Source organism: Streptomyces sp. NPDC033845, from assembly GCF_055576225.1.
The window spans coordinates 1-54,733 of record NZ_JBVIRI010000008.1; the positions used below are offsets into that span (position 1 = coordinate 1).

The 54,733-nt window shown below is 73.0% G+C and carries 60 protein-coding genes and 1 pseudogene (1 of these 61 cut by a window edge); 30 read left to right on the forward strand and 31 right to left on the reverse strand.

Annotation, left to right across the window (positions count from 1 at the left end; translation table 11 throughout):
• The first annotated feature begins 336 nt into the window (after positions 1-336).
• Positions 337-570: a hypothetical protein gene (locus tag ACZ50K_RS18520; RefSeq protein ID WP_468904024.1), complete on the forward strand. Its 234-nt coding sequence runs from the start codon at positions 337-339 to the stop codon at positions 568-570.
• A 166-nt stretch (positions 571-736) separates the two neighbouring features.
• Positions 737-1,198, forward strand: a complete 462-nt coding sequence (locus tag ACZ50K_RS18525; protein ID WP_468904027.1) for a hypothetical protein — start codon at positions 737-739, stop codon at positions 1,196-1,198.
• Between the two features lie 441 nt (positions 1,199-1,639).
• Here the strand turns inward: ACZ50K_RS18525 and ACZ50K_RS18530 are convergent, their stop codons facing one another.
• On the reverse strand, positions 1,640-2,692 hold the full coding sequence (locus ACZ50K_RS18530) for a magnesium and cobalt transport protein CorA (protein ID WP_468904028.1): 1,053 nt from the start codon (positions 2,690-2,692) through the stop codon (positions 1,640-1,642).
• A gap of 56 nt (positions 2,693-2,748) precedes the next feature.
• Positions 2,749-3,192: a hypothetical protein gene (locus ACZ50K_RS18535; RefSeq protein WP_468904030.1), complete on the reverse strand. Its 444-nt coding sequence runs from the start codon at positions 3,190-3,192 to the stop codon at positions 2,749-2,751.
• A 150-nt stretch (positions 3,193-3,342) separates the two neighbouring features.
• On the opposite strand from ACZ50K_RS18535, the gene ACZ50K_RS18540 reads away from it, so the two are divergent.
• On the forward strand, positions 3,343-3,504 hold the full coding sequence (locus ACZ50K_RS18540) for a hydrophobic protein (RefSeq protein ID WP_468904032.1): 162 nt from the start codon (positions 3,343-3,345) through the stop codon (positions 3,502-3,504).
• A gap of 103 nt (positions 3,505-3,607) precedes the next feature.
• Complete coding sequence (locus ACZ50K_RS18545) at positions 3,608-3,976, forward strand: PRC-barrel domain-containing protein (protein WP_468904034.1); 369 nt, start codon at positions 3,608-3,610, stop codon at positions 3,974-3,976.
• A gap of 162 nt (positions 3,977-4,138) precedes the next feature.
• On the opposite strand, the gene ACZ50K_RS18550 is transcribed toward ACZ50K_RS18545, so the two are convergent.
• Both ACZ50K_RS18550 and ACZ50K_RS18555 read right to left on the reverse strand, forming a co-directional pair.
• On the reverse strand, positions 4,139-4,483 hold the full coding sequence (locus ACZ50K_RS18550; RefSeq protein WP_468904036.1) for an STAS domain-containing protein: 345 nt from the start codon (positions 4,481-4,483) through the stop codon (positions 4,139-4,141).
• A 248-nt stretch (positions 4,484-4,731) separates the two neighbouring features.
• Complete coding sequence (locus tag ACZ50K_RS18555; RefSeq protein WP_468904038.1) at positions 4,732-5,742, reverse strand: helix-turn-helix transcriptional regulator; 1,011 nt, start codon at positions 5,740-5,742, stop codon at positions 4,732-4,734.
• A 444-nt stretch (positions 5,743-6,186) separates the two neighbouring features.
• Here ACZ50K_RS18555 and ACZ50K_RS18560 point away from each other — a divergent pair, with 444 nt between their 5' ends.
• On the forward strand, positions 6,187-6,714 hold the full coding sequence (locus tag ACZ50K_RS18560; protein ID WP_468904041.1) for a pyridoxamine 5'-phosphate oxidase family protein: 528 nt from the start codon (positions 6,187-6,189) through the stop codon (positions 6,712-6,714).
• A 135-nt stretch (positions 6,715-6,849) separates the two neighbouring features.
• On the opposite strand, the gene ACZ50K_RS18565 is transcribed toward ACZ50K_RS18560, so the two are convergent.
• Positions 6,850-7,179, reverse strand: coding sequence for a hypothetical protein (locus ACZ50K_RS18565; RefSeq protein WP_468904043.1), 330 nt, complete (start codon positions 7,177-7,179; stop codon positions 6,850-6,852).
• A gap of 164 nt (positions 7,180-7,343) precedes the next feature.
• The gene (locus tag ACZ50K_RS18570; protein ID WP_468904045.1) at positions 7,344-7,496 is read right to left on the reverse strand and encodes a DUF2716 domain-containing protein; all 153 of its coding nucleotides are present in this window, start codon (positions 7,494-7,496) and stop codon (positions 7,344-7,346) included.
• A gap of 263 nt (positions 7,497-7,759) precedes the next feature.
• Here ACZ50K_RS18570 and ACZ50K_RS18575 point away from each other — a divergent pair, with 263 nt between their 5' ends.
• From ACZ50K_RS18575 to ACZ50K_RS18585, 3 genes are all read left to right on the forward strand, one after another.
• The gene (locus tag ACZ50K_RS18575) at positions 7,760-8,176 is read left to right on the forward strand and encodes a hypothetical protein (protein WP_468904047.1); all 417 of its coding nucleotides are present in this window, start codon (positions 7,760-7,762) and stop codon (positions 8,174-8,176) included.
• A 5-nt stretch (positions 8,177-8,181) separates the two neighbouring features.
• The gene (locus ACZ50K_RS18580; RefSeq protein ID WP_468904049.1) at positions 8,182-8,430 is read left to right on the forward strand and encodes a hypothetical protein; all 249 of its coding nucleotides are present in this window, start codon (positions 8,182-8,184) and stop codon (positions 8,428-8,430) included.
• Between the two features lie 99 nt (positions 8,431-8,529).
• The gene (locus tag ACZ50K_RS18585) at positions 8,530-9,111 is read left to right on the forward strand and encodes a dihydrofolate reductase family protein (protein WP_468904052.1); all 582 of its coding nucleotides are present in this window, start codon (positions 8,530-8,532) and stop codon (positions 9,109-9,111) included.
• 46 nt (positions 9,112-9,157) lie between these two features.
• On the opposite strand, the gene ACZ50K_RS18590 is transcribed toward ACZ50K_RS18585, so the two are convergent.
• Entirely contained in the window at positions 9,158-9,700 is a 543-nt protein-coding gene (locus ACZ50K_RS18590) for a hypothetical protein (RefSeq protein ID WP_468904055.1), read from the reverse strand.
• Between the two features lie 938 nt (positions 9,701-10,638).
• Between ACZ50K_RS18590 and fxsT the strand changes: the two genes are divergently transcribed.
• Positions 10,639-13,482 carry an FxSxx-COOH system tetratricopeptide repeat protein gene (fxsT, locus tag ACZ50K_RS18595; protein ID WP_468904057.1) on the forward strand — a complete coding sequence of 948 codons (2,844 nt, stop codon included), beginning with the start codon at positions 10,639-10,641 and terminating at the stop codon, positions 13,480-13,482.
• 150 nt (positions 13,483-13,632) lie between these two features.
• Here the strand turns inward: fxsT and ACZ50K_RS18600 are convergent, their stop codons facing one another.
• A complete protein-coding gene (locus ACZ50K_RS18600; protein ID WP_468904059.1) occupies positions 13,633-14,574 on the reverse strand; it encodes an alpha/beta fold hydrolase in 942 nt (313 codons plus the stop codon).
• A gap of 131 nt (positions 14,575-14,705) precedes the next feature.
• Between ACZ50K_RS18600 and ACZ50K_RS18605 the strand changes: the two genes are divergently transcribed.
• Positions 14,706-15,368: a TetR/AcrR family transcriptional regulator gene (locus tag ACZ50K_RS18605; protein ID WP_468904062.1), complete on the forward strand. Its 663-nt coding sequence runs from the start codon at positions 14,706-14,708 to the stop codon at positions 15,366-15,368.
• Positions 15,369-15,383: 15 nt separating this feature from the next.
• On the opposite strand, the gene ACZ50K_RS18610 is transcribed toward ACZ50K_RS18605, so the two are convergent.
• Entirely contained in the window at positions 15,384-15,845 is a 462-nt protein-coding gene (locus ACZ50K_RS18610) for a VOC family protein (RefSeq protein WP_468904064.1), read from the reverse strand.
• Between the two features lie 209 nt (positions 15,846-16,054).
• Between ACZ50K_RS18610 and ACZ50K_RS18615 the strand changes: the two genes are divergently transcribed.
• Genes ACZ50K_RS18615 through ACZ50K_RS18625 form a run of 3 tightly spaced genes read left to right on the forward strand, consistent with a single transcriptional unit; the run spans position 16,055 to position 19,303 of the window.
• The gene (locus ACZ50K_RS18615) at positions 16,055-17,287 is read left to right on the forward strand and encodes a cupin domain-containing protein (RefSeq protein WP_468904066.1); all 1,233 of its coding nucleotides are present in this window, start codon (positions 16,055-16,057) and stop codon (positions 17,285-17,287) included.
• A 28-nt stretch (positions 17,288-17,315) separates the two neighbouring features.
• Entirely contained in the window at positions 17,316-18,425 is a 1,110-nt protein-coding gene (locus ACZ50K_RS18620) for a hypothetical protein (RefSeq protein ID WP_468904069.1), read from the forward strand.
• The gene (locus tag ACZ50K_RS18625) at positions 18,422-19,303 is read left to right on the forward strand and encodes an amidohydrolase family protein (RefSeq protein WP_468904071.1); all 882 of its coding nucleotides are present in this window, start codon (positions 18,422-18,424) and stop codon (positions 19,301-19,303) included. The genes ACZ50K_RS18620 and ACZ50K_RS18625 overlap by 4 nt, the downstream gene beginning before the upstream one ends.
• A gap of 28 nt (positions 19,304-19,331) precedes the next feature.
• On the opposite strand, the gene ACZ50K_RS18630 is transcribed toward ACZ50K_RS18625, so the two are convergent.
• Entirely contained in the window at positions 19,332-19,598 is a 267-nt protein-coding gene (locus tag ACZ50K_RS18630; protein WP_468904073.1) for a metal-sensitive transcriptional regulator, read from the reverse strand.
• 66 nt (positions 19,599-19,664) lie between these two features.
• Positions 19,665-20,243: a rhodanese-like domain-containing protein gene (locus tag ACZ50K_RS18635; protein ID WP_468904075.1), complete on the reverse strand. Its 579-nt coding sequence runs from the start codon at positions 20,241-20,243 to the stop codon at positions 19,665-19,667.
• A 172-nt stretch (positions 20,244-20,415) separates the two neighbouring features.
• Between ACZ50K_RS18635 and ACZ50K_RS18640 the strand changes: the two genes are divergently transcribed.
• From ACZ50K_RS18640 to ACZ50K_RS18655, 4 genes are all read left to right on the forward strand, one after another.
• Positions 20,416-22,044, forward strand: a complete 1,629-nt coding sequence (locus tag ACZ50K_RS18640) for an FAD-dependent oxidoreductase (RefSeq protein ID WP_468904077.1) — start codon at positions 20,416-20,418, stop codon at positions 22,042-22,044.
• Positions 22,045-22,106: 62 nt separating this feature from the next.
• Positions 22,107-22,484, forward strand: coding sequence for an ArsR/SmtB family transcription factor (locus ACZ50K_RS18645; RefSeq protein ID WP_468904079.1), 378 nt, complete (start codon positions 22,107-22,109; stop codon positions 22,482-22,484).
• Positions 22,481-22,990, forward strand: a complete 510-nt coding sequence (locus ACZ50K_RS18650; protein ID WP_468904081.1) for an SRPBCC family protein — start codon at positions 22,481-22,483, stop codon at positions 22,988-22,990. Before ACZ50K_RS18645 ends, ACZ50K_RS18650 begins: the two co-directional genes overlap by 4 nt.
• Positions 22,991-23,254: 264 nt before the next feature.
• Positions 23,255-25,189 (forward strand): LamG-like jellyroll fold domain-containing protein, encoded by a 1,935-nt coding sequence (locus ACZ50K_RS18655; protein ID WP_468904084.1) that lies wholly within the window; start codon positions 23,255-23,257, stop codon positions 25,187-25,189.
• A gap of 386 nt (positions 25,190-25,575) precedes the next feature.
• Here the strand turns inward: ACZ50K_RS18655 and ACZ50K_RS18660 are convergent, their stop codons facing one another.
• Positions 25,576-25,884, reverse strand: a complete 309-nt coding sequence (locus ACZ50K_RS18660; protein ID WP_468904086.1) for a hypothetical protein — start codon at positions 25,882-25,884, stop codon at positions 25,576-25,578.
• 32 nt (positions 25,885-25,916) lie between these two features.
• On the opposite strand from ACZ50K_RS18660, the gene ACZ50K_RS18665 reads away from it, so the two are divergent.
• Positions 25,917-27,425 carry a cryptochrome/photolyase family protein gene (locus ACZ50K_RS18665; RefSeq protein WP_468904089.1) on the forward strand — a complete coding sequence of 503 codons (1,509 nt, stop codon included), beginning with the start codon at positions 25,917-25,919 and terminating at the stop codon, positions 27,423-27,425.
• Between the two features lie 40 nt (positions 27,426-27,465).
• Here the strand turns inward: ACZ50K_RS18665 and ACZ50K_RS18670 are convergent, their stop codons facing one another.
• From ACZ50K_RS18670 to ACZ50K_RS18680, 3 genes are all read right to left on the reverse strand, one after another.
• A complete protein-coding gene (locus ACZ50K_RS18670; protein ID WP_468904091.1) occupies positions 27,466-27,924 on the reverse strand; it encodes a nuclear transport factor 2 family protein in 459 nt (152 codons plus the stop codon).
• Between the two features lie 138 nt (positions 27,925-28,062).
• Entirely contained in the window at positions 28,063-28,803 is a 741-nt protein-coding gene (locus tag ACZ50K_RS18675; RefSeq protein ID WP_468904093.1) for a dienelactone hydrolase family protein, read from the reverse strand.
• A 227-nt stretch (positions 28,804-29,030) separates the two neighbouring features.
• Complete coding sequence (locus ACZ50K_RS18680; protein ID WP_468904095.1) at positions 29,031-29,375, reverse strand: SCO0607 family lipoprotein; 345 nt, start codon at positions 29,373-29,375, stop codon at positions 29,031-29,033.
• Positions 29,376-29,633: 258 nt separating this feature from the next.
• On the opposite strand from ACZ50K_RS18680, the gene ACZ50K_RS18685 reads away from it, so the two are divergent.
• Positions 29,634-30,383, forward strand: a complete 750-nt coding sequence (locus ACZ50K_RS18685) for a phosphate/phosphite/phosphonate ABC transporter substrate-binding protein (protein WP_468904098.1) — start codon at positions 29,634-29,636, stop codon at positions 30,381-30,383.
• A gap of 122 nt (positions 30,384-30,505) precedes the next feature.
• Positions 30,506-31,135 (forward strand): type 1 glutamine amidotransferase family protein, encoded by a 630-nt coding sequence (locus ACZ50K_RS18690; protein ID WP_468904100.1) that lies wholly within the window; start codon positions 30,506-30,508, stop codon positions 31,133-31,135.
• Between the two features lie 37 nt (positions 31,136-31,172).
• On the opposite strand, the gene ACZ50K_RS18695 is transcribed toward ACZ50K_RS18690, so the two are convergent.
• Entirely contained in the window at positions 31,173-31,838 is a 666-nt protein-coding gene (locus ACZ50K_RS18695; RefSeq protein ID WP_468904102.1) for a sensor domain-containing protein, read from the reverse strand.
• 290 nt (positions 31,839-32,128) lie between these two features.
• Positions 32,129-33,121 (reverse strand): D-2-hydroxyacid dehydrogenase family protein, encoded by a 993-nt coding sequence (locus ACZ50K_RS18700; protein WP_468904105.1) that lies wholly within the window; start codon positions 33,119-33,121, stop codon positions 32,129-32,131.
• A 256-nt stretch (positions 33,122-33,377) separates the two neighbouring features.
• Between ACZ50K_RS18700 and ACZ50K_RS18705 the strand changes: the two genes are divergently transcribed.
• The 5 genes from ACZ50K_RS18705 (at position 33,378) to ACZ50K_RS18725 (ending at position 38,114) form a co-directional block, all read left to right on the forward strand.
• Entirely contained in the window at positions 33,378-34,058 is a 681-nt protein-coding gene (locus ACZ50K_RS18705; protein WP_468904107.1) for a hypothetical protein, read from the forward strand.
• 102 nt (positions 34,059-34,160) lie between these two features.
• The gene (locus ACZ50K_RS18710; RefSeq protein ID WP_468904109.1) at positions 34,161-34,829 is read left to right on the forward strand and encodes a DsbA family protein; all 669 of its coding nucleotides are present in this window, start codon (positions 34,161-34,163) and stop codon (positions 34,827-34,829) included.
• Positions 34,830-35,056: 227 nt separating this feature from the next.
• Complete coding sequence (locus ACZ50K_RS18715) at positions 35,057-35,491, forward strand: hypothetical protein (RefSeq protein WP_468904112.1); 435 nt, start codon at positions 35,057-35,059, stop codon at positions 35,489-35,491.
• 221 nt (positions 35,492-35,712) lie between these two features.
• Entirely contained in the window at positions 35,713-36,831 is a 1,119-nt protein-coding gene (locus ACZ50K_RS18720; RefSeq protein WP_468904114.1) for a PLP-dependent cysteine synthase family protein, read from the forward strand.
• Positions 36,828-38,114 (forward strand): MFS transporter, encoded by a 1,287-nt coding sequence (locus tag ACZ50K_RS18725; protein ID WP_468904117.1) that lies wholly within the window; start codon positions 36,828-36,830, stop codon positions 38,112-38,114. Before ACZ50K_RS18720 ends, ACZ50K_RS18725 begins: the two co-directional genes overlap by 4 nt.
• A gap of 26 nt (positions 38,115-38,140) precedes the next feature.
• Here the strand turns inward: ACZ50K_RS18725 and ACZ50K_RS18730 are convergent, their stop codons facing one another.
• On the reverse strand, positions 38,141-39,580 hold the full coding sequence (locus ACZ50K_RS18730) for a mycothione reductase (protein WP_468904118.1): 1,440 nt from the start codon (positions 39,578-39,580) through the stop codon (positions 38,141-38,143).
• A gap of 78 nt (positions 39,581-39,658) precedes the next feature.
• Here ACZ50K_RS18730 and ACZ50K_RS18735 point away from each other — a divergent pair.
• Positions 39,659-39,754: pseudogene (locus ACZ50K_RS18735) on the forward strand (SHOCT domain-containing protein); the annotation flags it as partial.
• 45 nt (positions 39,755-39,799) lie between these two features.
• Here ACZ50K_RS18735 and ACZ50K_RS18740 read toward each other — a convergent pair.
• Positions 39,800-42,157, reverse strand: coding sequence for a helix-turn-helix domain-containing protein (locus ACZ50K_RS18740; protein WP_468904120.1), 2,358 nt, complete (start codon positions 42,155-42,157; stop codon positions 39,800-39,802).
• A gap of 187 nt (positions 42,158-42,344) precedes the next feature.
• Here ACZ50K_RS18740 and ACZ50K_RS18745 point away from each other — a divergent pair, with 187 nt between their 5' ends.
• Positions 42,345-42,665 carry a hypothetical protein gene (locus ACZ50K_RS18745; protein ID WP_468904708.1) on the forward strand — a complete coding sequence of 107 codons (321 nt, stop codon included), beginning with the start codon at positions 42,345-42,347 and terminating at the stop codon, positions 42,663-42,665.
• A gap of 73 nt (positions 42,666-42,738) precedes the next feature.
• On the opposite strand, the gene ACZ50K_RS18750 is transcribed toward ACZ50K_RS18745, so the two are convergent.
• A complete protein-coding gene (locus ACZ50K_RS18750) occupies positions 42,739-43,359 on the reverse strand; it encodes a hypothetical protein (protein ID WP_468904123.1) in 621 nt (206 codons plus the stop codon).
• Positions 43,360-43,365: 6 nt separating this feature from the next.
• Between ACZ50K_RS18750 and ACZ50K_RS18755 the strand changes: the two genes are divergently transcribed.
• The gene (locus ACZ50K_RS18755) at positions 43,366-43,818 is read left to right on the forward strand and encodes a sensor histidine kinase (protein ID WP_468904125.1); all 453 of its coding nucleotides are present in this window, start codon (positions 43,366-43,368) and stop codon (positions 43,816-43,818) included.
• A gap of 89 nt (positions 43,819-43,907) precedes the next feature.
• Here ACZ50K_RS18755 and ACZ50K_RS18760 read toward each other — a convergent pair whose 3' ends face one another.
• Entirely contained in the window at positions 43,908-45,011 is a 1,104-nt protein-coding gene (locus tag ACZ50K_RS18760) for an AI-2E family transporter (RefSeq protein WP_468904127.1), read from the reverse strand.
• A 92-nt stretch (positions 45,012-45,103) separates the two neighbouring features.
• On the reverse strand, positions 45,104-45,307 hold the full coding sequence (locus tag ACZ50K_RS18765; RefSeq protein ID WP_468904130.1) for a hypothetical protein: 204 nt from the start codon (positions 45,305-45,307) through the stop codon (positions 45,104-45,106).
• A gap of 18 nt (positions 45,308-45,325) precedes the next feature.
• Here ACZ50K_RS18765 and ACZ50K_RS18770 point away from each other — a divergent pair, with 18 nt between their 5' ends.
• Positions 45,326-45,457, forward strand: a complete 132-nt coding sequence (locus ACZ50K_RS18770) for a hypothetical protein (protein WP_468904132.1) — start codon at positions 45,326-45,328, stop codon at positions 45,455-45,457.
• A 71-nt stretch (positions 45,458-45,528) separates the two neighbouring features.
• Here ACZ50K_RS18770 and ACZ50K_RS18775 read toward each other — a convergent pair whose 3' ends face one another.
• The 6 genes from ACZ50K_RS18775 to ACZ50K_RS18800 form a co-directional block, all read right to left on the reverse strand.
• On the reverse strand, positions 45,529-46,473 hold the full coding sequence (locus ACZ50K_RS18775; RefSeq protein ID WP_468904135.1) for an SDR family oxidoreductase: 945 nt from the start codon (positions 46,471-46,473) through the stop codon (positions 45,529-45,531).
• Entirely contained in the window at positions 46,470-46,730 is a 261-nt protein-coding gene (locus ACZ50K_RS18780) for a hypothetical protein (protein WP_468904138.1), read from the reverse strand. The genes ACZ50K_RS18775 and ACZ50K_RS18780 overlap by 4 nt, the downstream gene beginning before the upstream one ends.
• Before the next feature lie 156 nt (positions 46,731-46,886).
• Positions 46,887-48,269, reverse strand: coding sequence for an endonuclease domain-containing protein (locus ACZ50K_RS18785; RefSeq protein ID WP_468904140.1), 1,383 nt, complete (start codon positions 48,267-48,269; stop codon positions 46,887-46,889).
• Positions 48,270-48,410: 141 nt separating this feature from the next.
• A complete protein-coding gene (locus tag ACZ50K_RS18790) occupies positions 48,411-49,418 on the reverse strand; it encodes a 3-oxoacyl-ACP synthase III family protein (protein ID WP_468904142.1) in 1,008 nt (335 codons plus the stop codon).
• Positions 49,415-49,678, reverse strand: a complete 264-nt coding sequence (locus ACZ50K_RS18795) for an acyl carrier protein (protein WP_468904143.1) — start codon at positions 49,676-49,678, stop codon at positions 49,415-49,417. Before ACZ50K_RS18795 ends, ACZ50K_RS18790 begins: the two co-directional genes overlap by 4 nt.
• A 64-nt stretch (positions 49,679-49,742) precedes the next feature.
• Complete coding sequence (locus ACZ50K_RS18800; RefSeq protein ID WP_468904146.1) at positions 49,743-51,647, reverse strand: ThiF family adenylyltransferase; 1,905 nt, start codon at positions 51,645-51,647, stop codon at positions 49,743-49,745.
• A 325-nt stretch (positions 51,648-51,972) separates the two neighbouring features.
• Between ACZ50K_RS18800 and ACZ50K_RS18805 the strand changes: the two genes are divergently transcribed.
• Positions 51,973-52,539 carry a DUF6817 domain-containing protein gene (locus ACZ50K_RS18805; RefSeq protein ID WP_468904148.1) on the forward strand — a complete coding sequence of 189 codons (567 nt, stop codon included), beginning with the start codon at positions 51,973-51,975 and terminating at the stop codon, positions 52,537-52,539.
• A gap of 10 nt (positions 52,540-52,549) precedes the next feature.
• Here the strand turns inward: ACZ50K_RS18805 and ACZ50K_RS18810 are convergent, their stop codons facing one another.
• From ACZ50K_RS18810 to ACZ50K_RS18820, 3 genes are all read right to left on the reverse strand, one after another.
• A complete protein-coding gene (locus tag ACZ50K_RS18810; protein WP_468904151.1) occupies positions 52,550-53,224 on the reverse strand; it encodes a vitamin K epoxide reductase family protein in 675 nt (224 codons plus the stop codon).
• Positions 53,225-53,251: 27 nt separating this feature from the next.
• A complete protein-coding gene (locus ACZ50K_RS18815; RefSeq protein ID WP_468904154.1) occupies positions 53,252-53,737 on the reverse strand; it encodes an SsgA family sporulation/cell division regulator in 486 nt (161 codons plus the stop codon).
• 545 nt (positions 53,738-54,282) lie between these two features.
• Positions 54,283-54,733 carry the 3' portion of a DUF7873 family protein gene (locus tag ACZ50K_RS18820; RefSeq protein WP_468904155.1) on the reverse strand. It continues 281 nt past the right edge of the window, so only the last 451 of its 732 coding nucleotides appear in the window; its start codon lies off the right edge, out of view — the gene reads right to left on this strand; it ends in the stop codon at positions 54,283-54,285.

Below are 54,733 nucleotides of genomic sequence, written 5' to 3' on the forward strand. Positions count from 1 at the left end.
ACGACCTGTTCTCGGTGCTGATGGGCGAGGACGTCGAGGCCCGGCGCTCCTTCATCCAGCGCAACGCCAAGGACGTCCGCTTCCTCGACATCTGAAGGGCGGGGCAGCGGGGCAGGAGCTCGGCGGGCCGGCACTGGTCCTGGCGTGCGGGTGCGGGAGCATCGTCTGGCGCCCGGTGCCGGGCCGACCGGCCCGTCACCCGGTCGGCGCACACCGCGCCCTCCGGGGCGGCGGTCCCCTCTCCGGCGTGTCACGGTGGCAGGGCATCGCGCCCGCTCCATCGCGCGGCCACCCACCCCTCCCATCCGTACCGACCCCTGGGCTGGAGACACCCCTGTGTTCGAACACCGACGACACCCGACGCACCGCGGCAGCACCCGATTCCTCCTCCAGGACATGCCCGCCGGCCCGGCGGGAAGGGCGGGAAGGGCCGGTGTCGCCCGCCCGGTCGAGCCGGTCGGGGGCTCCGACCGCCCCTCCCGCCAACTCGCCGCCGGCGACTACTGGTTCGCGGACGACCGTGCCGACCACCGCCGCCACGAGGTCGCCGACACCCGTCGCCCCACCTGAAGCCCCGGGAGACACGGCGTCCCCGATCGCCGTACGGAGAGGACGAGGGCCGGTTGAACAGGCCCGGAGCGAGCATGAGCGCCTGAGGAGCCGCCATCGGCCCGGACCGTCCACGCGGCGGGAGCACGGGCCGGCGGCGGCAGCCGGAAGAAAGGAACGGAACGGCATGGCACAGGCTCATGACTTCTCCTCCCCCCTGGAGGACCCGTACGGATCAGCCCACGGCCCGGCCGGGGAGGGCGCGCGGTCGGGAGAACCCGCGGCGAGGACCCAGGGTGACGCCACCCTCTTCGCCTCCCCCGGCTTCCAGGGAAACGGCACGCCCATACCCCCCGACCGCAAGGCCTACGCCTTGGCCGTACTCGGACTCGACGGCATCGCCTCCGTCAGGCTCCCCCCGCCCGCCCCACCCCGGTCGGGAGGCCCCGCGTCGTCCTCCCTGCTCTTCGTCTACGCCCGGCACCCCCAGGAGGTGTCCGAGGACGGAAAGGGAACGGACTGGGACCTGTTCGAGGCCGATGTCGCCGACCTGGGCGAATGGGGGGACAGGATCACACATGTGCGCCTGGCCTGGCGCCACGACCTCGACCCGGCCCACGGGGCCCGTCCCGCAGCGGTGGTCGAGTAGCCGGACGCATCAGCGGGGCGGGCGGGGGTCACTCGGCGGACATGGAGCCGGTGATCAGCGCGGTCACGGCCGGGAGACCTCCCTCGGCGGCCCACCAGGATGCCGTTCAGTCCGTACCGGGCAGCGTGCCAGTCCGCGGCCTGGAGGACCTCCGGGGCGCTGGCGCCTGGAGGACCTCCGGGGCGCTGGCGGCGGCATACCGGCCTTCTCCTCCGTGAGCGCCGTGGCCACCAGCGCGCGGACGACTCCGGCGAGCAGGACGGCGTCCTCGGCACCCGGTTGGACATCGGGGCGTCTGACCTCGACGCAGATGGCCGCCGGCCTCGTCGAGTTTCCAGCAGACGGGGGTGACCGCCTCGATCTGGGACTGGAGCAGTTCGTTGTGCACCTCGCCCTGCTCGGCGGGGGTCCGGAGTCCTGCTTGCCGAGATCTGCCGGTGGCTACAGCCAGCGGTTGCGGCGGAACGCCCGGTAGAGGACACCGGACGCGAGTGCCATGAGGCCGACGGCGAGCGGGTATCCGTAGGTCCAGCCGAGTTCCGGCATATGGGCGAAGTTCATGCCGTACACCCCGGCGACCATCGTGGGGACCGCGAAGATGGCCGCCCAGGCGGAGATGCGCCGCATGTCGTCGTTCTGCCAGGTACCCACGCGGGCCTGCTGGGCGCCCAGCACGGAGTCCAGGAGTTCGTCCAGGGTCCGGACCTCCAGGTCGGTGCGGTGGAGGTGATCGGCGACGTCACGAACGTACGGGGAGATCGGGGAAGCCTTCGGCGGCTGGTCCTTCTCCGCCGCACCGCCCGGCAGCAGCCCCTGGACCACCGGCACGAGCGGCTGCACGGCGTCCCGGAACTCCCGCACTTCCCGTTTGAGGGAGTAGATGGCCTGGGTGTGGTCGACGCGGGAGGTGGAGAACACCTCGTCCTCAAGACGGTTGAGGGTGCCGCGCACCCGCCGGGCGGCGTCGTTGTACGCGTCGACGGCGACGTCCAGCACGGCGTGCAGCACCGCCCACGGCCCGTGCCGCAGCATGCCCGGATCCGCGCCCAGCCGTCGGGCGGCCTCGGCACAGGGGTCGATGGGCCCGTGGGTCACGGTGAGGACGCTGCGGGGGCCGACGAAGATGAGGATGTCACCGGTCTCCACCGCCGCCTCCTCCGCCACGTACCGGAGGGTCTTCAGCGCGATGGCGAGGACCTCGCCGAAGCGTTCGCGTTTCGGGCGCTGCCGACCGTGGAGGGCGTCCTCCACGGCCAGGGGGTGCAACCCCAGTTCCTCGGCCAGCCGGAGCAGCTCGCCTTCGGAAGGACTCGCGAGCCGGACCCAGGCGAACTCTCCTTCGCCCAGCCCGCGCAGTCGCTTGAGGACGGACCGGCCGGGGCGATCGGGGCGGTCAGGGCGATCGGGGAGCTCACACTCACCCTGCTCCAGGTGCTCGGCCCGGCCGGAGCCCCGTTCGTATATGACGCATTCCATCTTCCGCGCATGCTTCACCAGCGAGATTTCATGCACCGCGACACGGGACGGCCGCGGTTGCGGCCGGGGGTGCCTCAGCCGTCGCCGGGGGTCGGTGTGTGGTCCGGATGGCCGGGGGTCCGGCGTTCGGTCTTCAGCCGGGCCTCGTGGAGGTGGTCACGTCCGGCGGCCAGCTCGTCGAGGATCTCGCGTTCCATGGCCGCGAAGGGCCGGTAGTAGGTGGCGTTGTACTCCTCGATGAGCTGGAAGGTCCAGCGGCCCGGGATCACGTTGCGGCCCAGGATCTCGTGCTCCAGCCGGGCCGCCTGCTCCTCGTGCCCGGCCTCGCGCAGCAGTGCGACGGCATCGCCGAGCTCGAAGTCGGCGGTTCCGGTCAGCTGGTGGAAGCCGTAGAGGTGGCCCCGGGCCCGCTCGGTGGTCTCCAGGGCCTTCGACAGAGCGCCCAGTGCGCGCACCGTCCTCTCGTCCACGTCCTCGGGCACCCGGTGCTCCGGGTCCATCTCGCGATTGCCGTCCATGGCTACTTCTCTGCCCCCGGAGCGCCATCTCAACGTGGCTCTTCGGCCGGCCGGCGTAACGCGACACCCCCTTCCCGTCCCGGCGGCCGGTGCGAGCGGAGGTGTAGACGGGAAAACGCAGGGCATTGGCGTGTTCGGAGGTTGATAAGAATGGGTCCCCTGCTTCTGGTACTGCTCCTTGTCCTCATTCTCGCGGCTGCGGGATTCGTGGCGAAAATTCTGTGGTGGATCGCCATCGCGGTCCTGGTCGTCTGGTTGCTGGGATTCGTCGCACGTCCGAAGACCGGCAGCGGCCGCTGGTACCGGTGGTAGCGCCGGCATTTCCGGCAGTCGGCTAAGCCGGCATTTCAACAATGCGAACAACAGCTGGGTCGGAATGCAATTCCGGCTCGCACGACATGAGGAGTGTTTCATCGTGACGGAGAACATGTGGGCCTACCAGCCGTCCACCAACCGGCTGCCCGCCACTGACCTCACCGGGTTCAAGGTCGAGGCGACCGACGGCGGCATCGGCAAGGTCGACAAGCATTCCGACGAGGTCGACGACTGCTACATCGTGGTCGACACCGGGGTGTGGATCTTCGGCAAGGAGGTCCTCCTGCCCGCCAGCACCATCACCCGCATCGACGAGGACGACAAGAAGATCTACGTCGACCGAACCAAGGAGCAGATCAAGGACGCACCGGAGTTCCACCGCGACAAGCACCTCGGCGACTCCGGCTACCGCGACCAGCTCGGCACCTACTACGGCACCGGGGCCCCCTTCGGCGGCCCGCGCATCTGACCGCCCGCAGCGGTGATCACCGGCACGCGCCGGGCGGCCCCTGGTGCCACCACAGCTCGGTGGTGGCACCAGGGGCCGCTTCACGCGTGCGCGCACGCGTTCACGTACGCGGACACGAACGCGGACACGGAGGCGTACGACGGGGCCTGGGCCGGACGACGGTCAGCAGCCCTCGGGGCCCGGGGCCTCGGAGCGGTCGGGATCCGTCCCGAAGTCCCGGAACTCGAAGAGCTCCAGCGCTCCGGTCATCTCCAACAGCCTCTGCAGTTGCCTGGGCAGCGGGCCCTCCAGCACCAGCGGCCGGTCACGCCGCAGCCGCAGCAGGACCGTCAGGAAGGAGGAGTCCGCGAAGGCGACCTGGCGCACGTCCACGACCAGCGGGCCCTCGGGGGCGGCCGCCCTGCCCGCCGTCTCCAGCTGGCCCGAGGTGTCCACATCGAACTCCCCTGAACAGACCAGGGCCCACGCGCCGTCCGTCCCGGACCGCGCCCTCACCTGCGATGCCACCAAACCTCCCGCTTGAACCAGTGCACAGCTGCCGCCCGTACCCACCGGACGGCCTCATGCCACATAACACCCTGTCACGAGGGAAAGGCCTGTCGGAGCGAGGTGGTCTTCGTTTCGCGGCTCACTCCCGTCGGCGCGGTCGGAACGGTCGGCGCGGTCGGCACGGTGCACAGCCGGACGACCCGGGCCGACCCCCACTTCGGCCGTGCCCGTGGCGAGCCCTCAGCGCTGATCGCCGTCCGGGCCCGTCAGTCCCCGGCGGATACTGCGGGCGCGGCGGCTCTGGTGGCCGCCCTCGGTGTCGGGACGAGGACCTTCCCACCGAAGTCGGCCGGCCCGGCCGTACGGCTACTGCCCGGCTCGCCGGGACGGGTCGGCGCGTCGCCGGCGAGAGTGTGGTGGGGCGGGTGGCCGTAGGCGCGGGTGTAGGCGGCGGCGAAGCGGCCCCGGTGGGTGAAGCCCCAGGCGGCGGCGACCGTGGAGACGGTGGTGGTGCCGGGGGCGGCCCGCTTGAGGTCCTCGTGCGCGTGCGCCAGCCGCACCCGACGCAGATACGACAGGGGTGTGGTGCGGGCGTGTTGGGCGAAGGCGTACTGCACGGCCCGTGCGGTCACCGGCACCGCCGCCGCGATCTCCGCGAGGCCGATGTCACGGTGTGCGTTCTCCTCGATGAAGGCCATGGCCCGGCGCAGGGTGTCGCTCGTGGCGTCCCGGCTGTCCGCGGGGATCCGGGCGGTGTCCATACGGGTGTGGGGGAAGGCGTGGAGGACGGCGGTGGCCAGGAGCCGCCCGCCGGCGGCGTCCCACAGACGGTCCGCGGGCCCGTTCTCGCGGCCCGGGCCGGCGGCGGTGGCCGGGGCGGGCGGAACCCGGAGGAGGGTTTCGCGGAGGTGGGTGAGGGTCGCGGCCAGCATCCGGCCGGAGTCGGCGTCCACCGGTCTGCGGGCGGTGAACTCCAGGGGCCGCCCGTTTCCGTCTCCGTGCCCGGGCCCGTGTCCGTGCCCGTGTCCGAGTCCCGCCGCCACCGCTTCCAGGACGGGACGCCGTAGCACCGCGGCCATGTACTCGGCGTTCTCGACCCGGCCCGAGAACGGGCGCGTCCCGGCGGTGTGCAGGAAGACCTCGCCCGCGCCGAAGGACTGCCACGGCTGCCCGTCGTCTCCGGCCTCGATGGTGCCGGCCCGTACGGCGATCACGCACACCGCGTCCAGCGGCGCGGCATCGAAGGACAGGCCGAAGCCCACGCGCAGATCGTCCACGCTGAAACCCTCGGCGGCCCGCCGGACCACTTCCAGACGCCCGCCACGCGGCCCTGCCCCCGGGCCCGCATCACGGGGCCGGGCCGCGGGTCGGGCGTCCGTCTGCGCGACCCGCGCGTTTGCATACGCCGAGGACAGAAACGCCTCAGCCTCGCCGAGATCCCCACTCCTGAACCGGGCAGGATCCACCCGAGACACCTCAACCATCAAGCCCGACCAACACCAGCACCAGCACCAGCACCGTCTCCATCACCAGCAATTCCCGCACGCCCGACGCTACCTCCCCCACCGCCCCGGAAAGCAATCCACTCAGCGGGCGGGCAGCCTTCCTCGAACTCCCTCTCAGGCCCGGCCACAGGTCCTGCCGGGCGATGGAGTAGGCCGGACGCCTTGCTGTGAGCTGGTTTGGCGGGTCCCGGGCTCGGGGAGGCGGAGTCGGCTCGTATGATCCCGACCCTGCACATGCGGGTGGGTGACCAACTACTGCTCCACGGTTCCGCTTTCGGCCGGTTCATCACCGCGGCCGCGTCGGGGATCCCGCTGTGCGTCACGGCGACGCTGATCGACGGAGTGATCCTGGGACGGGCCTCCTCACACCACTCTGCGGCCTACCGCTCGGTGATGGTCTTCGGACGGGCCACCGCGATCGAGGACGCCCAGGAGCGCGCGGACGCGCTCGCGGAGGTCGTCGAGAGCGTCATCCCCGGGCGGCTGTCAGGACCGTACCCGGCCCGGCGGCCCAGCGTGGAGGAGGCCGAGTACACGGCCTGTCTGACCATGCCCATCGAGGAGTTCTCGATGAAGGTCCGCGCCGGATTCGCCCGGGACGAGCCCAAGGACGACCGAGTCGAAACCTGGGCCGGCTGGATCCCGCTGACCACCACCCCCGGGACCCCGGTCCCCGACGCCGTCACCGGCACCCGGTTCCCGGCCCCCGTGTACGACCCGGCCCTTCACCGCTTCCGGCAGTGAAGACAAGGGGAGCAGCGGCCCGTCGGCGGAGGAGGAGAGCGCCGGGCGCTGATCGGCCGGCTTGAGCCGGCCCGCGGGCGGCAAGCCGTCTGTTCCCGCACCGGCCGGGACGGCCGACCGGGCCGGTGCGGTGGGTCAGCAGTGGCTTCGCGCCTTCTTGACATGCGGTTCGGCCAGGCTCAGGTCAGAGCTGACGTTAAAGATCTGGCGGGCCTCGGCCAGTGCATCGGCCAGTGGTTGGTGGTCCTTGTCCTCCAGGGCTGCCACCCGGGCGAGTTCCGCTGCCTCGGCCAGCCGCTCGGCCTCCTTGACGTAGGAGTCGGACGACACGCCGACGGCCGTTGGCGCGGGCATCGGATCGGGCAGCTTTCGTACGAGCTCGCAGACCGGTTCGGCCTCGCCCGCCGAGCTGCAGGCGGCCAGGACCAGGATCGCCGCGGCCACTGGAACCCACCGTCGCATCACGCGCTGCACCTCTCCCCCGGCGACACGGACCCGACCACCTTAGGGACGCCCTCGACCGGCGACAAGAAGGCGGCGAGCTGAGGTCGCACTCGGCGTTCTGCTTGGCCCGGGTGGCGTTCTGGCCGTTTGCGCCGCGGAAGACCAGCCACTTGGGGGTGGCAGCGTCACGCGCGGCGTCGGATCGGTTCGCCGAGCAGCTCGGTCAGGTCTGCCTCGACCGCCGCGAGGAGCTGCGGACCCCACACGGTCAGGGTCTGTTCCCAGGGGTGGCCGAAGGTGCCCAGGCGCAGGTCCTCGGTGAGATGGACACCTTCCACTCCACCGGCTCGGCACGCTCCGCGAAGGCCCGCTGCTGGTTGCGTACCAAGGTGGCGGTGGGCGTGAGGGGAGCGTGCTCGACGGTGCCGTGCGTGCCGTAGTGCCGGCGTACGACCGGCCCGTCGACCTCGACGACCACCCCGACCGGATGCCACGCGGGGGCCTTCTCCCGCCGCCCCTCGCGGGCCGAGGCCGATGGCCGCTCGCGGGCAGGGACGGTACGGGCTTCGCAAAGTATTCGAACACGTGTTTCCATTGGGGGGTGAGAGCAACGTTCCGCTTCCCGGATGACCTCCTCGCCCTCGAACGGGCCTGGCTGTCCGCCTACGCCGACCTCGCGGCGGCCCCGCTCGGTGCCGGCACGACCGGGGCCCGGCGTCGGCTGATCGCCCTTTCGCTGCGGCTGCACAGCCACCCGTACTGGGTGCGCCCCGCCGGGGGCGGCGGCCCGGCGGACCTGCGCCGCGCCGCGCGTGAGGTGAGCGGTGGGTGCGGGGCCTCCGCCGACCCCGCCATAGACCCCGACCTCGACCCCGACCCCGACCTCGACTCCGACCTCGACCCCGACCCCGACCTCGACTCCGACCTCGACCTCGACTCCGACCTCGACCTCGACTCCGACCTCGACCTCGACTCCGACCTCATACGCCTGCGCTGCCGCGCGGCGTCGGGGAGCTGAGCGCCGTGGGGGTCGGAGTGAGCTCGGAGCGGCACGGGGGGCTGCGTGTGGTCGTGTACCGGCCCGACGGTCAGGGCAGGCGGCGGGTCGAAGCGAACGGAGTGGCCCTCGGGCGGGCCGCCGGGCTGTCCGACCTGCTGGAGTTCCTGCGCCGGATCGGCCTGGATCCCGACGAGGTCCGGCTGGACGACCCCGCACTGGTCGAATGGCGCGGCGGTGGGCCCGAGACCTGGGAGGACGAACCCGGGCCCTGAACGCCCGCCCAGCTGGGCGCTGTGGGGCGATGGGGTTCCTGCGGCAGCTGGGGCTCGCTAAGCGCTAATTTGGGCCAACCGAACGCAGAGGAGAAGCCTGTGGGCAAGGTGGTCATGTACGGCTCGGTGTCCGTGGACGGGTTCGTCGCGGACGAGAACGACCAGCCCGGACCGCTCTTCGACTGGTTGACCGGCGGTGACGTCCCGCTGGATGCCGGCGGCGTGCTGAAGGTGTCCCGGACCTCGTACGACTACACCCGGCCGTACTGGGACGGGATCGGTGTCACGATCGCCGGCCGCCGTGTCTTCGATCTGACGGACGGCTGGGGCGGGGAGCCGCCGAGCGGGATCGAGCATGTGGTCGTCGTGACGCACCGGCCGATGCCCGAGGGCTGGGATCCGAAGGCGCCGTTTCATTTCGTCGACGGTGTCGAGGCGGCCATGGCCAAGGCGCAGGAGCTCGCGGGTGACCGCGTCGTCGAGGTGGCCGCGGGCGATGTCGGCGGGCAGATGCTCGCGGCGGGGCTGGTCGACGAGGTGCGGATGGATGTCGCGCCCGTCGTGTTCGGGTCCGGTAGGCGGTTCTTCGGGTCGGTCGACGCGCAGCACCTGTTGGAGGACCCTGAGGTGGTACTCCAGGGGAATCGGGTGCTTCACCTGCGCTATTCGGTACGCCGCTGAGCCACCCGACCGGACCCGCGCCGCGCCGCCCCGCCCGGCAGCTGTCTCAGTCCTCGTCGTCCTGGAGGTGGCGGGCGAAGCGTTCGTGGGCCGACTGCCGGGTGCAGCCGAGGGAGGCGCCGATCGCTTCCCAGGTCACCAGACCGGCGCGGGCCGTACGGACGGTGTCGAGGGCGAGGGACGGCAGCTGGTCCTGGAGGAGCGCGACCGCGCGCAGGGCCGCGAGCGGCTGGGTGGGGGCGAGTTCGGCGATCCGCTCCTTGAGGACGTTCACCAGCCGGTCGATGTCCGCGGGGACGGCGCCCTCGGTGGTGGTGACGTGGTGTTCCCAGTCGGCGACCGGTCCGGTGCGCCGGCCGTGGCCTTCCGTCTCCTCGGGATCCGCGAACACGACGGGGTGGACTTCGGTGCCGCGCCATCCGCAGGTGCAGGCCGCCCGGACGCCGGCGGCGCGCTCGGACACCGTGCCGTCGCTGTCCCACCAGGCGGTGCTGCCGCCGAGGGCGGCGATCGGGGGTGCGTCGCAACCGGTGGCCAGGACGGCCACCGCGGAGCCTTCGTGTCGACCGGTCTCGTCAGCCCAGCCCATGCCGGTTTCTCCTTCGTTCGGGCGTCAGGCATCCCTGACTGACCTTCACGATGCCATGAAGTCCTGAGGGCCGGGAGGAGTTTGGGAGCATCCCTCGGCCGTGGACGGCATCCGTGCCGGGTGGCAGGCTCCGCGCTCCGGCTGCCCGAGTCGCGGATTCCCCCGTGTGGGAGGGCGGTTCGCACTACCGTCGGGTTGGCAGGAGAGCTGGTTTGCGGATACGGATGCGGATTCGGGTGCGGGTGCGGGTGCGGTGTCGCGATCTCGGGCTGGTGGTCGGCGAGCGTTCCTGACGGTGATGGGGTGGTGGGTGTGTCCCAGGGGTGGGCGTGGGCGGCCGCGACGGCGACGGGGGTCGTGGCGGCGGGTCTGATCACGGCACTGGTGGTGGCCGATCTCGACGCGGCCGGGCAGGTCGCGGGGATCGTCGGGGCCGTCCTGGCGGGTCTGGGGCTGGTCGTGTCCGTACGTTCGCTCTCCGGCGGGGGCGGCGGTGGGGGTCTACGGGTTCGGGCCGGGCGTGGCGGTGTTGCGGCGGGTGGCAGCATCATCGGCAGTGCGGTCGGTGACCGGTCCACGGTTTCCGGCACGCCCGGCGGGTCCGGTGCGGGCCCGAGTCCTACGGGGGCAGGGGCGGCGGGTTCTGCCCCTGCGGGCGACGTGCGGGCGGGGCGGGACGGCATCGCCGCAGGCGGGAACATCGAAGGCAGCGCGCTCGGCGACGACAGCGAGGCTCGGTGACCCCCTGGTGGCGCCGCAACCGCGCTCCGGAGCCCGAAGCCGCGACCGACCCGTCCACCGCCGACGGTGGCGTGGGCGGTGGCGGTCGCGGTGGCGGTGGCGCCAGTGATGGCGATGGCAGCGGCACGGACGGCGGCCGACCGGCCACGGCGCACGATACGGGTGCCGCTGCGACGGGGCGCGGGCCCGGTGGGCCGGTGTCGGTACGGGCCGGGGCCGGGACGGCGGCGGGCGGGGACATCAGCGGCAGTGCCATCGGGGCCGGGAGCACCGTCGACAACCGCCGGATCGACAACCGGCAGATCGACAACCGCCGAGTCGACAACCGGCGGATCGACGTCCACCTTCCCGCTCCGCGGGAGGTGGTCTCCTGGCCGGTGCGGATCGGGACGCCGCCGCGGCCCGCGTCCGCGTTCCAGCCCCGGCCAGCCCTGCGGGCGGCGATCGACGCCGCCCGTGCCGTCAGCGGGACCGCCGTCCTCACCGGCCGTACGGCGGCCGCCGCGCACGTGCTCTCCGGCGGCGGCGGGGTCGGCAAGACCCAGCTCGCCGCGGCCTACGCGCACGAGGCCGCCCTGCTGCCCACCGACCTCGTCCTGTGGGCACCCGCCGGCGACACCACCCAGGTCATCACCAGCTACGCCCGGGCCGCCGCGCGCGTACGCGCCGCCGGAGCCGACGGTACGGACCCCGAGCACGACGCCCGGGCGTTCCTGGAGTGGCTCGCGGGGACGGATCGCTCCTGGCTCGTCGTCCTGGACGACATCACCGAGCCCGCGGCGCTCGCCGACTGGTGGCCGCCGTCGCGTCCCGGGACCGGATGGACGCTGGCCACCACCCGCCGCAAGGATCCGGCCCTGACCGGGCAGGGCCGGTCCCGTATCGACGTCGACGCCTACACGGTCGAGGAGGCCCACGCCTTTCTCGCCGGCCGGCTCACCGCGGACGGTTACGGCCACCTGCTGGACGGCCAGGAAGGCGAACTCGCCGAAACCCTCGGACGGCTCCCGCTCGCCCTCGGGCACGCCGCCGCCTACCTCATCCACCAGCAGACCACCTGCACCCGGTACCTCCACCGGCTGCGAGACAGCCGTCACCGTCTCGACGAACTGCTGCCCGCCTGGGCCGATACCGAGGACTACGGACGCCAGATCGCCGCCGCCCTCCTGCTCTCCCTCGACGCCGCGGAAACCGCCGACCCGCACGGTCTGGTACGGCACGTCCTGCGCCTCGCCGCGCTCCTTGACCCCGCAGGCCAGCCCACCGGGCTGTGGGAGACGGCCGAAGTGCTCCAGTACCTCGTCGACGAGACCGGACGGGACGGAGTCGGCGGCACCGAGCGCGCCACGGCCGGCCGGGCCGGAGCCGAGCACGGCCGAACCGGACAGGTCGGCGCCGAGCAGGTCCGCGAAGCGCTCCTCCTGCTCCACCGCTACGCACTGATCACCTACGACAGCAGCACTCCGCACCGCGCCGTCCGCATCCACGCGCTCACCGCCCGCGCCGTCCAGGAAGCCACCCCCGCGCCGACCGCCGCACGTCTGGCCGACACCGCGGCCGCCGCCGTGTCGGCCCTCTGGCCCGAGCACAGCGTGGAACACCTCCAGCCGGACCTGGTGCCCGTACTCCGCAGCAACACCGAAACCCTCAACCGCAGCCCCGCACTCGGCCGGACCGCGGCACGGTACGACCTCGCGTTCCACTACGGCCGCAGCCTCCACAACAGCGGGCTCCACCACGGCGAAGCCACCCACTGGGAACAACTGGTCGAAGAGCTCCGCCATCCCACGAACCCCCGGCACGACGCCGAGATCTCCGCCGCCCGCGCCAACCTCGCCACCGCCTACAACGCCCTCGGACGCCACGAGGACGCCCGCCGGCTCGAAGAAGCCGTCCTCAGCGACCAGTTACGCGCCCACGGGCCCGACCACCGGAACACCCACAACGCCCGCGCCAACCTCGCCGCGACCTACAGCAACCTCGGACGGCACGAGGACGCCCGCCGGCTCGAAGAAGCCGTCCTCGCCGCCCGCATCCGGCTGCTCGGCGACGACCATCCCTCGACCCACGGCGCACGTGCCAACCTCGCGAGCACCTACAGCAGCCTGGGACGGAACCACGACGCCCTCGAACTCAAGGAACAGGTCCTCGCCGCCCGCATCCGGCTGCTCGGCCACGACCACCCCGACACGCATCTGGCACGCGCCAACCTCGCGGTCACCTACAGCGCCCTCGGACGGCACGGCGATGCGCTCGAACTCCACGAATCCGTCCTCGCCGCCCGACTCCGCACCTTCGGCGACGACCATCCCTCCACCCATTTCTCACGTGCCAACCTCGCGGTCACCTACAGCAACCTCGGACGGCATCACGACGCCCTCGAACTCCACGAATCCGTCCTCGCCGCCCGCATCCGGCTCCTCGGCGAAGACCACCCCGACACCCATCTGGCCCGCGCCAACCTCGCCTCCACCTACAGCGACCTCAGCCGCTACGAGGACGCGCGCCGACTCGAAGAGGCCGTCCTGGCGGACCGGTTGCGCACCTTCGGCGACGAGCACCCCGACACCCTCCTCGCCCGCGCCAACCTCGCCGTCACCTACAGCAACCTCGGACGGCACCACGACGCACTCGAACTCCACGAAGCCGCCCTCGCCGCCCGCATCCGGCTCCTCGGCGAGGACCACCCCGACACCCACCGCGTCCGCGCCAACCTCGCCTCCACCTACAGCGGGCTCGACCGCTACGAGGACGCACGCCGACTCGAAGAGACCGTGCTCGCCGCCCGCATCCGGCTGCTCGGCGAGGACCACCCCGACACCCACCGCGTCCGCGCCAACCTCGCCGTCACCTACGGCGACCTCGGGCGGTACGAGGACGCACGCCGACTGGAGGAGACCGTCCTCGCCGCCCGCGTCCGGCTCTTCGGCCCCGACCACCCCGACACCCGGCTCGTCCGCTCCAACCTCATCACCACCTACCGGAACCTGGGGCGGATCGAGGACGCGGCGCGGCTGACGGAGGACTCCGGGGGCAGCTAGGACCTGCCCGGCCGAGTCCCTCAGGACCTCGACGCGCCCATCCTCCGACGGGACGCTCGACGCCTGTCCGATGACGGTGGGCGGAACGAGCCCGTCGGGCGCGGCCACCTCCTCCACGATGCGCAGACCTGCCGCGGTGGGAGACTGGTGTCAGGCGGGCCCGTCTTCGGGGCGGGGGGTGTCGGTGGACTGCATGAACGACAGCATCCGGGCGTTGACCACCTCCGGGTGGTCGATCTGCGGGCCGTGCCCGGTCGCGGTGATGATCTCGGCGCGGGCCCCGGGGATCAGCCGGGGTATGCGTTCCAGCTGGCGCTTGGGGTGCACGAGCAGACTGTGCTTGCCCATGATCACGTAGAGCGGGGTCCGGATGGAGCGCAGGGCGTCCTCGGCGAGCGGGAGGGGTGCGGGGCGGCGGATCCGGTAGGCGCGGGCGCCGAGTTGGATCCACTTGCGCATCTCCGGGACGGCGATGACCGGCTGGTCCAGCCATGCGGCGAGCCGGGGGCGCAGCGGCTTGGGCGCGAAGGTGGCGAACAGGCTGATGAACACCCAGGCGAAGAAGCGCAGGCCGACCTTCTCCAGGCCGCCGGGGTCGAGGGCGGTGACCGAGACGAGTCGTTCGGGCCGGCGGTGGGCCTGGTTGAGGACGAGCCAGCCGCCGTACGAGGAGCCGACGAGGTGGACCTCGTCGAGGCCGAGGGCGTCGAGGGCCTCGTCCATCCACTGGGCGGCGCGTTCGGGCTGCCACATGGGTTCGCGGTGGACGCTGCGGTTGGCGTCGCCCGGGGTGTCGAGGGCGTAGACGGGCCGGTCGAGGCTGAGCCCGGGGGTGTTGGGGTACCACATGGCGGAGCTGTAGCCGGCGCCGTGGATCAGGACGATCGGGGTGCGGGAGGCCGCCGCGGGGTCGGTGGGGCCGTAGCGGTAGACGTGGGTGGTGCCGAAGCTCGTCTCGACGTCCGTTTCGGAGCGGGCGGGCGCGCCCATGGCGTGGACCACGTCCTCGGCGGCGAAGTAGCGGTCGCGGAGCGTGTCGTTGACATAGCGGCCGACGTCGCGGCGCGCACGGGTCGTGGTGGATACGGGCACGGGGCACCTCCGGGAAGATCCGTTCTTCGTGATACGACCGTACCATGTTGCTGGTACGGCGGTACCATGAACCGGTTCGGGGCACCCGGCTCCGGACGCGGACTCGACACCGGCCGGTGGAGGCACAGCACATGCCCAAGCGCGTGGACCACGAGGAACGGCGGAGCCAGATCGCCGACGCCCTCATCCGGGTCGCCGGACGCCGCGGACTGCACGCGGTCGGCATGCGCGAGGTCGCGGCCGAGGCCGGGGTGTCGCTGCGGCTGGTGCAGTACTACTTCGAGACGAAGGAGAAGCTGCTCTTCTACGGGCTGGCGCACCTCACCGACCGCTTCACCGCGAGGGTGACCGCCCGCCTGGCCGCCGCCGGCCCGGACCCGGGGCCGCGCGCCGCCGTGGAGGCGCTGCTGCTGGCCTCGCTGCCGACCGACGAGGAGAGCCGTACGTTCCACCTGCTGTACAGCTCGTACGCGATCCTGTCGGTGACCGACGAGGCGTTGGCCGCGCAGCCCTTCATCGACAACCCCGACGCCGCCGAGAACGCCCTGACCGGACTGCTGCACCAGGCCCAGGAGGACTCCCTGGCGGATCCGGCCGCCGACGCCCGGACCGAGGCGATCAGCCTGCTCGCCATGGCGGCCACCCTGGGCACCAGCATCCTCGTCGGCCAGCGGTCACCGGAGTCCGCCGTCGCGGTCCTGCGCCATCACCTCGACCGCATCTTCACCACCGGCCGCCGCGGGGTCGGGGACGGTTCGCAGCGGCAGCCGCGTCCCCAGCCGACGACGAGGTGAGCGGCGGCGTCCGGCCTAGCTTCGCGGGTCCGCACGGCGGAGTTCGGCCTCCAGGTCGAGCGGGCCGAACGGCTGGCGCCCCTCCACCCAGGTCTCGCGCGGGGTGAGCCACATGACTTCGAATTCCAGGCCGTCGGGGTCCTTGGCGTACAGGGATTTGGTGGCGCCGTGGTCGGTGCCTCCGAGATAGGCGGCCACCGCCGTCAGGCGTTCCCGTATGTCCACGAGTGTGGAGAGCGAATCGCACTGCCAGGCGGTGTGGTACATGCCCGGGGTCCCCGGTTTCGCCCCTCCCTCGGCCTTGGCGCGGAAAAGGCCGAGGTCGTGGTGATTGGGGCTGGTGGGAGAACGCAGAAAGGCCCTTTCGTCGCCGTGCCGCTCGATCACCGACAGGCCGAGTACGGAGCTGTAGAAATCGGCGGACCGATTGACATCACGTACCCAGAGGACCACGTGGTTGACTCGTTCGACGCTCATAGGCACCTCCGCGCCCCATAGCAGTCACGCTGGCTCGTCCTCGGTCGAATTCCTTCGCGTGCAGTGGTTTCTCATGCTAAGCACGCACGTTCGCGGCGGGTGGAGCGCGGTGCGGATGATTCGCTTTCGTCCTTTCCCGGCCCGATCGGACGACGCGGCGGGAATTCCGGGCGGTCAGGCTGGTGCGCATCGGCGACGGGAGGAATTCGATGCCGCACTACAGGAATGTGGGGAGCTATCCGCCGAAACGGCACATCTACTGGGCGGGGCCGGACGGGTCCCCGCTGGTGGAGGAATTGCTGGGCGACGACGGATTCGACGGTGAGTCCTCGCTGCTCTACCACCGGTACGATCCCGCGGGTGTCGAAGGGCGTGCCGTCTGGCAGCCCCCGTCCACGGAGTCCGATCCCTCCGGTCCGCACGCCGCCCTGCACTTCCCCCGCCGGCCGGCGCCCGCCCCCGGGACGGGTGCCGACGCGGTGCGGCATCGCATCATGCTGGTGGGCGGGGAGCGGCTACGGGTCTGGCGCGCCGTCGCCACCGACGCCTCGCCCCTCTACCGCAACGCGGGCGCCGACGAGTGCGCCTACGTGGAGGCGGGGCGGGCCCGGCTGCACACCTCGATGGGCGGTCTGGAGGTCGGGCCGGGAGACCTCGTGATCATCCCGGCCGGGGTGGTGCACGCGTGGCACCCGTCCACCGAACCACGGCCCGGGGCCGTCGCGCCTCCGGCCGATCCGGGGCGGCGGACTCCGCCGGCGGCGCACGATACGGGACCTCCGCTGCGGCTGACCGTGTTCGAGTCGGCGGGCCGGATCGGCCCTCCGGCCCGCTATCTGTCCCCGCACGGGCTGCTCCTGGAGGGGAGCCCCTACTGCGAACGCGACCTTCGGCACCCCGATCCGCCGCCCGCCGGCGAGGCGCACGGTGTGACCGTCCTGACCCGGCACGGCCGCCGCGGAACGGCGATCACCTACCGCCGTCACCCCTTCGACGTCGTCGGCTGGACCGGGACCCTGTACCCGTACGCGCTCAACATCGCGGACTTCGAGCCGGTGACCGCCCGGCTGCACGCGCCGCCGCCGGTCCACCAGGTCCTCGCCATGCCCGGCGCCGATCTGGTGTTCTTCACCCCGCGCCTGCTGGAGTACCACCCTCAGGCAGTCAAAGTGCCCTACCAGCACGTCAACCTCGGCGGCGACGAGCTCCTGCTCTTCGCGGACGGGGACTTCGGGTCCCGTGCGGAGAGCGGAGTGCGCCAGGGATCGGTGACCGTGTTCCCGCCGGGCATCCCGCACGGCCCGCCCCCCGGACTCGCCGAGACGACCCGGGCCCAGCGGGAGACCTCCGAGTGGACCCTGCTGCTCGACGGGCACGAACGCCTCGAACCCGGACGCGAGGCACTACCCCTGTTGGACCCGGACTATGCCCTGACGTGGTAGCCCCTGACGGAAGCACAGGACCGACGCCGTGACCACCGAACCGCTTCCCCTCCTCCCCATGCGCGACCTCCCCACCACGGGTGAGGAACTGCGATCCGCCGCGTCCGCGGTCGTCGACGCCCTGACAGCGGCACTCGGAGCCCCGCGCCCGACCTCGTCGGATACGCCGACCGCCGACGACCCCGTACGGCCCCGCCAGTTGCGACGACTGCGGCGGGTGCTGGCCCCGGACCACTACGAGCCGGCCGGTCCCCAGGAGGCGCCCTCCCTGGAGGACGCGTTCAGCGAACACGACGCCTTCTTCGGCGTGGCCAGGGCCCACGGCCCGGCCGACCTCTTCCTCCGGTCCCTGCTGGTCGCCGAGATCGACACCGCCCTCGACCTGGCGCGCACCCCCTCCTCCCTCGACCCGGCCGAACGCTCCGCGCTGGTGGGATCCGGCTCCGACCTGCTGTACCGGCAGAGTGCGCGTGCGCCTGCGCCGCTCGGAAGCGGAGAGCCGTCACGCCCCACACACCCCACACACCCCACACGCCTCGTACACCCCGTACGCCTCGTACGTCCGCCGGAGGACCGGACGGCGCGCCCGGCCGACGGGCGCACCGCGCAGTTGCGCTGGCAGTCCGGGCACCGCCTCTTCTTCGCGCACCTCCAGGCCATCACCGTCACCTCCGCCTGCGCCGTCCACGCCCGCACCGCCGCCGAACAGACCGCCCATCTCGAACAGACCGTGCTGTTCTGCACGAGTGCCGCGCTCGCCATGCGGCACGCCGCGGACTTCTCCCCCGAGCTCTACGCCCGTTCGATCCGTCCCACCATGACCCCGCCACGGGTGGGCGCGGGATTCAGCGGCCTGCAGACCCGTGACCACTTCCACCTGGTGCAGGCCCTCGACAGCCTCGGCACCCGGCTGCTGCCGGTGGTCGCCGGGGGCCCGGTCTACCGGGAGCTCGAAGAGGCACTGCGGCGGCTCTACGCGGCACATGTGCATGTGTGCCGGCGCTTCGGCGGGGACACGAACCCGAGCCTGCGGATGGAAGCGAGCAGGGAGGACAGCGGTACGACGGGCACGGAGCGGGCACGGCAGTACGCCGGGCTGCGCCTGCGCAAACTGGGCGGAAGGCGGTCGGCGGCATGACCGTCACGGACTGGCACGCCCATCTGTGGCCGCGCGCCTACGTCGGGTTCCTCGAAGCGCACGGCCAGGACTGTCGCCATCAGCGGGAGTTCGGGCCGGGTGACGACGGCGAGGCGATGCTGCGCAGGCGCCTCCGCCAGATGGACGACAGCGGCATCGACCGCCAAGTCCTCAATGCGGCGGCCCTGTTCCCGGGGCTGGGCCCGGCCGGGACGAACGCACGGGCGGCCCGGTTGGCCAACGAGGCCTTGGCGAAGGTCGTCCGTACGGCCCCCGGGCGCTTCGCCTTCCTGGGCGTTCTCCCCCTCCCCCAGGTGGCGGCGTCGCTGCGCGAGCTCGACCACCTCGTGAACCGGCTCGGCGCCTTGGGCGTCGTACTGCCCCCGGCCGTCGACGGCACCTCCACCCTGGGACCGCGCTACGACCCCTTGTACGCGGCACTGGACCGGGCCGGGGCCGCGGTCCTCTACCATCCGGCCGGTACCGGGTCCGGAACCGGTGTCGGACCCTCACTGTGCGAACCCGGCGCACTGGCCTGGTCCGTGGGGGCGCTGGCGGAACAGACCACCGTGGTGCTCGACTGGCTGGCCGCGGAGCTCTCGGAGCGGTTCCCGCGCATCCGGCCCATCGTCGGCAGGGCCGGCGGCGCCAGTTTCCTGCTCGACCCCGGCACCGTCGCGCGGGTCGCCGCGTCCACCCTGTGCTTCGACAGTCATACCCAGGGGAACGCGCAGGCGCTGGAACTGGCCGTACGGCATGCGGGCGGCCGGCACCGCGTCCTGCTCGGCACCGACTACCCGTTCGCCCAGGACTCCCGACTCGCCGAAGCCGTCCGCCGGTTCCGCTCGGTGACCGCCGTCCGGTCGTCGCGGTCGTAGAGGGCAGCCCCGTCGCGGTCGGCCGGGGTCAGGCGAGGGTGAGGAACAGTTTTTCGAGTTCCTCTTCGGTCATGGGGGCCTGGTTCTCGTCGGTGTTGGCCATGCACTGGCGCATACCGCTGGCGACGATCTTGAACCCGGCCCGGTCGAGGGCCTTGGAGACGGCGGCCAGCTGGGTGACGACGTCCTTGCAGTCGCGGCCCGCTTCGATCATGGCGATGACGCCCGCGAGCTGACCCTGGGCGCGGCGCAGACGGTTGAGAACTGCGTTGACTGCGTCGTCGTCGACTCTCACCGGGGCCTCCTGGATTTGCGCTCGGTCACCCATGGTACCCCAGGGGGTATGTGGGGAGCGCAGGGGTCAGCGGTCGCGGAGTGCGGCGAGGGTGGCTTCGAGGTCGCCCTGGCGCGAGCGGTTGTGCGGGAGCTTGGCGAGGAGGGCGGCCATGCCGCAGGTGTTGGTGAGGGCGGAGAACACCAGGCCCCCGGCGATGCCCGCGGAGACGAGGCGGAAGGCGGGGCGCAGGCGGCCGAGGGCGAGGCCGGTCAGGACGACGGCGCCGGCGGCGAGGCGGACCTGGCGTTCCATGCCCCAGGTGGCGCGGGCGGCGCCTTCGGGGTGCTGGAGGGCGTGGCCGCCCTCGGTCCAGGCGGCGGTGCCGCCGATCAGGGTGGCGGCGGGGATGCCGTTGGCGGCGAGGGTCGCGCAGGCACTCTCGGAGCGGGCCCCGGAGGCGCAGACGACGAGGAGCCCGCCCCGGCCGGTGGCGGCGGCCTTGCGGAGGTCGGGCAGGGCGCGGGCGAGCTGGTCGAGGGGGATGTTGAGGGCTCCGGGGAGGTGACCGGTGGCGTATTCGCCGGGGGTGCGGACGTCCAGGACGGTCAGCTCGTGGAGACGGCTGCCGGCCTGGCGGGCGTCGAGGGTGCGGGGAAGGTTCATGGTGCTGCGCTCCGTGGGTGTGGCGACTTCCGGCGGCTCCGGCTGGTACCCCCTGGGGTATATTTCGAGCGTAGCATGAGTACCCCAGGGGGTATTTTTCTTCGCGATACGGACATCGGATGTTCGCGAGCCACACCCTTCGCCCCACCCCCCACATACGAGGAGCACTGCCGTGAAGGTCATCATCATCGGAGGTGTCGCCGGCGGAATGTCCGCCGCGACCCGGCTGCGCCGTCTGGACGAGCAGGCCGAGATCGTCGTCCTGGAGCGCGGGCACGACGTCTCGTACGCCAACTGCGGCCTGCCCTACCACCTCGGCGGGATCATCCCGGACCGCGGCGATCTCCTGCTCCAGACCCCGCGGTCCCTGCACGACCGCTTCCGCCTCGACGTCCGCACCCGCCACGAGGCCCTCGCCGTCGACCCGGCCGCCCGCACCGTCACCGTCCGGGACCTGGAGACCGGCGCCGAGACGGAGCAGCACTACGACCACCTGGTCCTCAGCCCGGGCGCCCACCCGATCGTGCCGCCGCTGCCCGGGGCCGAACGCGGTCTGACCCTGCGTGATGTCACCGACACCGACGCCATCCAGGCGGCCCTGGAGGGCGGCGCCAGGTCCGCCGTCGTGGTGGGCGGCGGATTCATCGGCGTCGAGGTCGCCGAGAACCTCCGCCACCGCGGCCTGGCCGTCACCCTCGTCGAACTCGCCGACCAGGTGCTGGCTCCCCTCGACCCCGAGATGGCCCGCCCGCTCGCGGACGAGCTGACGGCCCACGGGGTCGACCTCCGCCTCGGCGCCCAGGCCGCCAAGATCCTGCCCGCCACGGTCGAGCTCGCCGACGGCAGCACGCTGCCCGCCGATCTCGTCGTCTTCGCGATCGGCGTGCGCCCCGAGACCCGGCTCGCCCGCGAAGCCGGCCTGGCCCTCGGGCCGCGCGGCGGCATCGCCGTCGACGAGCGCCAGCGCACCAGCGACCCCCGTATCCACGCCGTCGGCGACGCCTCCGAGAAGACCGATCATCTGACCGGCGAGCCCGCCCTCGTCCCGCTGGCCAACCTCGCCAACCGCCACGGCCGCCTGGTGGCCGACGCCATCGCCGGCCGGCCGGTACGGAGCCGCGCCGCCGTCGGCACCGCCATCGTCCAGGTCTTCGGCCTCACCGCCGCCGCCACGGGCTGGAGCGAGAAGCGCCTGCGCGCCGCCGGACTCCCGCACCGCGCCATCCACCTGCACCCCGCCCACCACGCCGGCTACTACCCGGGCGCCGCCCAGCTCGCCCTCAAACTCCTCGTCGACCCGGCCACCGACGCGATCCTCGGTGCCCAGGCCGTCGGCACACAGGGGGTCGACAAGCGGATCGACGTCCTGGCCACCGCCATCACGGCCGGTCTGACCGCGTCCGAGCTCGCCGACCTCGAACTCGCCTACGCCCCGCCCTACGGCTCCGCCAAGGACCCCGTCAACATGGCCGGCTACATCGCCGACAACCTCGCCACCGGCACCGTGCGCACCCTCCAGTGGCACGAACTGCCCGCCGCGACCAGTGCCGGGGCGCTCCTCGTGGATGTGCGGACCGCTGCCGAGCACCGGGCCGGAGCCGTCCCCGGCGCCCGCCACATCCCCCTCGACGAGCTCCGCGACCGGCGTGCCGAGCTCCCCGCCGACCGACCGCTGATCGTGTACTGCCAGGCCGGGCTCCGCGGCCACACCGCCGCACGCCTCCTCGCCCAGTACGGCCTCACGGCCACCAACCTCGACGGCGGCTACCTCACCTGGCACACCGCCACCCGCACCCCCTGACCGGAGCACGTCACGCCATGCCCGCACTTGCCAATTGGTAACCCATGGGTTACCAATGAGGTGTGGACCCGTTCATCGCCCTGGCCGACCCCATACGTCGTGACCTGCTGCGCGCGCTCGCCTCCGGCCCCGCCCGGGTGGTCGACCTCGCGGCGCGGCACCCGATCAGCCGTCCCGCGGTGAGCAAGCATCTGAGGCTGCTCACCGAGGCCGGGCTCGCCACCGTCGAGGACCACGGACGGGAGCGCCACTACGCCCTCGCCCGCGCGGGCCTCGACCCGGTCCGGGAGCTGGTCGACGAGCTCAGCGGGCGCCGCCCCCCGATCCCCGAGAGCGCGTTCGACGCCCTCGATCTGGAAGTACGCAGAACCGTCCGTGACCGCCGGGCCGACGGCGAGGCCGTGCCCGGCGGAGAACGACCTCAGGAGGAATCCGCATGACCAGCACCCCCACCGGCCGCCGCGAGACCATCGACGGCCTGGACAGCATCGCTTTCGACCGCACGTTCCGCGCCGGTATCGAGGACGTCTGGGCTGCGGTCACCGAGTCGGACCGGCTGGCCCGCTGGATCGGCGCGTGGACCGGCGACCCGGCGTCCGGGGCGGTCGACTTCCGGATGCTCTTCGAGGGCGACGAGCACCAGGCCGAGGTCCTCACCATCCAGGAATGCCGGCCCCCGCACCGTCTCGTCCTCGAATCCCATGTTCCCGGCCAGGAGCACACCTGGCACATGACCCTGACGCTCGTGGAACACGAGGGCACCACCACGCTCACCTTCAGCCAGTCCGTGGGCGACGATCCCGCGATGGCGGGCGGGGTGGGGCCCGGCTGGGACTACTACCTCGACCGGCTCGTCGCCGCCGAGACGGGCGGCGACCCGGCCGCGGTCGACTTCGGCGACTACCACCCGGTCCACGAGAAGCACTACCTCGACATGTTCAGCTGACCGTCAGGCGGCCGACAGCCGGCGGCCGTCCGCCGGCCGGCTCCGGCACACAGTGATCGTTCACACTCTTCCGAGCCTTGATCCAGGCAACGAAGGAGCACGATGCGATCCGACAGCCCGACCCACCCGCCTTCCCCGGCAAGCCCGTTGAGCACGGCAGGCCCGGCAGACCCGTCCGGCCCGTCCGGCCCGTCGCACGCGACGCGCGCGACGCGCGTATGGCGCGCATGGCGCGGACAGGTCCGACGGGCCGGCCGGCTCGCCGTGCTCGGGGTCGCCGGGGCCGCCTTCCTCGGCGGTGCCGCCCTGCTGCCCCCGGCACCGGCCGCCACCGCCGCCGGTGTGGCCGCGAAGTCCCGCCCCTTCGTGGTCGGCGGCGACGGGTACACCTGCTTCCGGATCCCCTCGATCGTCACGACCCGGTCCGGTGCCCTGCTCGCCTTCGCCGAGGGCCGGGTGGACACCTGCGACGACATAGGCCACAACGACATCGTGGTGAAGAAGTCCGTCGACGGCGGGCGGACCTGGGGCGCACTGACCGTGGTGGCCGGCGCGGCGGCCGGTGACGACGACGCTTACGGCAACCCCTCCCCCGTGGTCGACGCGGTCACCGGCCGCATCAGCGTGCTCTACGCCACCAGCGACTGGAAGTTCAACCCCAACGGGACCCGCGACCGCGGTGTCCGGAACCTGCGCGTCGTCTCCAGCGCCGACGAGGGCGCCGGCTGGCGCGACGACAGAGCGCTGCCCCATCTGAAGGGGGACACCTGGAACTGGGTCTCCACCGGTCCCGGCCACGGCATCCAGCTGACCCGCGGCGCCCACCACGGCCGGCTCGTGGTCACCGGGGACCACCGCGACGACCGCGGGACCCCGCTCGACGGGTCGGACGACATCGGCGGCGGCCAGCTGTACTACAGCGACGACGGCGGCCTCACCTGGAGCCTCGGCGCCCGCCACGCCGGCTCCATCAGGAGCGGCACCGTGACGGTGACGAACCCGGGCGAGCTCGCGGTCGTGGAACGCACCGACGGGTCGCTGTACGTGAACGCCCGCAGCAGCGCGGCCTGCGGCTACAACGAGCGCCGGCTCGCCGCGCTGAGCACCGACGGCGGCCAGTCCTTCTCCGGGCTCCCCGACCCCTCGGCGCCCGGCTCGGTCCTCGCGCCCTTCGACCGGGTGCCGGTGGCCGACCTCGACGTCCCGCCCGTGTTCGGCTCCCTGCTCAGGCTGCCGCCCAAGGACCTCGGCGGCACCCAGGACCGCATCCTCTTCTCGGCCCCGTCCCGCTCCGGCGGCAGCGTGTCGGACCGACAGCAACTCGCCGTCCGCTCCTCCGCCGACGAAGGGTCGAACTGGTCGGCCACCGGCCTGCTGGTCGGCCCCGACCGTGCCGGGTACTCGGACATGAGCCTGATCAGCTCGGACGCGGTCGCCCTGGTCTACGAGACCGCCGTCAACACCTCCCACGGCAACATCGACTTCACCACCTTCAACCCGTCCCAGGCGACCGGCGCGACGACCCGGGTCCGGCTGCCCCGCACCTCGGACCCGGTCGGCGCCTACCGCGACGACGCGGCCGTGCACGGCGGCGCCGCGCTGACCCCCCGCGGCTCCGGCACGGCCATCGCCCTCGACGGCCAGGACGACCACCTCCGTCTCTCCGGCTGCTCACCCGACCTGGACCTGTCGGCGGGCGACTTCACCGTCACCGCCCACTTCCGGCACAACGAGTCCGACGGCGCCCAGCCCGTCTTCTGGGCCTACGGCAACGGAGCCGGAACGCAGCAGGTGTTCATCAAGGCGGAGCGCGACGCCGCCAAGGGAACCGAATCCCTCCGCGGTGTGGTCAGCGGCAGCGGCGGATACCTGGAGGCGAAGCTCGACTCCTCCTACCGCGACGGGCAATGGCACCACGTGGCCCTCGTCCGCGAGGGCGAATCGCTGCGCCTGACCGTCGACGGCGCCACGACCGCCACCGCGCACGGCGAAACCGGGGACGTCAGCCCCGCCGGTCCCTACGACATCCACCTCGGGGCCCGACCGGACGGCCTGGAACACTTCGGCGGCGCCATCGACGACGTACGCGTCTACGACAAGGCCCTCGACGCCGGGCAGGTCAACAACGTGCGCGGCGGCTCCCTCACCGAGAGCGAGGCCAACGCCCGCCTCCGGCTGGGCTTCACCACCCTCTGGTAGCCCGTCGGAAATGGGTGGCGATCCCGAAGGCCTCCGCGGGGCAGGTGACGCCTGGACCGCGGAGCCGTCCCCGGCGAGTGGGGTGGAGAGTCGCTCGCCGCTCAGCGCCATGAGGCCCTCGTCGGCGAAGACGCCGGCCCACGGGGGCGGCGGGAGGTGTGGAAGGTCCGGGGGTAGTCCTGGGCCTCGAACTCGCCGCCCTGCCCTCCCACCAGGCGGGCAGGGCGTGCAGGGCCCTGCGGAACACCCGGGGGTCGGTCTCCGTGAGCGGGCCGTCCTCCGGTGTGACGAAGCCCGTCGCCCCCGGCGGCAGCGCGAAACCCGTGTTCTGTCCCTTGGCCATGTCCGTCATCCTGCCCGGTGGGACAGCCGGCCGGCACTCCGGGTCAGTACTCCTCGTCGGGATAGTTCCAGTCCAGTACCACCGTCGCCGCGGGCGCCGCCTCCCGCGCGTACCAGGCCACGGCCCCCTCGAACTTCGGGCACCACACGCCGGAGCCGGTCACGATGACCGGGAAGTCGGTGCTCCCCACGACGATCCAGGCACCGTCCCGCTGCTGCTCCGCAGCCACCCGCACCTGGTCGGCGATGCTCTCGTCCCGCATCAGCTCCCGGAGTTCCCCGACGACCGCCAGGGCCTGGGGTTCGTCGACGATGTTCGAGACGCGGAAGTCGAAACCGATGTTCACAGACATCCCGGCAGGCTAGCCGATGGTTGGATGCCGTCATGAGTCCAGTGCACTGGTTGTTCGGCGACCAGCTCGGTCCGCACTTCACCGCGACGGCGGCCGGCGGGACACCTCGGAACACCCGTTGGCTGCTGATCGAGTCCCGTGCCGTCTTCCGGCGCCGCCGCTTCCACCGGGCCAAGGCCCATCTGGTGCTCAGTGCGATGCGCCACCGGGCGGCCGAGCTCGGCGACAGCGCCCGCTACGTCAAGGCCGACACCTATCGGGAGGGCCTGGCCCGGGCGGTGGCGGACGGCGCTCCGGTCTCCGTCCACCACCCCACCTCCCGGGCCGCCCTCGCGCTGGTGGAGTCGCTGCCGACGGTCACCGTGCATCCGGCCCGCGGATTCCTGGTCGGCAGAAAGGAGTTCGCGGACTGGGCCGACCGGCAGAGGGGACGCCGGCTGCTCCAGGAGAACTTCTACGAGCACACCCGCCGCGGCCACGGCATCCTCATGGACGGGGACGGGCCGGCCGGTGGCCGCTGGAACCTCGACCACGACAACCGGGAACCACCGCCCCGCGGCCGGGACACCTTGGGCGCGCCGCCCCCGTACCGGCCGCGGGAGGACGCCATCGACGAGGGCGTGCGGCGGGACCTGGACCGTTGGGAGCGGGAGGGCGACATCACGTTCGTGGGCCGCGACGGGCCCCGACTGTTCCCGGCCAGCCGCCGGGAGGCCCTCGCCGCGCTGGACCACTTCGTCACGCACCGGCTGGCCGGGTTCGGCGCGTACGAGGACGCGGTGCTGGCCGCCGATCCCGTGATGAGCCACAGCCTGTTGTCCTCCTCGCTGAACCTCGGGCTGCTGGACCCCGCCGAGTGCGTGGCCCGGGCCGAGGAGGCCTGGCGGGCCGGCCGGGTGCCGCTCAACAGCGCGGAGGGGTTCATCCGGCAGGTGTGCGGCTGGCGGGAGTACGTATGGCACCTGTACTGGCACTTCGGCGAGGACTATCGGCACCGCAACGCACTGCGCCACACCGCGCCGCTGCCCGAGTGGTTCACGGAGCTGGACGCGGAGGCGGTGGGGGCCCGCTGCCTGTCCACGGTGCTGGCGCAGGTCAGGGACACCGGCTGGACCCACCACATCCCCCGGCTGATGCTGCTGGGCAGCCACGCCCTGCAACGGGGTTGGGACCCGGCGGCGGTGACGGACTGGTTCCACCGCTGCTTCGTGGACGGGTACGACTGGGTGATGCTGCCGAACGTGGTGGGCATGTCGCAGTACGCGGACGGCGGGCTGATGACCACCAAGCCGTACACCTCGGGGGGCGCCTACATCCACCGGATGAGCGATCTGTGCGGCGGCTGCCGGTACCGGCCCACCGACCGGACCGGTGACCGGGCCTGTCCCTACACCACCGGCTACTGGGCCTTCCTCGACCGGCACCGGAAGCGGCTGGAGGGCAATCCGCGGATGGCCCGGGCGGTGGGCGGGCTGGACCGGCTCGGCGATCTCGCCGAGGTCGTACGGGCACACCGGGCGAACGGCGCCTCCCCGCCCTGAGCGGCGTCCACCCGTCACGGCTGTCCGGGGCGGGCGGCGGTCAGAACGGGTCCGGGTCGATCACGAGCCGGCCGGCGGAGGCGGTGCAGAGGTGCCAGCGGTCGCCGACGCGGTGCAGTTCCAGAACGGCCTGGATCCGGGAACCGTCCGGCGGGGTGAGGTCCACATTGACGGAGGCGCTGTCGCCGCTCTCGGTGGAGGACACGATCTTGTGCCCGAAGGAGGGCCCCGCGAGGCGCCGCAGGGCGGCCGCCGGATCCTCCTGCCCACCCGGGCAGCCGCTGTCGGACCCGGCCGACGGTCCGGCCGCGGGCTCCGCCGACGGTACGGTCCCGTTGCCGCCCGCGGCCTTGAGCTGGGCGGCCACGGCCTGGTGGAGGGGGCTGCGGCCCAGGGTGCCCGTCCCGGTGAACACCACCGCCATGACGATCACGGCCACCGCCAGCGGTACCCCCACCGCGAGCGCCACCAGCCACCTGCCGGTCGTTCGTCCCGCCATCTCGCCCCTTCCGCCCCGACCGGTGCCCCGGTCGCCGTCACCCCGTCATCCGGAAGGGACGCAGCCCTGCCCCAGGCCGTTCCAGGAATCCGTCACGGGCGCCCCCTTCCAGGAGGCGCCCGTACGGTCAGTCCGCGCTCACTCCAGGTGGCGGGTGAAGAACCTGACGGCGGCCTCGCCCGCGTGCGGCGGGACACCGGTGTGCCCGCCGAGGTGTGCGTGCAGGGACTTGTCCGCCGAGCCGAAGGCGTCGAACAGGTCCAGGGCCGTCTGCCGGTCGTTGCCCTCGTCGTCCCACTGGAGCAGGACGTGCAGCGGGACGGTGACCCGTCGGGCCTCCTCGAACATGCTGCGGGGCACGAAGCTGCCGGCGAACAGGACCGCGGCCGAGACCCTCGGCTCGACCGCCGCCAGCCGGATGCCGATGGAGATCAGTCCCCCCGAGTAGCCGACCGGGCCCCTGGTCTCGGGCAGTTCGAGGAGCGCGTCCAGTGCGGCCCGCCATTCCGGGACCGCCTGTTCGACCAGGGGGAGGACGAGGGCGTCGACGGTCGCGTCGGCGACCGGTTCGCCCGCCCCGAGTGCCCGGCGCAGATCGGCGCGGGCCTCGTCGACGGCGGGCAGGCGGGGCCGCTCACCGGCCCCGGGGAGCTCGATGGTGGCCGTGGCGAAGCCCTCGGCGGCGGACTGCCGGGCCCGGTCGAGCAGGCGCGGGTACATTCCGCGCAGCCCGAGCGGGGGGTGTCCGAGGAGGATCAGCGGTGCCGGGGCGGATCCGGACGCGGTCTCGGGTGTCCAGAGGAAACCGGGGATCCCGTCCAGGGTGAATTCGCGTTCGAGGACGCCGTCTTCGAGGCGCCGTTCGGAGGTGAAGCGCATGGTCGTGCCTTTCGGGAGTGCTCGTGATCGGCGCTCCCGGACGACCTACCGCCCGACCGTGACCCCTGAGGGGAGCACCCATGTCGATACTGCGTTCACGGGTACCACCTCCTCGTTCTCTCGCACGGCTTCCGGGAAGGTAGCAGCGGCGGCGGCGCCCCGCCAAACGGTTTCCCCGCACGGGGGAACGGCGGGGCCAACGCGCACGAGGGGGTCGGGACGGTCGGTCAGGGGGTGGCCGGGACGGTCTTGCCGTCGGCGTCGATGGTGTGGGTGTCCCAGTAGAGGTCCCACTTGTCGCCGACCTCGTGCGGGACCTTCCCGGCCGGGTAGCGGGTGTAGCCGGACGGCGGCTCCTCGCTCTTGGCCGTGCACGCGGATCCGGTGCCGCCGACGCTCATCACCGGGTACTCGCTGTCCTGGCACACGTACTCGCGGTACTCCAGGCCGGCGCAGCCGGTCAGCGTGACCACCGCCGCGGCACCGGCCAGGAGCGTGGCCGCGGTGGCCCGCAGTCGGCGGCCGGCGGGCAGGGCGGCGGTGGCGGAACGGCGGGTCGGGACGGTGCGCACGGGACTCTCCAGTCATCCGGGACTCGGTGGCTTGCACCCCCCACTCTGGTCGGGGCGAACGCCGGAGGCCTGAGTAGCCGTACTCAAGATCGACGAGCGCTGGTGCTCAGGAACGCGACCCCCACAGGTTCGTCCGCCGGCCGGTGGCACGCCAGGGCAGAAGGTGCTCCATCCGTACGACTCCCCCAGGGGCCGCACGGATGCACCTCCTCGCGGGAGGGGGAAGACTGGATGACGGGTCGCGCGATCGGAGGAGCAATGGACGCCACCGTCACCCTGATGTACGACGCCAATCTGAGACTCGAAATCGACTCACCGGAATGGTCGGCTTTTCTCGATGCGCACCGAATTCAGGTGACCGGATATCACGGGGACATGACCCCGCTGACCGAGCAGCTCGAAAAGCACGCGGCGATGTTCTCCTATCTCCCCGTCCTCAACTACTTCCCGCTGCGTGACGACCCCGCGTACGCCCCGCTCGCCAGCGCCGTCTACGCGGCGGACGGCACCACCGGCATCCCGAGCGTCCTCGTGGTCCGCGCCGACGGCGGGGTCGCCACCCCTGACGGGCTGCGCGGCAGGAGGCTCGCCATCGCCCACCGCTACTGCACGACGAGCTTTCTCGCCCCGATGCTGCTGACCCACGAACTGGGCACCCGTATAGATGAGTTCTTCGGCGAGTTCATCATCACCCCGCCCTACGAGGGGCAGCTGGAGGCGGTGGTGACGGGGACGGCCGACGCGACGTTCATCCAGGAGGACGTGTGGCTGAAGGACCCCGCCAATGCCGAACGCACGCGGGTGATCGCCCGGCGGGACCACTTGCCGACACCCCTGTTCATCGCCGGCGCGAAGGTGTCCCCCGAGCTGCGCTCGGCCGTTCTGGGATTCCTTCTCGACTACCGGCCGAAGGACAGGGAATCCGCCCTGTTCTCCGGTTTCGCTCCCTATGACGCCACGTCGGTAGAGGCGGCATTCCGGGCCGCCCGAGAGGCTCTCGCGGGCTGAATTCCGCCGGTATCCGGCCGGCCCTCGCCCTGGTCGCGGAGCCGCTGCCGGTACGCGCCGGAGGTGGACACCCCGGCCCGCCTCGGCCGGGCCGGGGCCGGGGCGGTGCTGTCGAGCGGGGCGTGCGCCAGCCACTGCCGGACCCGCTCGGCGACGGTGACGGCCGTCGAGAACTCGTGCAGCAGCCGGTCGGCGTACGCCCGGTGCAGGGCGCCGAGTTCGGGTCGTACGCGGAGGTCGATCCGGCCGTGCTGGAGGGCCTGTTCGTGCCCGGTGGACACGCGCGGGGGATGCGGACACTGCTGGAGGACGCCGTCGCGCAGCGACTGTTCGCCCGGGTGATGCTGGTGGGGCTGCCGGTGGGGGCGGTGTGTCACGGCGTGCTGCTGGCCGCCCGCGCGCAGGACCCCACGACCGGCCGGTCCGTGCTGTACGGCCGGCGCACCACCGCGCTGACCTCGCTGCTGGAGCTCACCGCCTGGAACCTCACCAGGATGTGGCGGGGCCGCTACTACCGCACCTATCCGACCACCGTCCAGGCGGAGGTGACCGCGGCACTCGCCCACCCGTCCCACTTCCTGGCCGGGCCGCCGCTGCCGGTCCGGGACACGGCGGCCCGTCCCGGCCGTGGTTTCACCGTCCGGGACGGCAACTACCTCTCCGCCCGCTGGCCCGGCGACTGCCACCGGCTGGCCGCCGACTACCTCGCCCTGGTCCGGTCGGACCGCCGCACCCCTTCACCGTCCTCGTAGGTTCCGACGCGTCGGGCAGGCCGAGCGGGCCCGGGTGCTACGCGGGCCGGTGACCGAGCAGGGCGATCGCGGTGCGGGTCTGGAGTGTGGTGAGGGCGCGGATCATCAGGGGCGCGGTGGCCAGCAGGAACACGCCGACTGCGGTGTTGAAGGCGATGTCGGCGGCCTGCGAGGAGGTGCCGAACAGCAGCTCTACGAGGCCCTGGTCGTCCGGTCCCTGCGGGAGGGACCACGACCAGGTGGCGTACAGCAGCTCGCCGAGGCCGCCGAGGGTCCAGGTCAGAGCGATGCTGAAGGTGAGCACCTGGAGCGGGAAGGCGACGATCAGGTGGAGGAGGTCGCGCCAGGCGCGCGGGTCGCGTACGGCGTGCAGCATGCCCGCCCATCCCGTGCCGTGCGGGCGCGGTCGCTGTCGGCCCGAGGGCCAGGTGCGGCCGGTGAGGGCCGTGACGCGGCGGCGTTCGCGATCGGCCAGGGCGCGGGCCGCCCGCAGTGTCCCGGCCAGGATCGGCAGTCCCACCCACACGACCAGGGTCGACACCCCTACGGCGGCTCCCGTCACGGCCAGGGTGAACGCGGCCAGCCCCAGCGGTAGGCCGGACAGCAGATAGCCCAGCTCCCGGCGGAAGCGTCCCGCGCCCGATCCGGGTGCGGCGGCGGTGGGCGCCTGCGGGGCGCTGAGGAGGGTGGCGGTGTCTGTCATGTGCCCAGGTTCGCGGTTCTGCGCGGGCACGACGAGCCTGCTAGCGGGTCGGCGCCGGGTAGGGCTTGCCCTACCTTGGGCCGGCTGGGGGCCGGGTGGCGGCCGCCGCCTCCAGCCCGTACGCGAAGAGGTCCGGACGCGAAGAGGTCCGCCGCCTTCGGGTGGAAGGCGGCGGACCTCGGTGGAGCGCTGGGCAGGCCTTGCACCTGCATCCCCCCACGGGAAGTGGGGTGTCTTTCCTTGGACCACCAACGCGCGGCCGGCGCCGTTCCCGAGTTCGGGCGGCGGGCTCAGGTTTGATGATACGTCATGGTGGACCCGGTTTTGGTCAGGGTGCGTACCGGGGTTCCGGCGAGGTACGCCTCGATGTTCTCGACCGCGCCCTGGAAGTAGCCCTCGTAGTTGCGGCGCGTCACATAGCCCAGGTGCGGGACGGCGAGGAAGCGGGGCGCGGTGCGCAGGGGGTCGTCGGCGGGGAGGGGTTCGGTGGTGAACACGTCGGCCGCCGCGCCGGCGATCCATCCCTCGCGCAGCGCCCGCAGCAGGGCTGCCTGGTCGACGATGTCGGCGCGGGAGGTGTTGACCAGGTAGGCGGTGGGCCGCATGGTGCGGAGTTCCCGCTCGCCGAGGAGTCCTCGGGTGCGTTCGCCGAGGACGAGATGGACCGAGACGAAGTCGCTGGTTCCCAGGAGGTGTTCGAGGGACGGGGCGAGGGTGGCGCCCGCGGCTTCGGCGCGTTCGGGGGTGAGGTTCCGGCTCCAGGCGGTGACCTCCATGCCGAAGGCCGCGCCGACGCGTGCGACCTTGGCGCCGATCTTGCCGAGGCCGAGCAGTCCGAGGCGCCGACCGTGCAGGTCGGCGCCGAGGGTGGACTGCCAGGGGCCGTCGGTGCGCAGGGCGTTGGCCTCCGGGACGATGTGCCGGGCGAGGCCGAGGAGGAGGGCCCAGGTGAGTTCGGCCGGGGGTTCGGAGTTGCTGGCGGTGCCGCAGACGGTGACCCCGTGGCGGTCGGCGGCGGCCAGGTCGATGGAGGCGTTCCGCATGCCGGAGGTGATCAGCAGGCGCAGTCGGGGCAGCCGGGCGAACAGCCTGGCGGTGAAGGGGGTCCGCTCCCGCATGACCACGACGATCTCGCAGTCGGCGACGGCGGCCACCAGCTCGTCCTCGGTGCCCAGGTGCTCGGTGAGCGTGCGTACGGTGACGCGGTCGCCCAGGCGGGACCAGTCCGCGAGGGAGCGGGCGACGTCCTGGTAGTCGTCGAGCACCGCACAGTTCAGCGCCACCGTCGTCACCGCTCCTCATCCCGTCGTACGGTCTCGATCGTGCCGATCTCGCCGATCATGCTTCTGGTTCACGGGCGACCCTACGTGCCGTCGGTGCCGTGTGGGGTGTCGGTGTGGGGGCGGGGGTGGTTGTGGGGGTGCGGGGTGGGGGTGGCAGGGGTGCGGGATACGCTGCGGAGGACCGCCGGGACCTGTGCGAGCGGCGACCGCGAACCGCAGGTCCGTTCCGGAAGACCTCCCGAAAGGGCAGCCGCCCATGTCCGCCCCTCTCGTCGCGCGGCCGGCCTCGTCGGCCCGCGGAGTGGTGCGCGGTCTGCGGGCCGGGGCCCTGGCGGCCTCGTGCGTGCTGCTGCCGGTCGCCGGCCGGCTGCTGGCCCAGGGGCAGATGCCGCGCTGGGCCCTGCTGCTGTGCATGGCGGCGATCGCCGCGCCCAGCGCGGTGCTGCTGAACCGCCACAGGCTCTCGGACAGCCAGCTCGTCGCGGCGCTGGCAGGAGCCCAGCTGGCGTACCACGCCGCGTACTCGCTGCCGGGGGCCTGCGCGGCGGTGACCGGTTCCTCGGAACCCATGGCGCTGGTCGTCCACGCATCGGCCGCCGGGGTCCCGCCGGAGGTCTTCTTCGCCGGGCATCTGGTGATGCTGGTCCTGGCCGCGCACCTGCTCGGACTGACCGAGCGGCTGCTGTGGCGCGGCAGACCGGTCCTTGAGGCGCTGCGCGCCCTGATCCTGTTCGTCTGGCCGCCCCTGTCGGCGGGCCACGGGCCGAGGAAGGTCCCGCGGGGTCTGGAGCCGGAGGCCGAGGGGCCGGGCAGGGGCGCGGTCCGGCCGTACGCCGGGCGCGCACCGCCGCGGTTCGGGCGCGCCGTGCCGGGGCTCACCGCTGCCCCGGCGGCCGGACTGCCGTCCGGCGCGGCCCCCCGTCTGGCTCAGGTCTAGGTCGTCTCTTCGCCTCGCGGCCGGGTGGCGGGCCGGGCTTTCGCGCGCGCCCACTGACTGCGGCCCCGCTCCCCCTGCCCTGAGCATCGAGGAATCAGAATCATGACCACACTCAAGAAGAACCTGCTCGCCCTCGCCGCCGTCGTGGCGGTCCTGGCGGCCGCTTTCGGTACGTTCCTGCTCGTCCGGCCGGGCGACGCGGCCACGGCCGCCCCGCCGCTGCCCGCTCCGGGCGAGGCCCGGGCCGTACGGGAGGACAGCCACCGGCTGACCGATCCCGCGCGCAGCGAGATGACCCTGGTCGAGTTCCTCGACTTCGAGTGCGAGTCCTGCGGGGCCGTCCACCCGACGGTCGAGCGGCTGCGGGAGGAGTTCGGGGACCGGGTCACCTTCGTCGCCCGCTACTTCCCGCTGCCCGGGCACCGCAACAGCCGGACCGCGGCGGTGGCCGTCGAGGCCGCGGCCCGGCAGGGCCGGTTCGAGGACATGTACAAGAAGATGTTCGCGACCCAGAAGGAGTGGGGGGAGCTCCGGAACTCCCAGGCGGACGTCTTCCGCAGCTACGCCGGACAGCTCGGCCTGGACATGGCCCGCTACGACGCGGCGGTGAAGGACCCGGCGACGGAGGAGCGGGTCAAGGCCGACCAGCGGGACGGCATGGGGCTGAACGTGCAGGGCACCCCCACCTTCTTCCTCGACGGCCGGCGCATCCAGACGCCGCGCACCTACGAGGCGTTCAAGGCGCTGATAGAGCAGGAGCTCGCCCGGTGAGTTGAGTGGCGGCGGCCGGCCCGCCACGCCGAAGAGCGCGGTCCCGGAACGGATTCACTCCTTCTGACGATCCGGGGCCGCGCCGAGGGTGTTGAGTTCCAGCCATCTGCCCGACAGGGCAACGGAGTTGACGCTGCTTCGCGGCTGCCGCCCGACCGGATCCCTGCTCTCCGCGCAGTCGGCCGTCACATCCGGGCAGAGCCACGGACGGTAGTGTCGGCGTCACTGTGTGGAACATCTCGGGGTCTCGTGACCGCCGCCGCGGCGGCGCCTGGGTGGTCGCCCTGGTGGCGTCGGCCCTGGTCGCACTGCTGTTCAGCGTCTGCGACAGCGGTGGGCACCATCGCGCTGCGGTACCCGACCGCACGATCACCGCGGAGAACACGAGCGTGGTCACGGCGGGCGCCATGACGAGCACGGCCGCGGCGCCGGCCGGGTGCCCCGACCAGCATCTGCCGTGCGCCCACGCCCATGACGAGCACGTGGCCGCTCCGGCTCCGGAACCCCGCGCCCCGGGCGCCCCGGAGGCGCTGGGTGCCGGGTCGCCGATGGCGCCGGACGGCGCCGGGGACGGCAGTGCCGCCGGCTGTGCCTCCACCGCCCCGTCCTCGGACGGCTCGGGGCGGGCCGTGCTCCGCAAGGTGTGCGTCACGCGGACCTGAGCGGACCCGACCGGACCGGGCCCGGCTTCCGGCCGGACCTCAGCCCGGACCGGTCCCGGCCTCCCCGCCCGCGCCGCGGCTGCCCGGGAGGCCCTTCGATCTCCGTTCAGTCCCCGCTCCGTCCCCGCTCCGTCTCCCTCCTCTCCCGCACGGCCGGACGGCCACCCGCCCCTTCCCGGTGGCGTGCAGGCGCGCCGTGCCGCACGAAGGACACCCGCACCATGACCGAACTGTCCCTGCCCGCCGCCCCGCACAGCGTGCTGAAAGCGGTCGGCAACACCCCCGTGCTGTTCATCGACGAGCCCTTCGCCGCCGCCCCGCGCGGTTTCTGGGCCAAGCTCGAAGGTTTCAACCCCGGCGGCATCAAGGACCGGGCCGCCCTCTACATGGTCGACCGGGCCCGCGAACGCGGGGATCTGCGACCCGGCGCCCCCATCATCGAATCCACCTCCGGGACCCTCGGCCTGGGGCTGGCGCTCGCCGGAGTCATGCACGGCCACCCGGTGCACCTGGTCACCGATCCCGGGATGGAACCGCTGATGAAGCGGATGCTGGCCGCGCACGGGGCGGAACTCCACACCGTGGACCGGCCCCATCCCGAAGGCGGCTGGCAGGAGGCCCGCCGGCAGGAGGTCGCCGGGCTGCTGCGGAACCATCCCGGAGCCTGGTCCCCCGACCAGTACCACAACCCCGACAACGTCGCCGCGTACCGGTCCCTGGCCGGTGAACTCGCCGACCAGCTCGGGGACATCGACGTCCTGGTGTGCGCAGTGGGCACCGGTGGCCACTCCGCCGGCATCGCCCGCGGACTGCGCGAACGCACCCCCGGTCTGCGTCTGGTCGGCGTCGACACCATCGGGTCCACGATCTTCGGCCAGCCGGCCCGCCCGCGCCTGATGCGCGGACTCGGGTCCTCGATCTACCCGCGCAACGTCGACTACGGCGCCTTCGCCGAGGTCCACTGGGTGGCCCCCGCCGAGGCTGTCTGGTCCGCCCGCCGTCTGGCGGAGCGCCAGTTCGCCACCGGCGGCTGGAGCGTGGGCGCCGTCGCCCTGGTCGCCGGCTGGATCGCCCGTACCCAGCCGGAGGGCACCCGAATCGCCGCCGTCTTCCCGGACGGACCCCACCGCTACTTCGACACCGTCTTCAACGACGACTACTGCCGGTCCCACGGACTCCTCGACCACACCCCGCCCGCCGAACCGGACCTCATCGCCTGCCCGGCCGTCCGCGAGGTGACCCGCTGGACGCGGTGCACCGACGTATCGGACCCCCTCACGGACCCGGTGACCGATCCGGTGACCAGTCCGGTGACCGCCACCACCGGGGCCGGCCGATGAAGCGGGTCTGGGGCCAGTACCGCTCCTTCGACGCCACGGTCCGGCTGCTGCTGGTCAACCAGCTCACCATCAACCTCGGCTTCTACATGCTCATGCCCTACCTGGCCGCGCACCTCTCCAGCAGCCTCGCGCTGGCCACCTGGGCCGTCGGCCTGATCCTCGGCGTACGCAACCTCTCCCAGCAGGGCATGTTCCTCATCGGCGGGATGCTCGCCGACCGCCTCGGCTACAAGCCGCTCATCGTGGCCGGCTGCACCCTGCGCACCGTCGGCTTCACCGCGCTCGCCTTCGCCGACTCGCTGCCCGCCCTGATCGCCGCGTCCGCGGCCACCGGCCTGGCCGGAGCGCTGTTCAACCCGGCCGTACGGGCCTACCTGGCCGCGCAGGCCGGGCCGGAGCGGCGGGTCGACGCCTTCGCGCTCTTCAACGTCTTCTACCAGACCGGGATCCTGCTCGGACCGCTCGTCGGCCTGGCCCTGACCTCGGTCTCCTTCCCGACCACCTGCGCCGTCGCGGCGGCCCTCTTCGCGGGTCTGACGGTGCTACAGCTCCGCCGTCTCCCGACGAACCCGGCGACCGCCCGCGCGGACCGGCCCGCCCTGCGGGAGCAGGCCGGCACGGTACTTCGCAACCGGCCGTTCTGGCTGTTCTCCCTCGCCATGACCGGCTCCTACGTGCTGTCCTTCCAGGTGTATCTGGCCCTGCCGCTGGAGACCGGACGCCTCACCGGGGACGGGTCGGCCGGCACCGTGGCCACCAGCGCCCTGTTCGTCGTCTCCGGGCTCGTCGCCCTCCTCGGCCAGCTGCGCATCACCGCCTGGTGCAAACGCACCCGGACACCGGCCCGGTGCCTGAGCGCCGGCACGGCCCTGATGGGGGCGGCGTTCCTGCCGCCCCTGCTGACGGCGGCCGATCCTCCGGCGGCGGGCGTCTGGTCCGTCGCCCTCGCGGTCGGCCCGCTCCTGTTCTGTGCGGGGCTGCTGGCCGTGGCGACCGCGGTCCTGTACCCGTTCGAGATGGACACCATCGTCTCGCTGGCCGGCGGCCGCTGGGTGGCCACCCACTACGGTCTCTACAACACGGTCTGCGGGATCGGGATCACCCTCGGGAACCTCGCCACCGGAGCCCTGCTCGACAGCGCGCGGACGGCGGGCCTGCCGGCCCTGCCCTGGCTGGTCCTCGCCCTGGTCGGCGTGGGCTGCGCCGCCGCCCTCACGGCCCTCGGGCGCACCGGCCGACTGACCGCACCCGAGCCCGCTCCGGCCCCGGTGGCCCCGGTGTAGCCGGGCCACGGGTCCTGGCCCACGGGTCACGATTCCAGGTCGAGGTCCTGGTCTTGGTCCACGTCCGGATCCTGGTCCTGGTCCTGGTCCTGGTCCACATCCAGGTCCAGCAGGGCGTTCTCCACGACCTCGGTGAGGGCGGGGTGGGGCCAGTACGGGGCCTGGGCGAGGGTGACCGCGTCGATGCCCAAGGTCAGCGCCAGGACCAGCGGCTGGATGAGCACGGAGGCCTGCGCGCCCATCACATGGGCCCCGAGGAGGCGTCCGGTGCCGGGCTCGGCGAGCACCTTGCAGAAGCCGGTGGTGTCCTCCATCGCCCAGCCGTAGGCGACGTCACCGTAACCGGCCGTGCCCACCCGGTAGTCGAGTCCCCGCTCCCGGCACTCCTGCTCGGTGGCACCGACGGAGGCGATCTCCGGCCGGGTGAAGATCGCCGCCGGAACCGGCCCGTGGCCGGCGGCGATCAGGTCGTCCGGGTTGCGGAGGTTGTGCGCCACCACCTCCGCCTCCCGGTTGGCCACGTGTTTGAGCGGCACCGGAGTGCAGATGTCACCGAGTGCGAAGACGCCTTCCGCGGTGGTCCGCTGGTGTGCGTCGACGATCACCCGGCCGTCCTCGTGGGTGGCGATGCCGGCCGTTTCGAGGCCGAGCCGGTCGCTGTTCGGGACCCGGCCCGCCGCGACCAGCAGCATGTCCGCCTCGATCGCCGACCCGTCGTCCAGGGTCAGTCGCAGCGCGCCCGGGCGACCGCCGACCGCGGTGACCTCGCGGCCGAGCCTGAGGTCGTAGCGGGAGCGGACCAGTTCGGTGAACCGGTCCGCGACCGTCTCGTCCTGCGGGCCGAGCAGACGCTCCTCCTTCTCCACGATGACCACGGAGCTCCCCGCCTCGGCGAACACCTCCGCCAGCTCCGCGGCGATGTAACCCCCGCCGAGGACGGCGAGGCGCCGGGGCGGGGCCTCGATCCGCATGACGGTGTCGGAGGTCTCGTACGGCAGCCCCGACTCCTCCACGGGCCCGGGCACCAGCGGACGGCCGCCCGCCGCGAGGACGATCCGTCCGGCGCCGACGTCGACCTCGGCGGATCCGTCCGCCGGGTCGATCCGCAGGGTCCTGGGGCCGGTGAACCGTGCCGTTCCCTCGTACACGGTGATCGCGGGGTCCTCGATACGGCCTCGGCGGCCCTGGTCCCGGTCGGCGTCCAGGCGCCGGAAGACCCGGTCCCGCGCGTCCCGCCAGCGCACCGCGCGCAGCTCCGCGTCCACGTCGTACGTCCCCGCCTCCCGGACGGTCCGGGCGATGTGCGCGGTGTAGGCGAGCATCTTGCTGGGGATGCAGCCGGCGTTCAGGCAGGTCCCGCCGAACCAGCGCTCCTCGACGATGGCCACGTCGAGCCCGGCGAACGCGTCGCCGATGACCGCGTTGCCCGATCCCGCACCGATGACGACAAGATCGTGGTGGCGCATCGGGCCAGGGTACGAGTTCTTCGCCGGGCCGTCACGGGGGCACGCTGGGACCGCGGAGGCCCCGGCCTCCTCGGCGCCATCGCCCGTACCGCGGTCGTCGCCGGCACCGCCTCCGCCGTCTCCGGGCGCGTACAGCACCATCAGCAGGAGAGGTTCGCCGAGCAGTTCGCGGCGCAGAAGGAGAAGATCCTCAACGGGTGAGCGGCCGGTCCGGACGCCTCAGCTGCGGGTGGTGAGGCGGGTGACCGCCGCGTCGTAGCGTGCGCGGAGTCCGTCCTCGGGGGCGGCGCGCAGCAGGGCGCCGAGTGCCCGTACGGCTCCGTCGTCGTAGCCGGCGGATTCCGCCTCGCGGGCCGCCCGTTCGAGCTGCCGGATGCCCTCGGCCTGCTCGCCGAGTCCCAGCAGGGCCTCGCCGCGGACCAGGAGGATCAGGATCCCGGGCACGTCGGGCGTCCCCGGCCGCTCGCGCTCGTCGAAGGCCAGGACCTCGTTCGCCGTGTCGAGGGCCTCGCGCCACTTCCCGGCGTCGGCGCGGTGGCGGGCGAGGTGCTGCATGGCGAGGCGTTCGATGGTCCGGTCCTCGGCCTTGCGCGCCAGCTCGGCCGCCCGCCCGCATCCCTCGGCGGCCTCGTCCAGGCGGCCGAGCGCCGACTGGGCCAGGGCCAGGACGACGAGGGCGTTCGCCTCGCCGACCGGGTCGTCGGCGCGGGCGGCGAGCGCGGACACGGCTCCCAGGCGGGTCAGCGCCTCCTCGACTCGCCCTTCCTCGGTCAGCACCCAGCCGAGCACATTGAGTACGCGTGCCTCGCCGTGCCGGTCGCCGTCGGCCCGGGCGGCCTCCAGCGCGGTCTCCAGGAGCGGGGCCCAGCCGTCCCGGACCCGCCAGACGATCAGCGGCCACAGGGTGAGGACGATCCGCCAGGTCCGGCCGTGGAGTCCGGCGGCGTGGGAGGCGGCCACGGCCAGGGTGAGCTCGTCGCGCTCGGCCGCGTACCAGGCCACGGCTGCGGGCCGGTCGGCGAACTCCCGGACGGCGGGGGGCGGCAGGTGGTCGGCCGGCAGTGGGAAGCAGTCCTCGTTGCCGGGTTCGGCCGCCGCCATCGCCGCGAGGGCGGTGGCGATGGAGTGGTCCAGCAGTCGGGTCAGTGCGTCGGGGCCGCCGTCCAGGCTGCGTGCGTAGAGGCGGACCAGGTCGTGCATGGTCCACCGGCCGGGGGCCGTCTCCGTGACCAGGTGGGCGACGGAAAGTCGTTCCAGGGAGGCCTCGGCGGCTGCCGGGTCGGTGTCCGCGAGGGCCGCCGCCTTGTACCGGTCCACGTGCGTGCCGGGGTGGCGGCCGAGGCGGGCGAACTGGCGGGAGGCCTCGGGCGGGAGCTGTTGCAGCGTCAGGCGGAGCGCGGCGCGGACGCCGGTGTCCTCGACGTCCAGGAGGCCCAGTCGGCGCGTCTCGTCGGACAGTTCGTCCGCCATCGCGCCGAGCGGCCGGTCGGGCTGCCCCGCCAGTCGGGCGGCCGCCACCCGCAGTGCGAGGGGCAGCCCGCCGCACAGTTCGGCGAGCCTGCGTGCGGCGGCGGGTTCGGCGCGTACCCGTTCGGTGCCGAGGACCTCGGCGAGGAGCAGGGTGCCGTCCACCGGGCCGAGGACGTCCACGGCGACCGGCCGGGCGTTGTCGGTGACGATCAGGCCCGGCAGCCGGTGCCTGCTGGTGACGACGGTGACGCAGTGGGGTCCGCCGGGGAGCAGCGGTCGGACCTGTTCGGAGTCCCGGGCGTTGTCGAGCACGACGAGGAGCCGGCGGTCGTCGGCGAGCGAACGGAACAGCGCGGCCGCGGCGTTCGCCGTCTCCGGTATCCGGGTGTGCGGCACACCGAGCGCGAGCAGGAACTCGCGGAGCACCTCGACGGGGGCGGGCTCGGCCGTGTCGCCGAAGCCGCGCAGGTCGGCGTAGAGGCGGCCGTCGGGGAAGGCGGCCCGGCCCTGGTGGGCCCAGTGCAGTACGAGGGCCGTCTTCCCGACCCCGGCGGGCCCGCTGACCAGGCATACGGGCGCCTCGCCGACCGCGGCCCGGGACAGGGCGGCGAGTTCGGGCGCCCGCCCGTGGAAGCCGCGCGGGGCGCGCGGCAGCAGGTCGGCCGGGGCGGCCGGGCCTGCCGGTGCGCCGGGGTAGGGGGCTGTGGCGGGGCCGGGTGCGGGCGGTTCGGGTGCTGGGGTGGGGGGTGCTGGGGTGGGGGGTGCGGGGGTTTCGGGTCCGGATGTTTCGGGTCCGGCGTCGGGGGCGGCGGGTCCGGGGGTGGGGGCCGGGGTGTCGGGGAGCGTCGTACGGGACGGGCGGGGGCGGCCCAGGCTCGCGGTGTGTTCCAGCTGCCGGGCGCCTGCCGGGTCCAGCCGCAGGGCCTCGGCCAGTGCCCGCACGGTGCGGCGCTGCGGGCCGCGGGTGTGGCCGCGCTCCATGGAGGACAGGGCCCGCACGCTCACCCCCGCGGTGTGCGCGAGCTCCTCCTGGCTCAGTCCGGCACTCGTCCGCAGACCCTGCAGAAGCGCGCCGAAGCCGCCGGTGGCCGGTGTGCCGGTGTCCATGTCTGGATGTCCCCTGGTCAGTGCGGCCCAGCCGGAACGCCGTACCCCTCCGGAAAAAGTATGCACGACGCTACTTCTGCCGGTGAAACCTCCTGTTCCGGCGCCGTTCCATGGGGTTGACTGCTTGCCCGCTCCGGCCCGGTGGTGCCGCGCCGGCGCGGGCGGTGTGTGGCAGGCTCGCGGTGTGGTGCGGCGGTCCGGAGGACCCGAGCGGACCCCCGACGGACGGTACGTCGTCATCGGCGGGCGCCGGTGGCGTGCCACCGATCCGGACGTCCCCGAGGAGGCGGCCGCGCGGCTGCGCTCCCATCTGATGGCGGCCCGGCGTGCCGTGGGGGCGGCGCTGCGGGCCGAGGACCGGTCGGCCGAGCGGGCGGCCAGGGCCCGCGTGCAGTCGGCTAAGGTCGCCCTCGGGGAACGCGGGACACCTTGGTGGGAGCAGAGCGCGGCCGAGCGGCGCAGGCGTTGGAGGGAAGGCCTCGACGCGCTGGACCGGTCCGAGGGGTGACCGGCCCTGCCGGGCCGTGAGACGGCCGCGGCGGGTGCAGCGGTGCGGCGGGCCGTGAGACGGCCGCGGCGGGTCAGTGTGTGGGCGTGCCGTCCGGGAGCTGTCGCTTGTAGTAGCGCCAGGGGAACCAGCCCGCGCCGACGGGGATCCATCCGTCCGCTTCCATCCGGCTGTGCCGGCTGCCCGAGGCGAGCGGTACCCGGCAGTGCTCCCAGAGGTGTGCCGAGGCCTCGACCTCGTGGAAGAAGGCCCCGTAGCCGACGAGGTGCCATCCCTCGCGGCCGGCCTCGGCGAGGGCCGCCATCTCGTTGAACGCGGACAGCGGGCTGAGGACGCGGCGTTCGGCGGAGGGCCCGTCGCCCGGTGCGGTCGGGGCCGCGGTGATATCGCCGGCCTTGGCGGCGAAGCGCTGCTGGGCGGCCTGCCGGCTCACGCCCAGCACACGTCCGACGGTGTCCCAGCTGTGTCCGGCGGCCCTGGCCCCCTGCACGGCCTCGCGCAGCAGCCGGCTCGCCTCCTCCGCGCCGACCCTGGAGGCCCCGATCAGTCGCAGATAGCCACCGGGGTCGTGTTCCAGCGATGCGGCCAGCCCTTCTCGGGCGCCGAGGACGGCGGCGGCGATCCCCTCGCGGATCCGGATGCTCTCCTGCGGGTCCAGCAGCGGTTCGTCGGACGCCTCCCGCGCATCCGTCATCGGGTCGTGTCCGATCGGCGTGCCGCGCCGAGCGGATCCAGCGCGTCCAGGACCTCCTCGTCGCGACGCGCCCGGGCGGCGGCGGCGCGTGCGGCGGTGTGGACGGTGGGGGCGGCGCCGCTGCCCGACCGGGTGCAGTCGGCCCTGCTGCGGATCGCGCAGGGCGCGCTCGCCAACGTAAGGGAGCATTCCGGTGCCACCGGGGCCCGGCTCACACTGACCCGGCTGGAGGACCGGGTGATCCTCGACGTCGCCGACAACGGGCGCGGCTTCACCCCCGCACCCGCGCCCCCCGACGGTCTTCCCGAGGCCCCGGCCGGTGACCGCGGGCACGGTCTGCCGGCGATGCGGGCCCGTGTGCGGCAGCTCGGCGGCAGCCTGACCATCGAGTCGGCCCCCGGCGAGGGGACCGTGCTCACGGCCTCCGTTCCGGCGACCGGACCGCCGCCCGGCCCCTGACCGCCCGTACGCCGCGCATGACGGGCGGGACGGGCGGGACGGGCGGGCGTACGGCGGGTGTGCCGGCTAAGCCGGGTGTGGTGCGGCGGTCAGCCGGTGGCGGTCACCGGTGAATCCTCAGGCTCCTCCAGCGGGTCGGTGAGTTGCTCCCGTAGGTAGTTCCACACCACGGCGACCAGGGCCGCGACGGGGACTGCCAGGAGGCTTCCGACGACCCCGGCCAGGCTGCCGCCCAGGGTCACCGCGAGCAGGATCACCGCCGCGTGCAGGCCCAGGCCGCGGCTCTGGATCATCGGCTGGAAGACGTTTCCTTCGAGCTGCTGCACCAGCACGATGATCCCGAGCACGATCAGGGCGTCGGTCAGACCGTTCGACACCAGGGCGATGAGCACGGCCACCAGGCCGGCGAACAGGGCGCCGACGATCGGCACGAAGGCGGAGACGAAGGTCAGCACCGCCAGCGGCAGCACCAGCGGAACGCCGACGATCCACAGGCCGATGCCGATGAACACCGCGTCGAGGAGGCCGACGAAGGCCTGGGAGCGGACGAACGATCCGAGGGTGTCCCAGGCGCGTGCGGCGACCGTCGGCACGTCGACGGCGAAGCGGCCGGGCAGCTGGCGGGTCAGCCAGGGCAGGAACCGCGGGCCGTCCTTGAGGAAGAAGAACATCAGGAAGACCGCGAGGACGGCGGTGACCAGTCCGTTGAAGACGGTGCCGACGCCGGTGGCCACGGTGGATACCGCGCTGCCGACGCTGTTCTGCAGACGGTCCATGCCCGCGTCGACGGCGCCGGTGAGCTGGTCGTCACCGATGTTGAGCGGTGGTCCGGCGGCCCATTCGCGGAGCCGCTGGATGCCTTCGCGGACCCCGTCGACCAGCTCTCCCGACTGGGAGCCGACGGGGATCGCGATCAGTGCCACCACTCCGGCGGCCAGCAGCAGGAAGCCGACCGTCACCGTGGACGCGGCCAGGGCCGGCGGCCATCCGTGCTTGCGCAGATAGGCGGCCACCGGCCAGGTGAGGGTGGTGAGCAACAGGGCGACTATGAGCGGCCAGACCACCGACCACATCCGACCGACGATCCAGAGGCTCACCGCCGCCATCACCAGGACCAGGAGTGACTCGGCACTGAAGCGTGCGGATGTACGAAGGGCGGCGGCGGCCCTCCGGGAGCTCAGGGTGACAGACATGGGGTCACCCTATGCACCTGCCGGGAGGGCCGGTTCAGGGGCATCGGGGCCCCACTGCCCGCCGGCCCCGGAACTCCCGGACCTCCCGGACCTCAGGGTGCCGCTCGGGGCAGCTCGGCCCGGGCACGGGCCCGGTCCGCGGCCGCGGTGAGCGCGGTCGCTCCGGCGAGCAGGAGGACGAGTTGGACGGTCCACAACACGCTGACGGCCGTCGGGAGTTCCATGCCGAGGGTGATGCGCAGCATGTCGGCCCGTACGAGCGCGGCACAGGCCGCGACCCCGGCCAGGGCGCGCATCAGGGACCCGGCACGGTCGTGCCCGTCACCTGCAAGGTGAAGGGTGAGCAGGTCGGCGACAACAACCTCTGGTACCGGCTCGCCGACGGGCGCGGCTGGATCGCCGCCCGCTACGCCGAGAACCTCGGCGACATCCCGTTCTGCCGCTGAGGCGCCGGCTCCGCAGGACGGCGGGCCGCCCCACCCACGGGCGGCCCGCCGTCCCGGCAGGCTCGCCGGGGTCAGCGGAAGGCGTCGGTGTTCTCCCGCGCCCAGTCCTCGTACGTGCGCGGCGACCGGCCGATGATCTCCGCCACGGACGGGCGTTGGTCGGCCGTCCAGCGGGACAGTTCGTCGAACCGGGCGCCGTACTCCTCCAGGGCGTAGAGGGTCACGTCGATCGCGCCGTCGGGCCAGCCGAGTTGCCGCCAGGCGGCGCGGCTCGCCTCCGGGGTGAGTTCGAGCGTGTCGAGGGGGCGGCCGAGTGCGGTGGCGAGGCTGCGGATCCGTGAACGGGTGCTCAGTGGCGGGCCGACCGCCTCGACGATCGTCTCGGTCCAGTCGTCGCCGCCGGTGAGCAGCGTCGCGGCCACGGCCGCGAGGTCCTCCTCGTGGATGAAGGGGTAGTGGCCACGGTCCAGGAAGGCCTCCCGGACGACTCCCGCGGTGCGTACGCTGTCGGGCCAGTCCGAGCCGGTGGCCGGATAGGTGCCCTCAAGTACGGCGCCCATCACGGCCGATGGCCGGATGTGCGTCCATCCGATCCCCGAGCGTTCCACCGCCTTCTCGATCGCCAGCCAGAACCAGGTCTCCGGCGGATGGGCCTGCTCGTACTCCGGCCCGTGGGAGGACAGCAGGACGACCTTCCGTGTGCCGGCGGTCCGCGCCAGGGTGAGGGCGTCCCCGACGGTGGAGGGGTGCGCGCCGGCCAGGAACAGGGCCTCGACCCCGTCGAAGGCCCCGGGGCACTCCAGCGGGCGGGTGATGGAACCCTCCACGACCTCGACCGCGCCGGGCCAGCCGCCGCGCTGGTCCGGTTCGGCGAGGACCCGTACCCGGCGGCCCATGGCGACGAGCTGTCCGGCCAGCTGACGGCCGACGATCCCGGTGGGGCTGCTCCCCTCGTCCTTGCGCGGGGCGACGGCGGTCAGCAGCTGGATTCCCCCGTTGGGCCTGGCGTTCGTCACGGTAAGACCTCTCCCTGTCCCTGCGTGGTGTCGGGCACACCGGGCGACCATCCGGTGTGGTGGTCCGTCTCCGCGCAGCGCCTCATCAGGACCTGCATGTCGGTCACCAGCGTGGCCCGCAAGGGGCCTTCGGCGGCATCGCGGCGGCGGGCGTACTCCTGGCAGCGGGCACAGTCGGCGGGGGCCTTCAGCCTGGCGCGCGGGAACAGTCTGCCCGCTTCGCGCTCGGCGAGGGTGCCATCGGTGGATTCCGGCATGGGGGTGTCCTTCCGCGTGGGTATCACTCCATGGGGCCTGCCGCACCCTCTTCGGAGCGGACGGGGCATTTGGAGGCACCGGTCACCCGGATCGACGTCACCGGCACACCGGTGTTGACGCCGTTGCCCGTGGTACGCGTGGTGGTTTGGGGTGGGTCAGAAGAGGGAGAGGCCGTCGGTTGTGGTGTCGGGTATGACCGGGCGGGGGTGGGTGGGGAGGCCGGCCAGGCTGTCGGGGCGGGCGGCGGTGGCGAGGGCGGGGGCGGTCCGCTGTAGCCAGGTGCGGAAGCGGGCTACGGCTTCGCGGTAGGGGACCGTGGCCAGGACGCGGTGCTCGCCGGAGGGGCACAGGTCGACGGTGACCGTCAGGAGGCAGGAGCGGGGGGTGTTCTGGGTGCCCGTCCAGGACACCCGCAGCACGCCGCAGGGTTGGCGGCCCCGGGCGGCCCCGGGGATGTGGTGGGTGGGGCGGAGCGGGCGGCAGTCGGTGTGGGCCGTCCATGCGGCGAGATGGGGCAGGGGCAGGGTGGTACGGGTGCGGCAGCCGGGGCAGCGGTGCCAGTGGTGCAGCCAGGTGGTGGCGCGGGTGTCGAAGAGGTCGGTGTAACGGCTGCCCACGCGGATGTCGTCGGGGTAGAGGTGGTCGGGGCGTTCGCGGGTGTTGCAGGACTGGCAGACGGGGGCCCGTACGTATCCGTGCTCGTGGCAGTGGTCGAGGACGGCGGCGGTCGCCGTCCGGCAGACGGAGCAGGTCCAGCCGGCCACCTTTCGGGCGGTGCCGGGGTGTCGGCTGAGCTCGGAGTACAGCCGTCCCGCCAGTTCTCCGCCGTACGGGCGCGGAGCGACCTCCGGGCCCTGGTCGTCGCCGCCTGCGGCCGGCCTGTCCGTGCCTCGTGCCACGGGCGGGCGGGCCGTCCGGGTGGAACGGAGGAGGTGTTGGGCTTCGGTGTGTTCGGCGGCGTCCAGGAGTCTCACCACGGCGCGGGGCAGCCACCAGGTGTGGTCGTGGCCGCGGGTTCGTCGTACCAGCAGGGGCCGCCAGTCGACTCCGGCCAGCTGGCACGGACCGGTCCGGGCGGAGGCGTTCCGGAGGTCGTTCGCTATGTGGCGGCGCCAGTGCTGGAGGGTTCCTCCGGCCTGCTGGTGGCCGGGGACGGTGGTGAAGGGGCCGATGCGGATCAGGTTTCTGCTGTCCCTGTCCCTGTCCCTGTTCCCGTACCTGTCCCTGTCGCTGTCGCTGTTCCCGGCTCCAGGCGTGGGCGCGTCCAGTGCGCGGAGGGCGGCTGCTGCGCGCCGCAGCTCCGCTTCCGGGATGCCCGTGCGGCCGTCGGCCGTGCCGAGTACGGGCACGATCCGGTCGCCGAGCACCCGGTACCCCTCGGGGGGCGGGGTCCGGCACGGGGCCGGGGTGGAGGTGAAGACCGTGGGGGCGGCGGGTATCCCGGTTCCCGCCGTGAGGCCGGCCCAGAGGGCGTCCGCGGCATCCGGGGTCAGCAGACGGCCGTGGGTCGCCCCGTCCGGGGTGGCGCGCGCAGTCATCCGGTCAGGCTAGCTGCCCCGCACCACCCGGGCCCACCCCGCGCCTCCCCCGGCACCCCGGTCCCCGGCGCCCCGCGCCCCGCGCCGCGGAGGGCGAACTCGCCGGGGGCAGGGCAGGCCGGGGAAGGGCTGGGGCGGGGGTCAGAGCCAGCGCTGAATCGTTCCGGCCCAGGTCATCCCGGCCCCTACGGCGACATGGAGGACGGTGCTCTCCGGGCGGAGGCGGCCCTCGGCCCGTGCCACGTGCAGGGCCATGGGGATCGAAGCCGCTCCCGTGTTCCCGAACGTGTCGGCGGTGATGACGAGTTGGGCCTCGGAGATGCCCAGTTCCGCACCCAGGGTCCGCAGCATGCGCGGGTTGGCCTGGTGGGGGATGACCAGGTCGATCTCCCCCAGGGGCAGGCCGGACATGCGGACGAGCTCCCCGACGGTCTGCGGGAAGACGTCGCGGAAGTAGGCCGCCACCGCCTTCCCGTTCATGTGGAGGTAGTGCCCGCCGTCCGAGACGGTGCTCTCGCTCGTCGGACGGGCGCTGCCGCCGGCCCGGATTCCGACGATGTCCGCCAGCGCGCCGTCGGTTCCCTGTGCGCTGCACAGGATTCCCCTGCCGCCCGGTGCCGGTCCCAGCACCGCCGCGCCGGCTCCGTCGGCGAACAGCACTCCGGTGGAACGGTCGGTGGGGTTCTGGAACTTGGAGAAGGCTTCGGCTCCGACGACCAGCGCGTGGCCCGTGGGGTGGGAGGCCGCGAGGACGTCCCGGGCGAGTTTCAGGGCGTAGAGGAATCCGGCGCAGGCTCCTCCGACGTCGGTGGCCCAGGCCCGGTCCGCGCCGAGGCGGTGTTGCACCCGGCAGGCCGTGGCGACGGCCAGCTGGTCGGGGGTGCTCGTCGCCACCAGGATGAGGTCGATGTCCCGCGCCGACAGGCCCGCGTCGGCCAGGGCCTCCTCGGCGGCCGCGACCGCCAGGTCGGACGTGGCCTGCGACGGACCGGCGTAGCAACGCTGCCGGACGCCGGTCATGCGCTCGATCCAGTCGGGGTCGACCCCGTACTGGCCGGCGATGGCCGCGTTGTCGACCCGGCGGTCGGGGACGTGTACGCCCAGTCCGTGGATCCCGAAGGCGGCCGGGGCCGGTACGGAGGCCGTCATGTGAGGGATCCCCTCAGGACGGCCTCCTGGACGACGCGTGCGCAGTGGCCCACGGTCGCCTCCGCGTCCGTCAGCAGCGCGTCGTCCACGGTCGCCCGGAACTCCTCCTCGGCGAGGACGGCGATCTCGACCACCTGGAGCGAGTCCAGGTCGAGGTCCTCGACGAGTCGGGTCTGCTCGGTGAGGTCTTCGGCCGGGCGCTGGGCGACGGCCGCCACGATGGCCGTGACGCGGTGCAGGATCTCGTGGTCTGTCGACATGTCGGGTTTCCCTTGTGCGGTCGATGGTGGGGAAGTCGATGGTGGGGAAAGGGTGCCGGGCTGGTCAGGCGGGGTCGGGGCGGGTGGCGGTGAGGACGTCGCGGTCGCCGGCGGTGAGCGCGTCGAGGTCGGTGTAGAAGCGGCCTGACGGGCGCGGGCGGCCGAGCAGGATGCGGCGGGCGGCGTCCGTGGTCAGTGCGCCTCCGAGTGCCACGCCCGAGGCGAGCTGGGGCCAGCTGCTGAGGGTGCTGCCGAGCCGGTCGATGGAGGCGCTCAGCTCCGGGCTGATGCGTTCGCGGTCGACCATGGCGAGGATGACCTCGACCGCCTGTCCGGGGGTGAGGTCGGTCAGGTCCTCGGAGGTCGTCCCGCCGAGCAGCCCGTGCAGCAGGGGCCGGTCGGGTTCGAGGTCGAAGCGTTCGACGTCCAGCAGGCCGCGGTCGTTGGCGTCCATCACCACCGGGATGCCGAGCTCGCGGGCGCGCTCGCGGGCGGCGAGCTTCACATAGGGGGTGTCGCACTCCTCGATCAGGAGGTCGATCGGGCCCGATTCCTCCGGGTTCCCCGCTCCGGCACCGGTGAAGAAGGCTTCCATCGTGTCGTCCGTCAGGCCCCCGGGGTAGATCTCGATGTCCAGCCAGGGGTCGATCTCCAGCATCTGGCGGGCGGCGATCACGCACTTGTTGATCCCCAGGTGGTGCACTCCCGCGCGCAGCCGGTTGAGGTTGGAGACGCTCAGGGTGTCGAAGTCGGCCAGCCGGAACGCTCCCCCGACCCCTTCCATGGCCAGGGTGAGGGCCGCGCTGCTGCCGACCGAGAGTCCGATGACCCCGATCCGGCGTTCCAGCAGCCGACGCTGCTCGGGGCGCTCGATCCGGCCCCGGTTGCGGTCCGTGCGGACGAGCCGGAACTCCTCGCGGGGCAGCAGGTGCACCAGGCGGCCGGACCACGGGTACCAGACCCAGGTGCCGTACGTGTGGGCGTCGGTGCCGGCCAGTTGTTCCGTCACCGCCCGGTCCACGGCCTCCGGTGACGGGCGCAGGCGGGGGTCGCGGCTGGTGACGAGTTCCGTCAGCTGTTCGCCGATGGTGTCCATCACCTCGCGGACGGCGCCGGAGTCGATCAGGTCCTGGACGGCCGACTCGTCCTGCTCGCGCGACAGGTCGAAGAGCACGGGCTGCCAGCAGGGGCCGTCGGTGTCGTCCGCCTGGGCCCGCGGGCGGGTGACGCCCGGAAGCCGCCCCGGGCTCCGGAGGCGGCCCGGGCCCGGCAGGTGCCCCGTACGCAGCGGGTGCGCCGTCGGCGGGGTGCCGCCGAGGACCGCTTCCCGGGCGGGGACGACCGCGGCGGGGAACTCCTCCCGTAGCTGTTCGACGAGGCCGGTGAACTCGTCCCTGGTCGAGGACCCGGGCCGGTACAGCATGATCACCACGTCCTCGGTGTACCGGTCGACGTGCCGGCGGGTTCCGGGGAGCGCCCGGAAGCCGAAGCGTTCGTGGAAGCGGTCCTGGCCGTCGGCGGTGCCCGAGGTGCCGATCATGGCCTTGGCGCCCAGGTACCACGCCGCGCCGATGGCGAAGGCGTTGAGATGGACACCGAGGCCCAGCTTCCGGGCCTGGTGTTCCACCACCAGGCGGCTGTGCTCAAACGTTTCCGCGACACCGAGTCCGTGCTCCCTGAGCACGTCTTCGTAGCGCTCGGACCCCAGGTGGGCGCGGGTCTGGAAGAGCGCGCCGGTTTCCGGCGTCGACAGCCTGACGTACCCCAGCGGCGGGCCGCCCGCCTCCCGGCGCCCCACGAAGTGCCAGGCGCCGAAGTCCAGTTCCTGTTCGTCGGCGTAACCGCCCGCCGATGTACGGAAGTCGGGGCGGCGGCCGTGGTCGAAGAGGATCCTCGCGCGCAGCTCACGGATCTCCCCGACCAGGTCCAGCGCATTCGACTCCCCGACTCCCACACGGAACGCGGACACGTGCCACGCCCCGCCTGCCGTCCCGGAGGTGTTCATCATGATGGGTAACCCACTTCAGCTAGCGCACACCCTCGGTTGTGCTCCTTGAGCGCGCCCCTCGCGCGCCCGGGATGACAACGAGCGCCCCCTGGTTAGGTTGCGCGCTCAACAAGTGCTCCAGTACTGCCCCGCCGGGCCGCATCGGGCCGGGCAGCGGGCGGCGGGCACGGGTACGGGTGATCCACCGGACAACTGTTCCCGATGCGACCGGTATCCGGACAGTCTCCGGATGTCCGCATACCGGTCGCGCCGGGCACCGCTGAGGAGGTCCCGCCATGATGGGCGCATGATGCACAGCGAGCACCCCCAGACACCCCACGACTCCCCGGCGATCGCCCTGCTCAAGGAGGTGGGGGCGGAGACCACCAAGCACTCCGGCGGCACGCTCCTGACCCATCTGCTGCGCGTCGAGGAACTGGTGGCCGGCTGGGGCGGACGGCCGGCGCTCCGGACCGCGGCCCTGTGCCACGCCTTCTACGGCACCGACGGACTGCCGCTCGTGCTCCTGGACCTCGCCGAGCGGGGCCGGCTGACCGAGGCGATCGGCGCGGAGGCCGAGGAGCTCGTCTACTTCTACGCGAGCTGCGACCGCAAGGCCTCCTACCCCGGCCTCGCCTCGGCGGACGAGGCCACGTCGGTCTTCAGGGACCGGTTCACCGGCGAGGAGTTCGTGCCGACCCTTCAGCAGCGGCGCGACTTCGCCGAGCTCACGGCGGCCAACGAGCTGGACCTGGCGAAGGTGAACGCGTCCTTCCGCGAACGCAACGGTGCCGGTCTGCTGGAGCTGTTCACCCGGTGGTCCCCGCTGCTGTCCGAGGCCGCCCGCCGGGACGTGGCGACCGTCCTCGGCTGACCGCTTCCGGTCAGAACAGCCGGCTGCCGAACTCGCCGAGCACCAGCAGGGCCACCGCCGCGTACAGGGCCGCCGGCACCAGCCAGTGCGGGACGCTGCGCGCCGCCGAGCCGGGGGCGGAGAGGTGCCGGCCGACGTAGCAGAACAGTGCGATGACCACGGCCCACACGACCATGCACCAGGGGCACAGCGCCCCGATCACGAAGACGCACTGGGAGATCAGCCAGAGGGTGAAGCCGAAGGCCGCCGCGAGGACGGCCCACACCGCCTGCCACAGTCTTCGCGGGAGCACCGCTCCGGCGGCCGCGGCCGTCCCCAGCCCGGCCACCGCGGCGAAGCCCGCCAGGCCGAGCAGGGCGTTGGGGAAGCCCAGCAGGTCGCTCTGCCAGGTGTGCATCACGTCCACGCAGCTGAGCACCGCGTTGATGTTGCAGCCCGGGACGAACTGCGGGTCTTCGAGCATCCGGATCCGGTCGTACGCCAGCACCCCCGAGGCCAGCGCGCCGAGCAGGCCGCCGCACAGCAGGAGGAGGCCGAGTGCCCTCCCCGGCGCACGCCGGCCGGCGGCACCGGACTCGGACCCGAACTCGGACTCGGTGTCGCCCTCGGACTCTGTCGGCGTCTCGGGCGCGGTGTCGGGCGCGGTGCCGGGCGCGATGTCGCAAGGGGTGTCGGGAGGGGTCACCCCTTCGACGCTAGGCAGTGACCGCCGTTACGGGCAGGGGTGGAAGGACCCCGGCGGGAGGGCCGAAGGTCCCTGGCCTGCCGCGCCCTCCGGGGCCGGTTCGCGGCCGAGGACCTCGTCGAGGATCCGGTCCAGGTCCTGGCTCTCGGATCCGGCGGGCACCACGGCGTGGCACTGGTCCAGGAAGGGGGTGAGCTCGCGCACGTCGAGGTAGAGCACGGCCGTCACACGGTCGCCGGGTTCCGGGCCGGGGCCCGGGCCGCGCAGGGTGACGCGGAGTTCCTCGGCGCCGTCCTCCCGGTGCGGGCGGAACGTGACGTCCCCCTCCCCCACCGCGCGGCCGAGCCCCTCCGACAGCATCTGCCGGTCCAGGCGCCACTGCGCCAGCACGGTCAGCCCCTCGTAGAAGGCCGCGCGGACGGCGTACGGATCGTCCGAGTCGTAGGAGAAGCGGGCCCGGACCGGGACGCGGGCACCCGTCACTTCGAGCTGGACGGTCATCGGAACGGACACGCGCGGCATCGGCTGGCCTCCGGGGTCGGTTGCACGGCTGACGGTCATCTGCCCGGGGCCCGGACCGGTACGCAGGAACGGCGGAAACCCGCCGCGCGGCCGGAAACGCAACGGCGCCCGGACGTCAAGGAGCCCGGACGCAGAGGAGCCCGGAAACGTGACGGAGCCCGGAAGCATGTCCAGCTTCCGGGCTCCTGCTTGCCACCCAATTGCGCACACCGGCGGCGTTTAAGAGCCAGGGATCATTCTGAGGCCGACGTGTTCTGCCTTTGAACTACCGCGCCACGAAGAGGCGCAGGAGGGACTTGAACCCCCATCCGTCGGTGATCGTCCCTGCTCGGTCGACCCGGTGTTCGGCGGCGAATACTGAGACTGGAGCGATAATCTGAGATTCAGAGGGCCGCCTCTGCCAGGCTTGGGCCACCCCGGCGCGTAGTGCCGGGGGAGGGATTCGAACCCCCAACTGACACCCTCGGTTCAGCTTCAACATCAGTTTCAGCTTGCGCTCTCGCGCACCCCCTGTCACGCAGGGGGCGTTCGTGGGGCTACCGGAAGAGGTAGCCGAACACCGCGTCGCCGACCCGCCGGTCGGTGACCTCGGTGCTGTTCGCCTCCTCGCGGGCGTACTTCACGGCCTGCTGGAGCCGCTCCACCCGGTCGAGGAGTTCGTTGACCCGGCGGGCCGGCAGCGCACCCGAGAACTTCACCGTCGTCCAGTAGCCGACGGCGACGTCCTCGTAGTACACCTCGACCTGCGCCGGGTGCTTCTCGGTGGCCTCCGCCTTGACGTGGTTGCGGGGCACCTTCTTGGTGCGGATGGTCCGGACCGGCTCGGTCTTCCAGGCGTCCGTCGACGGGTCCAGGTTCCAGGACTCGGAGGCGTCCAGCACCGGGAGCTTGCGCACGAAGGTGTGCAGGTCCGTCAGCTGCTTCTCCAGGAAGAGCAGGTAGGGGACCGGGACTTCGGCGAGGAGGACGCTGCCGTCGACGACCACG

Coding starts and splice junctions, on each gene's coding strand:
- ACZ50K_RS18560 (WP_468904041.1), top strand. CDS start 6,187: ATGATCCCGACCCTGCACATGCGGGTGGGTGACCAACTACTGCTCCAC.
- ACZ50K_RS18685 (WP_468904098.1), top strand. CDS start 29,634: ATGGACGCCACCGTCACCCTGATGTACGACGCCAATCTGAGACTCGAA.
- ACZ50K_RS18710 (WP_468904109.1), top strand. CDS start 34,161: ATGACCACACTCAAGAAGAACCTGCTCGCCCTCGCCGCCGTCGTGGCG.
- ACZ50K_RS18740 (WP_468904120.1), bottom strand. CDS start 42,157: ATGGACACCGGCACACCGGCCACCGGCGGCTTCGGCGCGCTTCTGCAG.
- ACZ50K_RS18790 (WP_468904142.1), bottom strand. CDS start 49,418: ATGACGGCCTCCGTACCGGCCCCGGCCGCCTTCGGGATCCACGGACTG.
- ACZ50K_RS18750 (WP_468904123.1), bottom strand. CDS start 43,359: ATGACGGATGCGCGGGAGGCGTCCGACGAACCGCTGCTGGACCCGCAG.
- ACZ50K_RS18725 (WP_468904117.1), top strand. CDS start 36,828: ATGAAGCGGGTCTGGGGCCAGTACCGCTCCTTCGACGCCACGGTCCGG.
- ACZ50K_RS18730 (WP_468904118.1), bottom strand. CDS start 39,580: ATGCGCCACCACGATCTTGTCGTCATCGGTGCGGGATCGGGCAACGCG.
- ACZ50K_RS18795 (WP_468904143.1), bottom strand. CDS start 49,678: ATGTCGACAGACCACGAGATCCTGCACCGCGTCACGGCCATCGTGGCG.
- ACZ50K_RS18525 (WP_468904027.1), top strand. CDS start 737: ATGGCACAGGCTCATGACTTCTCCTCCCCCCTGGAGGACCCGTACGGA.
- ACZ50K_RS18675 (WP_468904093.1), bottom strand. CDS start 28,803: ATGCGCTTCACCTCCGAACGGCGCCTCGAAGACGGCGTCCTCGAACGC.
- ACZ50K_RS18625 (WP_468904071.1), top strand. CDS start 18,422: ATGACCGTCACGGACTGGCACGCCCATCTGTGGCCGCGCGCCTACGTC.
- ACZ50K_RS18780 (WP_468904138.1), bottom strand. CDS start 46,730: ATGCCGGAATCCACCGATGGCACCCTCGCCGAGCGCGAAGCGGGCAGA.
- ACZ50K_RS18765 (WP_468904130.1), bottom strand. CDS start 45,307: ATGCGCGCCCTGGCCGGGGTCGCGGCCTGTGCCGCGCTCGTACGGGCC.
- ACZ50K_RS18705 (WP_468904107.1), top strand. CDS start 33,378: ATGTCCGCCCCTCTCGTCGCGCGGCCGGCCTCGTCGGCCCGCGGAGTG.
- ACZ50K_RS18805 (WP_468904148.1), top strand. CDS start 51,973: ATGATGCACAGCGAGCACCCCCAGACACCCCACGACTCCCCGGCGATC.
- ACZ50K_RS18660 (WP_468904086.1), bottom strand. CDS start 25,884: ATGTCTGTGAACATCGGTTTCGACTTCCGCGTCTCGAACATCGTCGAC.
- ACZ50K_RS18670 (WP_468904091.1), bottom strand. CDS start 27,924: ATGGCGGGACGAACGACCGGCAGGTGGCTGGTGGCGCTCGCGGTGGGG.
- ACZ50K_RS18615 (WP_468904066.1), top strand. CDS start 16,055: ATGCCGCACTACAGGAATGTGGGGAGCTATCCGCCGAAACGGCACATC.
- ACZ50K_RS18605 (WP_468904062.1), top strand. CDS start 14,706: ATGCCCAAGCGCGTGGACCACGAGGAACGGCGGAGCCAGATCGCCGAC.
- ACZ50K_RS18535 (WP_468904030.1), bottom strand. CDS start 3,192: ATGGACGGCAATCGCGAGATGGACCCGGAGCACCGGGTGCCCGAGGAC.
- ACZ50K_RS18635 (WP_468904075.1), bottom strand. CDS start 20,243: ATGAACCTTCCCCGCACCCTCGACGCCCGCCAGGCCGGCAGCCGTCTC.
- ACZ50K_RS18695 (WP_468904102.1), bottom strand. CDS start 31,838: ATGACAGACACCGCCACCCTCCTCAGCGCCCCGCAGGCGCCCACCGCC.
- ACZ50K_RS18785 (WP_468904140.1), bottom strand. CDS start 48,269: ATGACTGCGCGCGCCACCCCGGACGGGGCGACCCACGGCCGTCTGCTG.
- ACZ50K_RS18610 (WP_468904064.1), bottom strand. CDS start 15,845: ATGAGCGTCGAACGAGTCAACCACGTGGTCCTCTGGGTACGTGATGTC.
- ACZ50K_RS18590 (WP_468904055.1), bottom strand. CDS start 9,700: ATGGGCTGGGCTGACGAGACCGGTCGACACGAAGGCTCCGCGGTGGCC.
- ACZ50K_RS18650 (WP_468904081.1), top strand. CDS start 22,481: ATGACCAGCACCCCCACCGGCCGCCGCGAGACCATCGACGGCCTGGAC.
- ACZ50K_RS18760 (WP_468904127.1), bottom strand. CDS start 45,011: ATGTCTGTCACCCTGAGCTCCCGGAGGGCCGCCGCCGCCCTTCGTACA.
- ACZ50K_RS18720 (WP_468904114.1), top strand. CDS start 35,713: ATGACCGAACTGTCCCTGCCCGCCGCCCCGCACAGCGTGCTGAAAGCG.
- ACZ50K_RS18665 (WP_468904089.1), top strand. CDS start 25,917: ATGAGTCCAGTGCACTGGTTGTTCGGCGACCAGCTCGGTCCGCACTTC.
- ACZ50K_RS18540 (WP_468904032.1), top strand. CDS start 3,343: ATGGGTCCCCTGCTTCTGGTACTGCTCCTTGTCCTCATTCTCGCGGCT.